We start from the raw sequence: 44688 nt of genomic DNA, 5'->3' as shown, positions 1-44688 counted from the left end.
TGGAATCCGAAGAAGTACGATCCGCAGGCATGGGCGCGGGTGGCGCGGGACGCTGGGATGAAGTACGCCGTGCTGACGACGCGGCATCACGACGGGTATTGCCTGTGGGACTCGAAGCTGACCGACTACACCAGCGCGGCGTTGGCGCCGAAGCGGGACATGGTGGGCGAGTACGTTCGGGCGTTTCGCGAGGCTGGGCTGCGGCTGGGATTGTACTATTCGCTGGCGGACTGGCGGGTTTCGGCGTACTGGGCGGGGGCGAGGCGCGATCCGGAGGGCTGGTCGGCGTTTCGCGAGTACGTCCACGGGCAGGTGCGGGAATTGCTGACCAACTACGGCAAGATCGACCTGGTGTGGTTTGACGGGGCGTGGCCGAATCCGGCGGCCGATTGGCAGAGCGCCAAGCTCGTGAAGATGATGCGGCGGCTTCAGCCGGACGTGCTCATCAACAACCGGCTGGGCGATGACGATCCGACCCAAGCCGGCAACGGGTTGTCGAAGAAGCTGGGCGATTACGGCACGCCGGAGCATCAGATCGTGGCGGAGAACCGGCTCTGGGAGTCGTGCCAGACGTCGACGTGGCGGCTCTGGGGTTATACCAACGGTGAGCGTTTCCGCCCGGCGGACCAGTTGCTCGACATGCTGGTCGAGTGCGCGGGACAGGGCGGGAATCTGCTGTTGAACGTCGGGCCCAAAGCGGACGGGACGCTGCCCCGGCCGTTCGTGTCGCGGATGGAGCAGATCGGCCGGTGGATGAAGCTTCACGGCGAGTGCATCTACGGCTCACAGGCGGGCGACGTGTCGGAGTTCATCACCTACGGCTGGCAGATCCGCAAGGGGAACAACCTGTACCTGGTGGTCCGGTTCTGGGACGGGCGCGAGACGCTGCACGTGGCGGGCCTGAAGACCAAGCCGACGTCGGCGACGCTGCTGACGACGGGCAAGAAGCTGACGATCCGTCAGGAAGGGGAGCACCTGTACTTATCCCCCCTGCCGAAACAAGCGCCCAGCGAGCTGTTTCCGGTGATCCGCCTGACGTTCAGCCGTCCGCCGGAGCCGACGCAGCGGGCCAAGGGCCGGCTGTGGGGTTGCGATCCAATGATCTACCATCCGTGGGCGAAGAAGGCGTGGAGCGGTTTCGGCAAGGGCGCAATTGAGAGTTGACTCGCGTCTCTGCATGGACTGATCGTGAAGTCAATCCGCATAACGGGCATCGTCAAAATGGCTGACCGGGTTCGCCGCGAACTGGGGCAACCCGTCGCGCCGGCGCGGCTGGCGAGCCTGAAAAAAGCGACGCGGTCGTTTCTGGCGCAGGTCAATCGCCTGCTGGCTGAGCATGGCGGGACGGCGGAGTCGCTGCCGCCGCCGTCGCGTCGGGCGTACCGGTTTCTGGCGGAGTTGGACTTCGATGTGATCGCGACGGACCAGACGGCTTCGCACCGGCCGCCCGGCTCCGTGTCGTTTCGCGGTCTACGAAGCTATGTTGAGCGGTTGCTCGATCTCTTGACTCAATCACCCGAGGGTGCCGCCCTGGTTTCAACAGGCAGTTCATTGCGGACAACCAGCGCGCGGATCGAGCAGCACATCGTCCGTGAGATGTTGGATCCGGAGCATCTGACGGCACAGACCCGTTCGCTGAGGGGATGGTTGGGGGTTTTCGCTCGACCTGAAGCACTGGAGCGGTACGTTCGGGCGGTGAGGACGGCGCAGCGGGTGTTCGATATTTCCGACAGGACTCGGTTCGTCCGGCCGATCCTCGTTCACTTTCGCCCGCTGGAGAACCTGTTCAAGGTTGAGCGGTTCGGAAACCGCACGCGGGTCTGGCTGCCCACGCCGATGATCGCATTCACCGAAGCCGAGTTTCGCGAACTGGCCGACCTGATGTTCCGGCAGGGCAAGACCAAACAGATGGTCATTGAGGCTTTCACCGGCGACGCCTGTCAGACCGTCCGCGAAGACCTCGATCTGCTTGGCGGGCTGGCCGAGCGCACAGCCGGCGTGTATCACGATCTGAAGGCGTCGTTCGAGCGGGTCAACGCGGAGTATTTCGGCGGGGCGATGGCGCGGCCGAAGCTGTTCTGGAGTCGCGGGTTCACCGGCCGGATCTTTGGCCACTACGATTTGGTGCGGGACGCGGTGATGGTCAGTTCGACGCTGGACCGCAAGGACGTGCCGGAGTTCGTGGTGGATTCGATCGTGTACCACGAATTGCTGCACAAGAAGCTGGGCATTGGCTGGTCCAACGGCCGCAAGGCCGCCCACACTCCGGACTTCCAGCAACAGATGCGGCGGTTCCATCGGCACGACGAGGCGGACGACCTGCTCAGGAAGATTGCATCGAGGAAGTAACCGTGATGCGGTCGTTTCACCGACTTGCATCCCGCGAGCAGAAGATGGCGGGCCAATTCGGCGGTCTACGGCAGAACGACCCGCCATACAAGCTACCTATTCAATCGGTGAAGTCGGAGGCTCCTGTTCCGGTTGTGGTTCGGGGGTTTCCTCGGTTGCGGGCGGCGGTTCGGTCGGCTCGGCGGCGGGCGCAGCGGCTTCGGGTTCAGCCGTGGCTTCTGTGGCCGTTTCGGCGGCGGGTTCGGTTGGCGAGGGCGGCGGGTCGGTTGGTTTTGGCTGGTCGCGGTGCGGCATGATGAGTTCGGGGACTTTGGGCAGGTCCTTGAGGTCGTGGAGGCCGAAAATCTCGAGGAATCTCTTGGTGCTGCCGTAGAGCATGGGCCGGCCGAGTTCCTCGGCCCGGCCGACGATCTTCACCAGTCCCTTTTCCATCAGCGAGCGAAGTACCTCGCCGCAGGCCACGCCGCGGATGGCCTCGATCTCAGCCCGCAGCACCGGCTGCTTGTAGGCGACCACGGCGAGGGTCTCCAGCGCGGCGGTCGAGAGGCGGCTCTCGCTACGGACCTTGTAGAACTCCTGGAGGTAGACGGCGTATTCGGGCCGGGTCATCATCTGGTAGCCGCCGGCGATCTGCTCGACGCGGAAGGACATGTTGGCGGCGGCGTAGTCGGCGTTGAGCTGGTCAATGATCTCGCGGACGTCGCGGCTGCCGATGGCGCCGACCGCGGAGGCGATCTTGGCCGGCGAGAGCGGCGCGTCAGAGGTGAAGAGGATGGCCTCGACGATCTGCCGCGGCGTGACCTCGGCGCCGTCCGGAGCGGCGATGTGCAGCGGAGGTGCGAGGGTGTCCTGGTCGTCCGACTCCTGGTCGGGATCCGACGTTTGGGCAGCCGTATCGTCTGCGGATTCGGTCTCCTCAGCCGGTTCTTCGCAAAGTGCAGGCTCGGCTTTTTCGTCGCCGGGTTCGGCCGTCTCGGCGTCGTCTGCATCCTGATCCGGATGATCGACGAAGGCGGCTACGTCCTCGACCAGTTGCCGGGCCTGGTCATCCTCGGCGGTCGGGTCGACCGGCCCGGATGCGGCGGCGTCGGTCTGAGGCTGATCCTGCGTTTGATCGATGCTTTTTTCTTCTTCCGTCATAAGTCCTCTGCCTTTGGCGGCAAACGGCCTGAATGCCAACAGGCGTCCACGAAACCCCGCTTCCTCGCGGTCGCGGCTCTCTATGAGGCGTCGAACGACTGCCGGAAATTCTGGGCCACCGGCATGCGACGTCCGGACCCGAAGGCCCGGCCGGTCACTTTCAGCCCCATCGCCGCCTGCTTGCGCTTGTATTCGTTGCGGTCGACGGTGACGATCACCTTCTCGACCAGTTCCGGCTCAAAGCCGTGCTCGATGATCTGCTCGGCAGACTGTTCCTCTTCGATGTACAGCCGCAGGATCTGGTCCAGCACCTCGTAAGGCGGCAGGCTGTCCTGGTCGGTCTGGTTCGGCCGCAGTTCGGCTGACGGCGGCTTGGTCAGCACATCGGCGGGGATCACCTCGCCGGCGCGGTTGACGTACCGGGCCAGGTTATAGACGAGGCCCTTGGGCACGTCGCTGATGACGGCCAGGCCGCCCGCCATGTCGCCGTAGAGCGTGCAGTAGCCCATGGCCAGCTCGCTCTTGTTGCCGGTGCTCAGGACAAGATAACCAAATTTGTTGGAAAAAGCCATCAGGATGATGCCGCGGATGCGGGCCTGGATGTTCTCCTCGGTCACGTCGCGCTGCGTGCCGGCGAAGGGCTCGGCCAGCTCACGTTCGAAGACCTGGCGCGTCGACTCGATCGGCACGACCTCGTGGCGGATGCCCAGGTTCGCGGCGAGCTTGCGGGCGTCGTCCATGCTGCTTTCCTTGTTAAACTTCGACGGCATGATGACGCCCAGGACCTTCTCGGGCCCCAGGGACTCGACCGCCACCGCCGCCACCACCGACGAGTCGATTCCGCCCGAGAGGCCGATGACCACGCCCTTTCTGAAGCCGCACTTGCGGACGTAGTCGCCCAACCCGAGGGTCAGGGCGGAGAAGACGGATTCGACGTCCTCCGGCAGCGGCTCGATCCGGCCTTCCGATCGGCCGTCCAGATCGACCACCAGCAGGTCTTCCTGGAAGCTGCGGGCGCGGGCCAGCAGTCGGCCGGACTGGTCGTAGACGCAGCTTGCCCCGTCAAAGATCAACTCGTCGTTCCCGCCGACCTGGTTGACGTAGATCAGCGGCAGGCCGAAACGCCGGGCATGCGCTGAGACCAGTTCGGAGCGCATCCGGGCCTTGCCGATGGCGAACGGGCTGGCGGCGGCGTTGATGAAGAGCTCCGCCCCTTCCTTGGCCAGTTCGGCGATGGGGTCGTAGTGGTAGAGGACGCGGCCGACCACGTCCTGGACCGTCCAGAGGTCTTCGCAGACGCTGATGCCGACGCGCCGGCCGTCGATCCGGGCCAGGGCCTTCATGGAGCCCGGCTCGAAGTAGCGGAGTTCGTCGAACACATCATAGGTCGGCAGCAGCGACTTGTGGTGAACGCTGGCGACCCGGCCTTCGGCGAGCACCGCGACCGAATTGTGCAGCGCCCGGCCGCGAGGCAGGAGGTTCCGCTGGACGCAGCCGACCAGCGAGACGATGCCCTGCGTCCGTGAGGCCAGTTCCTCCAGGACGCGCAGGTTGCGCTCGACGAAGCTGGGCTTGACGAGCAGGTCCTTGGGCGGATAGCCGACCAGGGCCAGTTCCGGGAAAATCACCAGTGCTGCGCCTTGCGAGCGGGCCTGCTGCGTGTAGTCGCATATCTTCTCGGCGTTCGCCTCGATATCACCCACGACGGGGTTGATCTGGGCCAGGGCAATTCTCATGTCTCGCCAGCTTCCTGCCGTGCCACGAGGGCGGCCGTGGTCATCGGCGCCACTCCTTGGCTGATGAACGTCTTGACCAAATCACCGGACGTCTGCTTGTCGATGCCTTCGATGGCGTCGACCACCAGTTCCACGCACCGGTCCATTTCGAGCAACTTCTCGACCATGGACCTAACACAATAATCGGTCGCGACGCCGCAGACAATGTAGCAGTCGACGTCGAGTTCGGAAATCACCTGTTGGAGCGCCGGGTTGTCGAAGAGGCCGATCGTCTGCTTCTGGAAGATCACCTGCCGGTAGCGCTCGAAAAGACTATCGACGTCCAGCGTCTCGCCCTCGCGCCGGACCACCTTTCGCGGCTCGATGAGGGTTTCGGGCAGCTTTTCATGGCCCCAGGTATCGAGCACGCAGTGCGGCGGCCAGTCGGCGAACTCGGGGTCGTCGGGGTCATGGGAATCCACGGTCGAGATGATCGGCACCCCCCTGTCGGCGGCCCAGGCAAACAGCTTTTCGAGATTCGGGATGGTCTTTTCCGCACCTTCGAAGAAGAGTGCCCCGTCGGGATCAATGAAATCCCGCTGGGTGTCGATGTCGATCAGTACGCGTTCAAATTTCTTCCTCATCATGATTGACTACCCATCTCCTTATATTCTATATGTCGTACTGTACCCCCTGCACTGGATTTTCCTGAACGCGGCGCAGCCCATCGGATAGTCCGACCGGGTAGTCGGCCAGACCACGGAACTCCCGCAGGTGTGGCGGCAGCGAGCCGATCTGCTGTTGGGCCCGCTGGCGGATGGCCGTCAGATCCGGCAGTTCGGCAACCAGCTTGCCCGAGTGGATCACCGGCACCATCAGGGCCTCGCCGCCTTCGAGCGTCTCGTCGGCCTTAGCCAATACGTCACGGCAGAACCGTCCACTTCCGTCGTGGAAGCGGAAGAGCTGCTTGGCGCCACCGAGCGTTGCCTTGCCCGCTGAGAGCTTGACCACCGGTCGCGGCGCGCCGTCCTTTTCGATCTCGACGAGTTTGTAGACCACCGACAGGGCCGGCTGATCCTTGCTGGTGACCATGTCCGTCCCCACACCGAAAAGGTCGATTCTGGCCCCCGCAGCGAGCATCTCGCGGATGGTGAATTCGTTCAGGTCGCTGGAACCCACGATTTTGACGTGGTTTAGGCCCGCCTCATCGAGCACACAGCGAACCTTGTGCGACAGTTGCACTAGATCGCCGCTGTCAAGCCGCACCCCCTTAAGCACGTGGCCGAGACGGGCAGCAGTTCTGGCCCCCTCCATCGTATCGTAGGTGTCGATCAGGCAGATGGTGTTCTGGGGGAAGACGTCGGCGTAGGCCTGGAAGGCCTGGAACTCATCGTCGTAGCTCATTATCCATGAATGGGCCTGCGTTCCCACCGGCTTGATGCCCAACGTCCTGGCTGCGTGAACGTTGCTGGTTCCCACACAGCCGCCGATGAAGCTGGCCCGGGCGGCGAGCAGTCCAGCCTGCGGACCGTGGGCGCGGCGGGCTCCAAAGTCGACTACCGGACGACCCTCGGCGGCGTCGCATATCCGGGCCGCCTTGGTGGCGATCAGAGTCTGGACGTTCAGCGTGGTCAGCAGGTAGGTTTCGACGAGTTGGGCAACGGGCAGGCTCGCGGCGATCCGGACCAGCGGTTCGCCGCCGAAGATCACCGTACCCTCCGGAACGGCCCAGACGTCGCCGTCGAAGCGGAACGCGCGTAAGTAGTTCCAGAAGCCGGGTTTAACGTGCCGGAATTCGTCGAGGCTTCGCAGCCAGTCGATGTCGCGGCCGGTGAACTGGAGGTTCAACAGGTAGTGAACGGCCTGTTCAAGGCCGGCGGTCAGGAGGTACTGGCGGTTCGGCGGCAGCGCGCGGACGAACGCTTCGAAGGTCGCGCGGGGCATGTGGCCGGTCGACCAGTACCCGGCGACCATTGTCAGTTCGTAAAAATCGGTCATCAGTCCCAGGACGTCGTCGCCCGGGAACAGCGAAAGCGGTTCACGCACCGGCTTGGCTCCTTCGGCCAGTTCACAAAACGTCAATTTTCTACATTCGGAGCCGAATAGCAACGCCCGGTCGCGATTTGCGCGGTTGGCAGGCTGGGCTGTTGCGGCTTGGGTGGCGGAAGGGGTGCGGCCGGCGCGGGACGTCTACGGGTTGTGACTGTCCTGTGGGAGGCCGGCGGTGCGAACGCGGTGGACGAACCGGGCAAGGCCGCGGCCGCCGAAGAGCAGCCACAGGCCCAGACCGACCTGGAGGAGGGCCGCCGCACCCTCCCGGACGGTGAAGTACCATGTATCCATCTGGGCGTAATCCCTGATCAGCACGGCATGAAGGATGGTCTGGCCGATCCGCGGCAGCCCGAGGATCAGGGCGTAGGCCCCAATCGCGCAGAAGGCGACCATCATCGCGGTTTCGGCGGTCAATGGCGTGCCGCGGGCCGGCTCGGGCTCGGCCAGTCCGACGCGATCAGCCAGGGCGGCCGCCTTGCTCCAGATCAGCCACGCGACGATCAGGCCGAGAACCAACGGGAGGAAGCTCAGGACAACAATCGGCATTCCCTCATCGACCAGCGACCGCCTGGTCACCTGCCACATTCCAATCACCATGTCCAATCTGAGCACGGCGTAGAAGGCGGACCAGACCGCCAGCAGTCGAAACGCCAGGATCGCCAGTTCACGTTTGGTCATTGTTTGTCCCTCGGTAGCTTGGAACTCTGTAGTCTATAGACGGACCGGAGACCGTTTTACTCTTCGTCATTTCTGAATGACTACCATGCAGACAAAACTACTATATTGGTCGCCGTTAGTCCGGGATGGCGAGACGGGTGAGCGCTTGGGCGAGTGCCGCGGGTCGGCTGAGGTCCGAGTCTGATCCAAAGTCCTGGTCGTCTGCTCCAGTCCCGCGTAGGGAGGGCAGCCATCCTCTCCGGTTCTCCGGCATCTCTCGGTTGGTCCTGCACAACGCCCGATAACCTGATGGCGGCAAGGCAACGCGACAGCGGCGGGTCGTCGAAGATGATTCCGGCTTTGGAGCTTTCATTTGAGGGTCGGCGGGGTAATAATTAGGTGGGCCTATCCGGATGCCCGTGCGGGCGGTTCGAGGGTCCGAGTTGAGCGAACGACGGGTGTGGCTGGTTTGTCTCCTGGCGTCCGAGCATGTGGCAGATCGTACAAGACTATCTGAAGAGAATTCCGGAATACGGCTGGGGTAAGGTCGGCTTTGAGCTGCTGCTGATCGGCCTGGTCCTGTACGTGGTGTGGCGTTTTTTGCGAGGCACCCGCGGCTTACGGTTGATGCGCGGGCTGATCGTCATTCTGGTCAGTCTGTTCCTGGTTCTCGACGTGCTGGCGGCCCACTTCCACCTCGACCGGATCAACGTGCTGTTCAGCCCGATGGTCTATCTGATTTTTTTCGGTTCGTTGGTGGTGTTCCAGCCGGAGTTGCGGCGGGCGCTGATGCGGTTGGGCGAGGCGACGTGGCTGCGACGTTTCATCAGCGACACGCAGCAGACGACCGCTCCGATCGTCAGCGCGGTCCGGTCGCTTTCGATGAACAAGATCGGGGCACTGATCGCGATCGAGCGGCAGGTGGAACTGGGGTCGATCGTCGAGAACGGGGTCCGGATGGACGCGGTGATCACGCCGGAACTGCTGCGGACGATTTTCTGGCCCGGCACGGCGCTGCACGATCTGGGCGTGGTGATCCAGGAGGGCCGGATCGCGGCGGCGGCGTGCCAGTTCCCGTTAACGGATTCGGACCAGGTCGATCCGACTCTCGGCTCGCGGCACCGGGCGGCGGTCGGTCTGAGCGAAGACTGCGACGCGGTGGTCATTGTGGTCAGCGAGGAGACGGGCAACATTTCGATGGCCGTCCAGGGCAAGCTGTATCGCGGACTGACCCCGGAGGCCCTGGACCGCGACCTGAAACGGCTTTTGGAGATCGGCGGCAAGCGTGAATGAGGCCACAGGTTCAATCCGGAGTTGGCAGCGGCTGGCGGGCAAGACGCGGAGCTTTCTGGCCACGTTCGTGCCGGTGGCCCTGCTGTCGGCCCTGATCTGGTTCTACGCGGACCGCATCAGCAGCAAGACGGGGGTGGAAAAACTCATGCTGCGGGTCACAGCGGCGAGGAATTCCGACCTGCTGGTCCAACTCGTGGAGCCCAATCCGGGCGAAAACCGGGTCGAGCTGGAGGTCACGTTTTCGGGCCCCAGCGGCGAGTTGGAGCTGCTGCGGCGCGAGATCGTGGGCGGGCGGTTCGCGCCGGAATACGTGGTCAAGAAGGATTCGCTGGCGCCGCTGGTGCTGGACACGCGCGAGGCGGTGACGTCGGCGATGCCGCGGCGTTTCGCAGCGATCGCGGTGGCCGAGGCGTCGCCGGCGGAGATCAAGGTCGCGGTGGATAAGATGATTACGGTGCCGCTGCCGGTGCGGGTGTTGCGCGGCAGCATCCAGACGACCGATCCGGCGGTGACTCCGGCGACGGTGAACGTCGAGTTGCCGCGGTCGGCGTTCGAGTCGGTCCGGGCCGATGAGCGGGTGGTGACCGTCGATATCGAAGAACGGCTGCGGAACCGTCCGGAAGACCAGGTGATCGACGAGAAGTTTCCCATTCCGCAGCAGACGCTGGGCGGGCATCCGATCGCGACCGAACCCGATCACGTCCGCGTCCAGCTCCAGATCCAGAAGCAGTACGTCACGAAGGAATTCAAGTTCGCCCGGGTGCAGGTTCGCGGACCGGTGGACCTGCTCAATGCGTATGACGTATCGATTACTCTTCCCAATCAGCAGATCGCCGTCGTTTTCCGCGGTCCTATCGACCAGATCGAGAGTCTGAAACCGGAGGACATCGTACCTTACATCATTCTGGACGAAGAGGATCGGACCCGGACCAGCACGCCGTTTCCCCGCGAGGTCCGCTTCTCTCTGCCCGAGCGGGCCCGGAACGTGATCGTCGAGGAACAGCCTCACGTGGATTTCCAACTCGTGGAGAAGGAGGCGGCCGAGGCGGCCATTCCCGTTCCCGCCCGGTAGGTTTCAGCAGGAGGCGCAACGATGACGGAGTCGAACATCACGGACCTGGCCGCCTACAGCCTGAAGGTTGCGGGCAACGCGCGAAAGGCGGCGTTGGCCCTGGCGCGGGCGTCGGTGGACCAGAAGAACCGCGCCCTGCGCGACATGGCGGATTTGGTCCGCCGGGGCGTCAAACAGCTTCAGGCCCAGAACGCCAAGGATCTGGATGGCGGGCGGAAAGCGGGGCTATCGGCGGCGATGCTGGACCGGCTTGAGCTGACGGACAAGCGGATCGAGGCGATGGCGGTTTCGCTGGAGCAGGTGGCGGAGCAGACCGATCCGGTCGGGCAGGTCATCGAGGGCTACGTTCGGCCCAACGGCTTGCGGATCGAGCGGGTGCGGACGCCGATCGGCGTGGTGTCGATCATCTTCGAGTCGCGGCCGAACGTCACCGCCGACGCCGCCGGGTTGTGCCTGCGGTCCAGCAACGCGTGCATCCTCCGCGGCGGCAAGGAGGCGATCCACTCGAACCTGGCCATCGCCGCCGTCCTGCGAGAGGCGCTCGCGAAGAACGGTTTGCCGCTGGACGCGGTGCAGGTCATCGCGACGACCGACCGCGGCCTGGTCGGCGAGCTGCTGAAGCTCGACCAGTACATCGACCTGGTGATCCCGCGCGGCGGCGAGAGCCTGATCCGCGCGGTGGTCGAGCTGTCGCGGATCCCGGTGATCAAGCACTACACGGGCAACTGTCACGTGTACGTCGATCGCGAGTGCGAGCTGGAGCTGGCGGACAAGGTGGTGATCAACGCCAAGTGCCAGCGGCCGGGCGTGTGCAACGCAGCCGAGACGATCCTGTTCCACCGCGCGATCGCTGAGCGGTTTGTCCCGGTGATCTGCGGCCATCTGGCCGACCACGGAGTCGAGATCCGGGGGTGCGCCGAAACCTGCCGGCTGTTCCCGCAGGCCAAGCCGGCTTCGGAACAGGACTGGGCCACGGAGTATCTCGATCTGATCGTGGCGGTCAAGGTGGTCGACGGCGTGGCGGAGGCAATCGACCACATCAACGCGTACGGGTCGCACCACACCGACGCGATCCTCTCCAACAGCGTCTGCGCGGTCGAGGAGTTCGTGCAGAACGTGGACACGGCCAGCGTGATGGTCAACACCTCGACCCGGTTCAGCGACGGGTACGAGTACGGCCTCGGGGCGGAGATCGGGATCAGCACCGACAAGCTGCACGCCCGCGGCCCGATGGGCGCCCGCGACCTGACGACGTACAAGTACGTGGTCCGCGGCCACGGACAGCTTCGCCAGTAGCGCAGGCCGCAAGCGTCAGCCTCGCGCGGCGGCGATCACCTCTTCGGGCGTTACGCGTTCGGTGAGTGGGCCCAGTCTCGCCTCGCACGACGGGCGGATCGTCCGGCCGATCAGGGCATAGAACTCGTTGCGGCGGTCCAGTGCCGCCAGGTGTTGCGTCGTCCAGTCGCTCAGGTAACCCAGGCCCGCTTGCCGCTGCAGGACCGTGTGGCCGTAAAAGACCTGTGCGCTGAAGATCAGGTAATCGCCGACCGGACGGAGGTCCGGGTCGCCGAAATCGTCGGCGAACTTCTGGCCGTGGATGTTCATCTCGGTGCCGGAGATGATCAGCAGTCCAAGCCGGCGGGCCAGGGCCACCAGGTCGTGCAGATTCCTGACCTTTTCCCGCTCGGCGCCTTTGTGAGGCGTGTAGCGCGGATCGGGAATCGCGTTGATCGCGGTCACGCCGCTTCGCATGGCCAGACGGCACAGTTCCTCCATCCGCTTTTCGCCTTCGGAGATGCCGTCGACCCAGGTGAGGGCGGGCATCGCTCCGGCGCCAGCGGCGAACCGGTTGAACTCCTCCATTTTCGGGAACGAACCGGTGTCGGGCTCGATGTAGCCGACGCCGCCCTTCTTCATCGTCCGCGACCGGACCAGCGAGCGGAGGGCGTTTTCCTGCCCCAGTTCCGGGGCCTCCGCGGGCACGCTCAGTTTGGCGGCCCAGAACTGCAGAACCTCCTCCTTGGCTTTGAAGGTCTCAGCGGCCTTCCGGACGTAGGCGTCGCAGATGTGGCGTTCGGTGACATTGCCCGAAGGCGTCTGGTCCGCGAGGTCACGCTGGTAGTCGAGCACGACCGGCTGAAGGTAGGCGTTGACGCGTTCGACGAGGCGGCGGTTGCGGTCCTGCGAGACCGTCTGGAGGTTTCGACGGTAGCGTTCCAGATCGTCAGGCAGTTCCGATGTCGCAAAGCCGATGCCCATGTGGTATGAGATGCCCGGCTCGCCCGGCGAGGTGATCACGCAGTCGGCGAATTCGGGAATGAAGACCCGCGTTTCCATGCCCACCGTCGCCCGCAGGTCCAACGCCCGGGCCGCCGCGAGGAACTCATCCATGCCGGCCAATACGTCGAAATCGACGATCCCCGCCACGGCCAAGCCGTGTTGCCGGGCCAGCCACGCGACCCTGGTCGGCGAATAGCCGTAGGCGTTGTAGGAGTGGAACGTGTGCAGGTGGACGTTGATCGCCTGTCGTTCGGGCGGCATCGCCACGCCGCCGCTGCGCCACAGCGTCAGCAGTCCGTCGAAGGCCGCCTGCCGCTCACCGCGTTCGAGGCCGTCCAGCCGATGCTCCAGTTCCACGATCCGATCGTCTTGAGGGTCACTCACCGCTGAACCGCCTCCATTGCACGGCCATTGCCATCGCGCGGATTCCGCACACAGGCAGATAGTCTACGGAATGCCTCTCGTGCGGTCAACCGGAGGGTTGGGAGCTAGGAGACCTTGGGTTCTCCCGCGGCTTCGCGGAGGACGTCCTTGACCAGGCCGAGGAAGTCGCTGACCTTGAAAGGCTTGTAAAGGACGCCGGAGAGGCCCTCCTGGCGGGCCCGGATGATGCTGTGGTTCGGATCGTACCCGAAACCGGTCATGAAGATCACCGGCAGGTCGGCGTCGACGTCCTTGGCCTTCGCGAAGATGTCGTAGCCGCTCTTGTGCGGCATCTTGATGTCGGTGAGCACCAGGTCGTACCGCCGCTCGCCGAGCATGGCGAGGGCCTCGTTGCCCTCGCGGGCCATATCCACCGCGGCCCCGGTCCCGCTGAGAACCTCGTTGATGGTCTCGCGGATGATCGGCTCGTCGTCCACCACGAGAATGGTCTTGCCCGAGAGCACGGTGTCTTTCATGGGTTTGGCCTTGTGATGGTCCAGAATTCCATTGGGTCCCTGCGCCGCCTGCTTGAGGACCTCGCGGACCTTGCCGACGTTCCGGCTGATCGCCTCGAGTTTGGCCCGCAGGTCGTCGCGGCCGATGTACTCCTCCGTCAGCGTCGAGACATCGGTCAGGATGTCGTTGAGCGGCCCGGAAACCCCGGAGCTGACGTTGTCGGCCAGTTGGCCGGTGGCGTCGTGGCGTTCGACCACGAGCAGATCGAGGATCCGCAGGGCCCGCGCGACATAGCGGCCGAAAATTTCGGCGAACTGGCGGTCCTCCTCGCCGAAAGCCCCCACCCGCTCGGATTCGATGTTGAACACGCCGACCACGTCGTCGTGGAAGAACAGCGGCACGGTCAGGCTCGATCCGGCCTGGTCGATGCCGGCCAGGTACCGCTCGTCGCGGGAGACGTCGGGGCAGATGTAGCTGCGCTTCGTGGCCACCACGTAGCCGCTGATGCCTTCGCCTTCGGCCGACGCGAAGATCTCGACTCCGCGCCCCTCCTCGGACAATCCCGACGAGAGCACCAGTTCCAGCCGGTTGGTGCGTTTGTCCAGCAGGCGGATGCAGAACTTGTCGAACCCGAGGATATCGCGGGTGCAGTTGGTGATCTTCTCCTCGAGCAGGGCCAGCCGGCCGGGAATGTCGAGCTTGCCCACGGCCTCGCTTTCGAGGGCGATGAACTCCTCGCCCGCCCGCTCGATGGCGTTCATCTTCTGCTGGAGCCGGCGGCTGGAGGTCGCGTCGAGAACAACGACCGCGATCTGAGCGAATTTCTCGTCGCTGTCAAGGACCGGCGAGGCGGTGACCTCATACTGGCGGCCGTCGTCGGTGGCGATGGAGAACCGCCGCGCCTGGCCGCGGCTTCGACCCGCGGCGATATCCGATGAAAAAAGCTCAAGGCATCGGGCCTTGAGCTTGTCTTTGACGTCATTGGCGATCTGATCGAATTTGCCGTTACACCACTGAAAGCGTCCCGTCAAGGCGAGGATTCCCAGGCCGTGTCCGATCGTCTCGAGCAGGACGGCGCTCTGGCTGGCCAGGGCCGACCGCTCGAAGGCCATGAATTCGGCGTCTTCGATCACCACCAGGTCATACGACGCGCTGCGCAGGTGTTCCAGCGCGGCATCGAAGGTGTCCACGTACTCGACGTTGTCCTGCGTCTCGAAGAGGTCCGACGCCGTTTGGCCGGCGTGGGTGCCCCGCAGAACCAGGATGTGTCGTACTCGTCCCGTCTCCCGGCATCCCTGAACGATGGTTCTCATAGACTTCCGTCACTCAAAATCACGTCGCTCGCCGATGCATTCCGGCGAGTTCGCACACGCTGGGAGAAAATGGAGGCGGGGGGATTCGAACCCCCGTCCCGTGACAGTTCCGGACAGGCTTCTACGTGCATAGTTGCCGTTTTAATCTCGATCGTCCGACTCCCGGCAACGGGATCCGTCCGACCCAGCCCCAGAGTGTCTCGCCCCGGCGCCCTGCGGCCCAACGCCGGAACCAGCCTGCTGAATTGGCGTCCTTCGGCTGACACAGGCGATCAGCCTCGGACGGGCAGCCTATCTCTAGGCAGCCATTCTGTAGCTATCGTTGACGCTTAATTAGCATCCCCGGGTGTTTTACCAGGCCTCCCGAGAACCTGGGCACGCCACCTGACCTTCTTCGTGTCCGGTCGATACCTGTCGCCCCCAATCACGTGTGCTTTTGACAAACAGCGCTCAGCAGGAATACTATCTGCTATTCTGCCTTTGTATTATACACATCCTATCGACGCTTTGCCAACCCTTGGTTTTGCCAAAACCAATATTTTCCAGGAAAGGCGGCATAATATAACCGTCACTAATCGACAACAATAATTACCAATCTACTGCCGCCACAGTCGGAACTCGCAAGTTGTGCTACGGCCGTTTCTTGACGCCGGCAAGTGTCCGTGAACATCGGCTTGTTGGCTCAGTGCGCCGGGATCTGCGGCTTTCGGATCGTTCGGTGATCCGGCGGTTTTTCTGTGGCGGTGCGCCTCGCCCCACTATACCTTGTGCCCTTTTGAGATGCGGACCCGCCGTTGCGGCATTCGGAGGACAGGATGGCCAAGACCCAATGCGTGAATATCGAGACCAACAAAGCGAACTGCACGTGCCCCGGCACCGACTGCGAAAACCACGGCATCTGCTGTCAGTGCATCGCCACCCACGCGGCGGGTAACTCGCTGCCCAACTGCCTCAAGATCAAGGCCAGGCAAAGCCAAGCGTTTCGCGATCATCTGGCCAAACTGATCGCCTGATTCGCGCCTTGTGCGCCGGCGGCTCCGCGCGGTCAGAAGTTCATCCTGACGCGGCGGTCGACCGGCTGGCCGGAGGTCCAGGTCTTCCCCTCGTCGATCGGCGGGTTGTACTTGGCCACGGCTGACGGGCAGACCGTCTCGACATCGATTCCATTCCGATCCACGGTCAGAATCCGTACTTGGAACGGCGGCTCAAAGAAGGCGCCCGTCGTCAGGTGGACGCAGCCATTATCGTACGTCCGGCAGGTCGCGTGGCAATGGCCGGAGAGGACGAGGCGAATCTGGTCGTGTTCCTCCACGAAGCCCCGGGTCCGCGCCACGTCGAAACCCGACGGCTCGTGCGTCGGCTGCTCCAGTCCGGTCAGCCTCGGCGGCAGCGGGTAGAGCGTTTCGTGCATCGCGAGGATGGCGGGCTTGTTCCGATGCGCGGCCAGTTGCTCCTTCAGCCACATGTATTGCCTGTCGGCAAGGACCGGTCCTGACAAGGCCTCCTCCAGCGACCAGAACCACGGCTGGTCAGAGTCCCGCCACGTATTGGTCGCGACCAGCAGAATCGCCGACCCCAGGTCGACCGCGAAGTCGCCGCTCGGCGTCGACCTTTCACCGAAGAGCTCGTGGCCGAGTGAGAGCCACGATTCCAGTGCCCCCTCCCGGGCCAGATCGTGGTTGCCCAGACAGAGACGAAACGGAACTCCCAGCCCAACGGCGATCCGGACCGCTTCCCGCTGCTCGTCGACCGTCCCGTGGTGCGTCAGATCGCCGCCGTGAAGGACCAGGTCCAACGGGTTCGCAGCCACGAACTCGCGCAGATCGTTCCACAGGTCCGGCAGCAGATGCGGACAGCACGGCTGCTGACACCACGCGGTTGTATCCGCACCGATGTGCGAATCCGTCAGGTAGAGTATTTTTCTCAAGGCATCCTCCTCGTCAGCGCCGCTTGAAGCTGCAGTATACTGTCACAATCGCTCAGGAGGAATGCTCCGTTTCTATCGGTTGAAAGCAGATTCGTATCTCCTCGCCGTCGCGAAACGGCTGAAAGGTGATCGGGAAGAGCTGTTCGGTCGAGTCAGCAGGGTCGAGGCGGAGGCGGAACATGCCGGTCAACTGATCGCCCTCTTGCTGGCGATCGAGGATGGTGTCCATCTTGATGCCGGCTGAGCACTTGTTGAAGTGGTCCGGCGGGCAGAGCGGCTCGACTCGTTCGCGCGAACCATCGGGCATCAGCAACTCGATCCATATCTTGTCGTATCGTTCCTTCAGGTCGGGCATCGGAGACACGCGTCGGCTGTCCATCACCACCGCCTGTGCTCCTTTGGCCAATCCCTGTTTGAGAACGCGCCGCAGGAGGTAGTCCTTCGCCCGCGTGAATGCGTCGGGGTCGGCTTCGTAGTGTCCTTCGCGCAGACAATGGCCCGCCATGCGCATCAGGACGTCCAACTCCCCCAGATACTCGCCGGCCTGGATCAGGAGCAAGACCATCGGCGGCAGAAGCCAGCGACGTTTGACCAGCGACTCGCGGATCGACCGGCCGGCCAGCACGTCGTCGATGACTTCCTGCGCGTGGTTGCGCATCTTCTGCGTTGTCATCTGGTCGCGGGCGGCTTCGAGTCCGGCAAGGATCGGAACTCCCTGGCCGATCCGCTCGGCATGACCAAGCATGAACCGGACCCTGTCGCTCGCCTCATCCCGCTGCGGTGAGTTCTCTTTGAGCGTGTCCTCGACCATTTTCAGCAACCTCCCTTTCAGATTTCTCCTCGCGTCGTGAATGCGTTTCTGCACGGTGGTCACCGGCACTTCAAGGAACTCAGCCAACTGCTTCTGTGAATAGCCGTTGATGTAGAACAGCGTGGCGGCGGTGCGTTGGATCTCCGGCAAGGAGCGGATCGCCTCCAGAACTGCCGCTTGCATCTCACGACGCTCGGCCGTCTCAGCCGGTCCGTCGGCGGCATCGCCAATGGCGTCTACCTCGTTGCCGTCGGCGGTCAATTCGCGTCTTCGCCGCAGTGTGGCGGCGCACCGGCTGAAGACAACCCGGCGAAACCACCCCGGAAACGCCTGCGGCACCGTGAGTTGCCCAAGCCGACGGTACGCCTCGACGAAGGCGTCCTGGGCGGCGTCCTCGGCCAGATGGAAGTCACCGAGTATCGAACAGGCGTAGCCAAAAGCCATGTCCTGGAACCTCCGGACAATCTCGCCGTAGGCGCCCAGTTCTCCCGCCTTCGCTCGCGCTACCTGTTCCTCCAGCTCGCTCATACCTTGCAGAACCACCTTTCATCCCAAAGAGACCTCAGTCTCCCACGAACATACTTTTTTCTGAGAAGATCCCTGGTAGCTCCTCCGTTGGCAGGCGGGGTCCGAGGACTTTAGTTTTTTTCGATTTTTCGCCTGATTTAATCGTTGACGGGTTCCCAAAAAGTGGTAGGATATCCCATGTCAACCCATGAGGGACCGCGAAAGTGGCACGAGACGGCAAGGATGCACCAGAATCTGCGGGTTGACCGTCATTTGCATTTTGGAAACCTGAATACCATCGTTCCCCGAGTCCAGAGCCATAGAGGGCCAGGCATTTGCTGTTTACCGGTGAGCATGAACACACGCTCGACCAGAAGAACCGGCTGTCGATCCCGGCCCGGTTCCGGCAGTTGCTGTGCCCGGAGACCGTCGGCAGCAAATTCTATCTGATTTTGGGCGCGAACAAGCGGCTTTGGCTCTATCCGGACCAGTACTACGAGCAGCTCGTCAACCGGATGCCGGCTGAGCTCATCCCGGACGAGAACGTGATGCAGTTCGAGCAGTTGACGTTCGGGCTGGCCACGCTGCTGGACATCGACAGCACCGGTCGGGTGCTGGTTCCCGATCGCATGATACGCAGGGCTCAGCTTGGCAAGGATGTGGTCATCATCGGCGTGAGGGATCACCTGGAGATATGGAACCGCGAAGATTGGGAGCAGTATGTTGAGAACGGACTCTCGGAGTACAGCCAGACGCTTACCCGGGCCAGGCTGGCAAGGATGACACCTGGCTCGGGCCCAATGTCGAGGCCCGAAACGTAAGCTCCCATCGGTAAACACCGCGGCGAAAGGAACTTGCCGCGGTTTTGGTCGGCAAGTCGCAAACGGAATTGCACAAGGAAACTCGCCATGACCCAGACCGCCACCGCCGTCACCCGTCAGGCACCCCCCTGCCCGCCGATTCTGGGCCCGGCCGCCGATCTACTTGCCATTCGCACCGCTCTTGACGGACAAGCTGTGGATCGCCAAACACTTACGACGGCGATGGAGCGGATCCAGGCGAAGGTCCGGCGTCTCCAGCGCTTGGGCGGGCGATTCGGTCAGGTTCGCCTTTCCTCTCAAGCCGCGCGTCTGGCCAGCCATGCTTGACGAATCGCAGTTTTTCTTGCCTTTGGGCCCAGAATCTTAGTAAAATACCATTGAAATTACTGCTGGTCTGACGTAGATTATCAGTACTTCTTTTGCAGTTGATGCAAGACGGCTTCTTCTGTACAATTGAACGTCCGATAATGTCAGTGGACGGAATGGAATTCTGACTGAGACTGATGGATCGACGTGACCGGCGGCCCCCTGCAGCACATCCCAGTCCTGACGAGCCAACTCATCGGCGTGCTTGATTCCAAGCCCGAGGAAATCGGGGTGGATTGCACCCTGGGCGGCGGCGGCCACGCATTGGCGATCTTGCAGGCCTGTCCCCTGCTCCAAAGGCTCATCGGCATCGACGCCGATCCAGCCGCGCTGGAGCGGGCAAGTGAGAAGCTCAAGGACCACGCGGCGAAGGTGACGCTGGTCCGCGGGCGGTTCGGCGAGCTGCCGGATATCCTGGATCGGAGCGGCGTCGGTCCCGTGTCGTTCATCTACGCGGACATCGGAACCAGCGCGTTCCAGCTCGACCGTCCTGAGCGAGGGTTTTCGTTCGCCCAGGACGGGCCGCTTGACATGCGGATGGATCCGGAGCAGCCAACCCGGGCGGCCGACCTGGTCAACGGCTTGAAGGAGCAGGAACTGGCCGACCTGATCTACCGGTACGGCGAGGAGGGTCGCAGCCGGAAGATCGCGGCGATGATCTGCCAGGCCCGGCGCAACCAGCGGCTCGACTCGACGGTGCAGTTGGCGGAGATTGTCTGCCGGGCATTGGGGCTGGACCCGAAAGGGATCAGCGCCGGCCGGATTCACCCGGCGACCAAGACGTTTCAGGCCCTGCGGATCGCGGTCAATGACGAGTTGGGGCAACTGGAGCAACTGTTGAGCAGTGCCCCGGACCGTTTGGCGGCGGGTGGGCGATTTGCGGTGATCAGCTTCCACAGCCTCGAAGATTCGCTGGTGAAGGAAGCCTTCCGCCAGCGCGAGCAGGACGGCCGATATCGCGTGCTGACGAAGAAGCCGTTGACGGCGGAACCGGGCGAAGTGCTGCGGAATCCGCGGTCGCGATCGGCGAAATTGCGGGCGATCGAAAAAGTTTCATCATCTGAAGTTCGCGGTTCGATATAAGGATAGTGTGCGGCTGAAGGGATTCGTGCCGGGAGCACGTCGAGGGATTGGGCCATAAGGAGATGGCGATGACGCGGGAAACCAAGATCGGATTGTTGGTCGGGCTGGCATTTATCATCCTGTTCGGAATCATCCTGTCGGAGAAGGGCACCGGCCGGAACCCGACGGGCACCACGCCGATGGCGGCGTTGGATCCGGTGGTCGAATTGGTGGCCCCGGTCGAGCCGCAGGCCCCCTTCCGCCTGGTCCGCAACGAGCCCGCCGTCGAGAACCGACCCGCGGCCCCGGCCGCTGCCGAGATAGGCGAGGCGGGCCAGCCGTCGGTCGAACCGACGGAGGTGACGGTGGAACGGACCGAGCCGGCGCGTCCGGCGTCCGCCGAGCCCGCCACGGAGACGGCGCAGGAACTCTCGCCGGCGCTCAAGAAGCTGCTGGACTCGAAGCCGACGCGGCCGATGGTCCAGATCCCCGCGTCCAATCCTCCGGCTGAACCGGCGACGGCCGAGCCGGTGACGGTCGAGGTCGCCCAGAACACCTCGGAAGTCGCGCCGGTGACGGTGGTCCAGACAATCGACCCGCCGGCTGAGACGGCCCAAGCGGCGACGATCGGCTCCCATACCGTCGAGTCCGGCGAGACGCTGGCGGCGATCTGCCGCAAGTACTATCCCGGCCGGGCGTACCGGATGCTGAAGGTGGTGATGGAAGTCAACGGGATCAGCAAACCCGAGAAGCTTCAGGTCGGCGAGACGGTCAAGCTGCCGGCGGCGCCGCCGAGCGCGGAGGCGCCGGTGGTGGTCGTCCGCAAGGAGCAGCCGGACCAGGGCGAAAGGCCGGTGCTGGTCGAGGTGTCTGGCAGCCCGATCGGGCGTGCCTCGCTCGACTCGGCTTCGCGAGCTCCGGCCAAGGCGGGTTCGGGGGGATGGTACACGGTGCAGTCCAACGATACGCTGGCCAAGATCGCCAGGAAGATCTACGGCAATGAAGGCGCGTGGCACGAGTTGTACAAGGCCAACCGCGACCTCATCGAGAATCCACACCTTTTGCAGAGCGGTCAGAAGATCCGGTTGTTGCCCACTGCGATAGATGGGTTAGCGGCGGGAGGGACTTCGGCCATTGAGTAGTACGACCCAAAGAGGACGGGGCGTCGGTCGGGCGCAGCCGTTCCTACCACGTGTCTTTCACGCCCGCTCTGGACGCCAGGGCGGGCGTGAGTTTATGATAAGGGCGGTCTGGGTCGGCGGCGACGAGGAGATCGGATGACTCTGTTTCGGGTCGTGGTGATGATCGTGGGTCTGGCGGCGATCGCGGCCGGCAGCGTTCACCTGCGCTGGTCGAACGCGAACTACGCGTACCGGATTCAGCAGGAGTACGACCGGTATCTGGAGCTCAAGAACGTCAAGTATCCGCAGAAGCGGCTTGAGCTCTGGCAGATGCAGAGCCCGCGATTCCTGATGGAACAGCTCGACCGGTGGGACTTCGGGCTGCAGGGCTGGACGCTTCCGGACCCCAACGCGCCGTCCTCCGGAACGACTCCCAAGCCTACCTCGCCGGCTGAGCACGATTGAAGCGGGCACCAAGGGGAAACGCATGCCACAGCGGTACATGGTTTACGGAGTGCTGCTGGCGGCGGCAGTAATCCAGACGTTGTGGTACTGGCCGCGGTTGCTCGACCGGGTGGTTTCGACCTACGACGCGGCGGGCGATCCGAGCGGTTCGATGGCCAAGCCGTTGTTCTTTGCCCTGCATCTGCTCATGGTCGCGGTCTGCGTGGTGGTTTTTGCCGGGCTTGAGGTTATCCTGCGCAAGGCGCCGCCTTCGCTGATCAACATCCCGAACCGGGAGTACTGGCTGGCTCCGGATCGCCGTGAGGCGACCTACGGGCGGCTCGGCGAGTCGATCCGCAGCTACGGGACGGCCACGCTCGTGTTTCTGATCGTGCTGGCCGAACTGGTGATCCGTCAGAACCTGTGGCCGGAGTCGAGCGTACCGACGATCGGCCTCTGGATCGCGGCGTCGGCGTTCGTCGTCTTCACCGTTGCGTGGGTCATCAGATTCCTGCTGATGTTCCGGGTCGAGCCGTAGCGGAAGCGTCAGCATGTCCGGCAGGTCAGGACTTCCTCCATGGCGGCCCCTTCAGGAAACCACCCTTCGAGAAATTCGTTCATCGATCGCGGATGCAGCGCCATGCGTACGGCTGACCAGCCGGCCGGCCCGTCCATCTGGTTGCTTGCGGCGTAGAAGAGGTACGTATTGCCCTCGAACTCCATCAGTTCCACGTCTGAGGTGCTGATCCCTTCTCCGGACTCGGGTTGGAGGACGGGGTTCAAGGGACTGAGCTGCCATCGCACCAGGTCCTTTGACCGGGCCATCATCGAGACGTAGCGCGACGAGGTGTCGGCCATGCGGCCGGTTTCGTCGACCGTCGTGTAGAAGATCACGTAGTACCAGGGGGCGACGTAGCGGATGGCGGGCGTGTTGCTGTACTGTCGGCCCGACGGCCCGGCGAAGGCGAGCTGCGGCACCTTCTCCCAGTGGACCAGGTCACTGGATCGGGCGAACCTGAAATAAGGGAAGGAGGCTGGATCCCGCGCCTTGGCGTAGGCCACGTAGGCCATCAGAAAACCCTGATCGTCGCGGCAGACCGAGGGGTTGAACATGTGCGGGCCGCCTTCTTCCTTCCGCAGGACCAGTTGGCGATGCCAGGTCTTGCGGTCCTCGGTCCAGAAGTCATAGATGCTTTGGAAGTAATCGTAGTTGGTCGCCTCACTGGCGTAGACGTGGAGGCGCTGGCCGTCGACGAAGGCTTTGACGCAGGAATGGCCCCGGCCGAATTCGACGACGCGTTGGCCGGTCCAGAGGTCCACAATGTACAGGTACATGTCTTGGGCGTAGTGGTCGTGCCAGCCCCGCGAGTCGTCGCGGTAGTTAAGCACCAGCAAGGGCCGCCCGTCGTGGACGACGGGGGCGTTTTCCATCGCATCCGGCCAGGCGAATGGAAGACGGGTAAGTTCCGGGCGTGCCGGCGTGTCGGCGACAGTCACAGAGTCCATGGCTCTTGGAACCTCCTAAGGGCAATGACAGGGGTTGGTCAGAACGACCTTTCCTATGTTCTCACGATTCCGGAGAATGGCGTGAGCCTCTTCGGCGCTGGTCATCGGCAGGGTCGCATGGATCACCGGTTTGATTTCCCCGGAAGAGAACTTGCTCCAGAGCAGGGCTTCCATGTCGGCCAGGAGCTTGGCCTTCACGGCGTGGGTGCGGCTGCGGAGCGTGCTGCCGATGAGCCGGATGCCCCGTTTGAAGAACGACGTGAGGTCGATTTCGGCGGTGTTTCCGCCCAGGGTAGCGATCAGGATCCATCGTCCGCCGACGGCCATCTTGTTGATCCAGCGGCTGAGCTCGGGTCCGCCGACGCAATCCAGGGCGATATCAACCGGGTGTTCATCCATGGCCGCCCCGAGGTCGTCGGTCTTGTGGTTGGTGACCACGTCCGCTCCGAGGCGGCGGACGAACTCGGCCTTTTCAGCCGATCCGACCGTGGTCAACACCTTGGCGCCCAGGAGTTTGGCCAACTGGATCGCCGCGATGCCCAGCCCGCTTGCTCCGGCCTGGATGAGCACGGTATCGCCCGCTTTCATTCCCGCTTCGAGGCGGAGGTTCAGGTAGGACGTGGCGAAGGTCTCCGGAATCGCGGCAGCCTCGACCATCGAGAGCCCCTCCGGCACGGGCAGGACCAGGTCGGCCGGGACGGCAACCCGTTCGGCGTATCCGCCGCCGCCGAGCAGGGCGCAGACCGCGTCGCCTTTCTTCCAGCGGGACCCGGCAGGCGCTTCGACGACGACGCCCGCGACCTCGAGGCCCATCCACTGCGGCCATCCGGGCGGCGGAGGATACTGGCCGGCCCGCTGCAGCAGATCAGCGCGGTTGAGGGCGGCGGCGTGCACGTCAATCAGAACTTCGCCATCTTTGACTACCGGTTCCGGTACGTCGCTCCAGACGAGCGATCTGTCTTCGGCGACAAGTATTGCGTGCATCATCTCATCAAATCTCATTGATATTCCAGTGCATGTTATCCAAAACGGCTTTCATCGCCGATATAGTCGGCTGCCCCATTCCGTAACGCGCCTCGTAGCTGTGAACCGCAAAGGCGATAGATACGCCAAGGGCGGGACCAAGAAAACGATGCGGGCGGCTGAATTTCCCATTACAGAGATGAATGAACGGCGTCTTGAGTTCGCGTCTGAGCACCATCGTCGTCCGGAAGGCTTCAGCCAGTTCATCATCCGTATTGACGGCGGTCACGATCTTGACAACGTCAGGTCCTCGCAATTCAAGCTCTCGCAGTTGTTCGACAACCTGCTCGGCTGTCCGCGGACAGGACATATGAGAAGATATTACCACGTGCGAGTGCTTGGCGTGAATCCTGTCGATCAGACGTTTCTGTCTGTCGATGGCGTTCTGATCGTGCGTTATTTCCATCGGGGACGGATCGTACAGATCCCCCATCACGTCGATCATTGCGGCTCCGGCATCGGCGGCGGCAATCAGCACCTCCTGCCGCTGATCGTCACTTGAGTCGCCCCACCTGTCATTACGGTAAAGGAAGAACATGAACGGCAGATGTGTCGAGTCGATGACGCTCTTGAGCGACTCGGAATTCCTGAACTCCGGCTTCAAATCCGACAGGTCGATCGCAATGCCCTGGGCGCCGGCGAATTCCGCGTTTCTTGATTGTGCGATCAATTCCTGCGGCGTCTGGCCGGCCATGATGCCGGTGATTACAGGATGCGGCCTGGCAAGAAAAGAACGTTTCATTGTGTTTTCCTCTCGATGAAAGGCCCTGCTTCATATGCCGCCACAGGTTCGGCCGCCGTCGATCATGTAATTGGACCCGGTGATAAACGCGGCCTTGTCGGAACAAAGATACAGAATCAGGTCGACGATTTCCTGCGGCTCGGCTGCACGTCCCAGACGCGTTTTCATGTTCGCCATCTCCGGTCTGGTCAAAACCGGGCCGGGCGAGACGCAGCACGCTCGAACTCCGTGAGGGGCTCCGCACAATGCCAGCGACTTTGTCAATCCGATGAGTCCGCTCTTGGCGGCACTGTAGTTGACCGCGTAGGCGGACCCTTCCACTCCAGTGACCGAACCGAGATTGATGATCACACCGCGTTTCTGCCGGATCATCGTCCCCAGTACGGCCCGGCAGAAATACACCGCCCCCTTGAGGTTGACGTCCAGGCCCCAGTCGATCACCTCGATGGGAAGCTCGTGGAACGGTTCATGGCGATGCCGCACCCGCGTTTCGGCTCCGCCGGCGAAGTTGAGCATCATGTCAACCCTTTGGTACTTCGCCAGGACCGCCGCCACCGCCTTCTCGACCTGGTCATAGCAGCGCACGTCGACCTGCAGTCCCATCGCCTGTCCGCCGGCGCGACGGATGTCTTCCGCTGAGGCTTCGACCGCGTCCCGGTTGGTGTCGGTAAGAACGGCTATCGCTCCTTCGTTGCAGAGATTCTGCGCCGTAAGCAGTCCCATGCCGGAGGCCGCCCCGGTAATGATGGCAACGTCGTTCTTGAATCTCATAGCGAGTCTCTCCTGCGATGCGAAACGGAGTGGCACTCATTCCACTCGACATATCCAGCCGCGGCAAGTGTGACTTCCTGTACGAGGCAGTCATGTTCGTACGTATAGGGATTCTGAATTTCGCCGTTGATGATTTTCGCCAGTTCCAGCAACTGCTCCTGGTAGCGGTCGCGCTGTATTCCGAAATCCACGATGTGCGTTCCGGCGGAGTACTCCGCATTGCCCTCCAGCAACGTTACATGCATCCGCAACGGCTGGCCGTCGAACCGCTCCAGAGGGCACAAATCGGTCGAACCTTTCGTCCCGCAGATCTTGAGGCGGCGGCGGTTCAATCCGTCGACCTCAAGGCTGCACGCGTGCAGAGCTGCGCTCGCGTAAGGATACTCCAGTATCGCCAGGCAGTTGTTCTTGACGTGGTCGGGAAGACCCGCGGTTGATTTCAGGAACGGGGTGATTCGCTCGGGCCGGCCCAGCAGCGAAACGACAAAGTCGATCAGGTGGCATCCCAGGTTGAACATGATGCCGCCCTTGAATTTGCCGAGGTAGTCCTGGTAGGCGTCACCGCCATAGTTGTGGCTCATGCCGGCTTGAACCTCGAATATCTCGCCCAGCCATCCTTCAAGAACGGCTTTGCGGCAGAACCGCATGACTGGGTTGTTGCGGAACATGTAGCCCATCTGGAGCGAAAGTTGTCGCTGCCGACAGCCTTCGAGCAGCCGGCGGAACAGTTCGAGATCCTCACCCGCCGGTTTATCCATGTGCATAGCCAGGTTGTGCTGCATGCATCGAATCGCAGTCGGCACCAGATCGGTATTCGCGGTCTCGACCATCACCGCCCGAAGCCCGGGAGCGTTGAGCAGTTCCTCCTCCGTCATCCACCTCAAGCCTTCGTAGGGTTTCAGGTCGCCGCCGACAAACCTGGCCGCCGTCGAAGTCCTGTCATCCACGATGCCGACGATTTCAAACACGTCGGACATCTTCCTCAACGTGTTGATTTTCGCCGCTGCGTGTTCGTGGCAAATACCGATCTGGCCGATTTTGATTCTGTTCATCGGATTTCCATTCCGGCGTTTGGTCAGAGCCAATGGAATTGGCGGTTCTCCTTCTTGACCGGGGCGTGGATCACAAACTCATCTCCCAGGTGTGGTTTCGCTCTCTATCTGGTTCCGGTCCAGTCGAAGACGATGCCGAGCGGCGGGTCCTTCTCGTCAGCCAGTCGCCGGTAGATTCCCGGGGCCTGCCGCGGCGAGACAACTTCCGAGACGATCGGCCGGACCTTGAGCCTGCCCGCGGCGATCAGGGCCAGCAACGTACGGAAATCGTCCTGGGCGGTCCAATAGCCCGGCGAGGACTCCACCTCCGGCCGCACGAAGGTGTGGGCTCCGATCAGGGAGACGCCTCGCTTGTGCACGTGCTGGTAGAAATCGATATTGGCATCGGAGACGCGGGTGCAGCCGAGGAGGCTGATCCGCCCTTTCCACGCCACGCAGGCCAGGGCCTGCTGGAGGGCCGCGGCGGCGCCGGTTACCTCAACGACGCCATCAGGCCCCTTGCCGTAGGTCAGCTCCCTGACTTTCTCGGGAAGGTCATCCTCATCCGGCGAAAAGGCATGGTCCGCCCCCAGCGTCAGGGTCAGTTCGCGCCGTTTGCGGTCGAAGTCCGAGACGATTACCGGGATCGCCCCGTCGAGGGCCGCCAGTTGGGCGGCGAAGACGCCGAGCAACCCCAGCCCGATCACCATCACGGATTCGCCCAACTCGAGCCGGAGCTTGCGGACGCCCTGCAACGCCATCGCGGCGATCACCACGAACGCCGCGTCCAGCAACTCGATACGGTCGTCATCGACCACGGTCAGGCCGGCTGCTTTCTGGATGGCGTGCGAACGGTGACCGGAGAAGTTCGCCAGGGCGCGGTCGCCGATCCGGGCGTTTTCGACCCCTTCGCCCACAGCGATCACCCGTCCGACGCCACAATATCCGGGATAGTAGGGAAACTGCATCGAGGTGTTCGGCAGGTTCAGCAGGTTGGCCCGTTCCGTGCCCGCGCTGACCACGGTGTAGTGGTTTTCCAGGAGAACTTCCCCCGCTTTGGGCTTCCGGACCTCGAATTCCTTGAGCACCGCCCTGCCGACCGATTCGAAGATGATGTAGTATCCGGTCATCGGTATCTCCTGCCTTGGGTGCTCCGTCCGTTCCGCGTCGGCCCGCGGTGGCGAGGCAAGTGAGAGATCACGCGTCAGGCAGGCCGCTTAGCAGGTCGTTGAGATAGAGGCTCAGTTGATCGACGACGTGTTCGGATGGGGCGCCGGCGGCAACGGCGTCGGTGATCCGCCGGACAAACGCGCTGCCGACGATGGCCCCGTCGGCGACGGAGCAGACCTGCCGCACCTGATCGGGATCCTTGATGCCGAAGCCGACCAGGACGGGCATGCCCGAGACGTCCTTGAGCCGCCGCACGTTGTCCGCCAGTTCCGGCGGGAGCTTGGTCCGCTCGCCGGTCACTCCAGCCACCGACATGTAGTAGATGAAACCCGAAGCGGTCTTGGCGATCCGGTCCTGGCGGCCCGTAGGGCTGGTCGGCGAAACGAGCATGGCCAGCCGCAGATCGCGGGCCTCTGCCTTTTCCTTGACCGTGGCGGCCTCTTCCAACGAGAGGTCAGGGATAATGAGGCCCGAGAAACCCGCCTCGCCGGCGCGGTCGAGGAACGCGTCGACGCCGATGCGAAAGACGATCGAGACCGAGACCATGGCCAGCAGCGGAATGCGGATCCGGTCGCGGGCCTTGCCAAAGGCGTCGAAGATCTTCTCGACGGTGACGCCGGCGTCGAGGGCGTGGTTGAAGGCGGTCTGGATGACCGGACCGTCGGCGACCGGGTCGGTGAAGGGAAAGCCCACCTCGATCCCCGATGCGCCCAGTTCCTGAAAGCGGGCAATCAGCCGGATCGTCGTCTCCAGGTCCGGATGACCGGCGACGATGAAGGGGAAAAGGCCCTTGCGACCGTTCTCGTTCAGCTCGTTGAAAGCAGCGTCAATGCGGTTCATCGCGTATTCCCGGCCTCAGCCCTGCAATTGTTTGCCCTTGAGTTCCTCGACCCGCAGCACTTCCATGCAGTCCTTGTCGCCCCGCCCCGAGACGTTGACCACCACCAGCGTGTCCTTCTTGAGCTTGGGGACCAGCTTGAGGGCGTAGGCCACGGCGTGGGCCGACTCGAGAGCGGGGATGATGCCCTCGGTCGAGGAGAGCAATCTGAAGGCTTCGATGGCTTCGTCATCGGTGGCGCTGACGTATTCGACGCGGCCGGTCTCGTTCCAATATGAGTGCTCCGGGCCGACACCGGGATAGTCGAGGCCGGCGGCCACCGAGTGGACCGGCAGCGTCTGGCCCTCGCCGTCCTGCAGGACGTAGCTGTAGGATCCGTGAAGCACACCAGGCGTGCCCGCGCTGATGCTGGCGGAGTGGAGCCGGCTTGCGATGCCGTGACCGGCGGCTTCGACGCCGATCAGTTGAACGGCTTTGTCCTCGATGAAGTCGTAGAACATGCCGGCGGCGTTGCTTCCGCCGCCCACGCAGGCGATGCAGACGTCGGGCAGCCGCCCCTCAGCGGCCTGCATCTGCTGGCGGATTTCGCGCCCGATGATCGACTGGAAGTCGCGGACGAGCATCGGGAACGGGTGCGGACCGGCGACCGAGCCGAACACGTAGTGCGTGGTCTCGACGGTGGCCAGCCAGTCCCGCATGGCCTCGTTGATCGCGTCCTTGAGGGTCCGCTGGCCGGACTCGACAGGCACCACCTTCGTGCCCATCAGTTTCATGCGGTAGACGTTGAGTTCCTGGCGGCGGATGTCCTCGCTGCCCATGTAGACCTCACAGGGCAGGCCGAAGACGGCGGCGGCGGTCGCGGTGGCGACCCCGTGCTGGCCGGCTCCGGTTTCGGCGATGATGCGCTTCTTGCCCATTCGCAGGGCCAGCAGGACCTGGCCGAGCGTGTTGTTGATCTTGTGGGCGCCGGTGTGGTTGAGGTCCTCGCGTTTGAGGTAGACCTTGGCCTGGCCCAGCCGACGGCTGAGGTTGCGGGCGTGATACAACCGGCTCGGACGGCCGACGAAGTGTTCGAGGTACCAATCGAGCTCACGGTGGAAGTCCGGGTCGTCCTTGGCCCGCCGGTATTCCCGGTCGAGCTGCTCGAGAGCGCCCATGAGCGTCTCGGGCACGAACTGCCCGCCGAAGGGTCCGAAGCGTCCCTTCTCGTCGGGCACGGTTTTGGCCGCCGCAGGCTGCATGATCGTTGGTCTCCGTCAGAAGAAGTGCTAATGGTAGGCCCCAGCCGGGCGGCCCGTCAAGGAAAAAGGACTGGCACGCAGAACGAGCGGGAAGGAGAACCGAGCGGTGTATGTCGGGCACACCCGGTGCACGGAGGCTCGGAGGAAGGGGATTGGTATTCTGGTGTACAGCGGGTATCATGTAATATGGCTTGCGTCGCAGGAGTGAGGGTGGGCGTCCCATGGAGACGAGCCGTATGCCGTTCTTGAGGCCTTTCGTCCGCGGCCGCAGGTCTCAGCGGCGGACGAAGGGGTTCACGCTGATCGAGCTTCTGGTCGTGGTGGCGATCATCGCGGTGCTGGTGGCGATACTGCTTCCCGCGTTGTCGCAGGCTCGCGAACAGGCCCGACGGACGATCTGCCTGAGCAATCAGCACCAGACGGCGGTGGCGCTGGTTGCGTACGCCGGCGAGTATGACGACCGCTTTCCTCCAGGCCACGAGGGACAGAACGCGTCATTGACCTTCGAGGTCTTTGCCTCGGGTCATTGGACAGGTCATGGGCTGCTGTTCGCCACGGGCTTTCTGGTCGAGCCGAAGGTTCTGTTCTGTCCGAGCCAACGGGAGCCGTATTTCACCTACCCCTACGGATGGGAGCAGACTCGTTATTACCCCAACTATCGCTTCACCAGCTATCTGTACCGGGTGTTCGGCCAGAAGACAGGAAACGGGTATGAGTATGAGTACATCACCGGCGCCGACGTCGACTGGCTCAGCAAGATCCAGTACGGCGCTCTGGAATACCCGCTGGCGATGACCGCGGACATTCTCATTCCTCGATATGGCGATTATGACCTGTGGGACTGGGGCACGGACTGCTGGCCCCATGTTCGACCGTACGTGGTCAACGTCGCCTACTCGGACGGCCATGCCGCGGCGGTGCCGGTGCGGGAGTCCGACTACTGGCGCGGGTACTACCGCAACACCATGCCGGAACGGGACGATTTCGCCTTTCTCTTCTTCAAAGCCCTCGACCAGGAGGATTTCATTCCGCTTCGCGAAGCCTTTCCGGACGATTAGCCGCGAGCCAGCCGTCCGCCGCTCCTGTCAGTTTACGCTGGACGGAAAAGGAGTTTGAGATATCATATACTCAACCGGTACGGGGCGTTCCGTCGCGGGCCGGGCGATTTGAACCAAGGCAGGAGAGGCATGATGATCAAGCTGGCGAGGATTCTTTATCCGACGGATTTTTCGGAACTGTCCCTGGCGGCGTTGAAGTATGCCCAGGAATTCGCCCGGCAGTTCGACGCCCAGCTCCACTGCCTGCATGTGGTGGATGAGGCGTATCACTACTGGCTGGCCCTGGGGCCGGACGGGGTGCCGGTGGGTCCGGACCCCAACGAGTTGCTCCGTTCGACCGAGGCGCAGATGCAGCAGTTCGTGGGCGAGCACCTGGCCGAAGCGCCCAAGCTGGTGGCCAAGGTGGTCACGGGCCGGCCGTTTATCGAGATCATCCACTACGCCCGCGAGCAGGCGATCGACCTGATCGTGATCGCGACGCACGGGCGGTCGGGGCTGCGCCACGTCCTGATGGGTTCGGTGGCGGAACGGGTGGTCCGCAAGGCCCCCTGCCCGGTCCTGACCTGCCGCGCCGCGGAGCACGAGTTCGTCATGCCGTAGCGGCCGGCGGTCATCGGCGCGGTTGCGGCCGCGTCAGTCGCCAAACAACTCGGCGGCGGAGCCGGCGGTTTCGTAGCCCTGGTCGGGCGGAAGATCCGGCTGGTCGGCGGCGCGGGTGGCGAGCTGGTCGCAGCGCTCGTTTTCCGGATGGCCGGCGTGGCCGCGAAGCCAGTGGAAGCGGACCTCGTGCTTTTCGAGCAGGTCGAGCAGTTCTCGCCAGAGATCGACGTTTTCCGGGCGTTTCTTGTCCGCCTTTCGCCAGCCGCGGCTTCGCCAGCTTTTGGCCCAGCCCTTTGTCACACCGTTGACCACGTACTGGGAGTCGCTGTGAATCTCGGCCTGGCAGGGCTCGCGGAGGGCCCGCAGGGCCACGATGCAGGCGAGCAGTTCCATGCGGTTGTTGGTGGTCCGGCGAAAGCCGCCGGCCAGTTCCTTGCGGGTCGCGCCGTGGCGCAGGACGACGCCATAGCCGCCGGGACCGGGATTGCCCCTGCTGCTGCCGTCGGTATGGATGGTCACTTCTTTCACCGGGTTCTCCTGATCGATCGCAACAAAAGTGCGACTATGATAGGAGGCCGGCCCGCTTGAGGCAAGTCCGCGGCGATGATCGGATCAATCGAAGTGGATGCGCAGCTCGGCGTAGACCATCCGCGGGACTTCGGCCTGAGCGTAGAACTTGCTGCGCCCCTCGTAGTGGCCGGGGTCCAGGAGGTTGCTGACGCCGACCGCGATGGAAGCCCGATCGTTCCAGAACTCGTGCTCGGCGCGGAGGTCGAGGCGGATGTACGGACTGGCCGAGAGGGTGCCGAAGGGATTGTCGGAATTGGGGGTCCGGACGGCATCGACGTAGTAGGCGTGAGAGGAGAGCGTCAAGTCCTCGGTGGCCTTGTAGTTCAGGCCGATCATGGCCTTATGCTTGGGCGGCGTGATCGACTCGACGGCCAGGGAAAAATCGGGTGCGTCATCGGCCCGCCAACTGAGCATCTGGAAGGTGTAGTTGGCCTGAGCGGTGAGTTTCTCGCTGAGCCTCCAGGTGGAGCCCAGTTCCACGCCGTAGGTGGAGGACGCGCCGGCCTCGCTGAAATTCGTCAGGATCAGCTCGGGCCAGCCGAGTTGAGTGGAAAACGCGCCCGTATGGTTGTACTCGTGCCAGTAGACGTTGGCGTTGAAATCGACGCAATCGGCGATATTCCGGCGGCGGTAGCCCAGTTCGTAGGCCAGCAGGTGGACGTTGGCTATGTCCTTGTCCGCCTGCATGTGCATCAGGCCGTTGAGCAGCTGCATGTTGATGTAGCGCAGGCCGGCTGCGGGCATCTTGTAGGCCCGCGAGACGGCTCCGTAGATCAGCGAGTCCTCGTCCGGCTCGTAGGAGAGAGCCGCCCTCGCGCTGGGCTCGAAACCGCCATAGCACTCATAGTCGACCCGCCCGCCCAGGCTCAACGTCCATTGCGGAGCGAGCCGCCAATCATCGGCAATGTAGATGCCGATGTTGCCGGTCCACAGGTGGTTCTGGACCAGGAAGTACGGATCGGCGTTCGATCCGTCGGCGTGGTCGAGCAGCGTGTCGACGCCCCACACCAGCGTGTGGTTTTCCGCGGGTTTGAAGGTGTGATTGAGCTGCAGGGCCGCCTGCTGGTACTGAACGTCGTAGGCGTTGCCGCCGAAGTTGTGGTGAAATTCGTTGATGTAGCCGGTCAGGCTCCAGGCGTTGTCGTGCTCGATGCGATGGTCCCACCGGGCCATGGCGTAGTTGGCCCGCGAGCCGGGGCTCTGGATGCCGAAGAACCCGTGCCCGAGGGACGTGGGATAGATCCCGTCGACCAGTGCGCTGCCGGCCGAGAAGGTGAGCGTGTCGTCGATGCCGAGGTCGGCGACCCCATAGAGGCTGAAGCGCCCCGCCTCGTAATAGTCGTTCAGGCCTCGCAGGAGCGATCCGCCCTCGCGGAACCCATCGCTGCCCTCGTGCTCGCCGGAGACCCGCATCCGCAGAGCCCCGTCCTGAAAACCGTAGCCGACGTATTCACGGTTGACGCCCCGTGAGCCGGCCCGCGAGTCGAAGGTCAACCCAAGCTGGTCGGCCGGATCCTTGGTCACGATGTTGATCAGGCCGTTGGTCGCATTGGCTCCCCACGTGACTCCGGCCGGCCCGCGGATGACCTCGATCCGCTCGATGTCCTCGAGCTTGAACGGCCAGCTTCCCCAGAAGGTGCCGCCGAGGAACGAGTCGAAGATCTCGCGGCCGTCCACGAGAATAAGGCTCTGGCTGCCCTGGTTGGCGTAGAAGCCGCGCGGCGAGACGGAGTAGAAGCCGTAGGCCAGTTCCGCCACGTCCACGCCGGGAACCAGACGCAGGGCGTCGGGCACCGACCGGGCTCCGGCCAGTTCAATCTCCCGGGCGGTGATGACGCTGACCGCGTACGGCAGATCTTCGATTTTCTGGGCCCGCCGGGTGGCGCCGGTGACGACGACCGGAACCTCCAGGGTCAACAGGTCGATGTCCTCCAGGACGGGCGACGAGGCCGGTGTCTCGGCCGCGCCCAACGGCGTCTGGAGCGGCCAAAGAACCGCCAGGATCATGCACACCATTCCGACTCTGGTCATAGTTTGATCGCTCACGTCAGTGTCACCTATTTATCGCCGAATACCAGGGTCTGATCCTTAAGGAAGCTGGCGTCGACCGACACGCCGATCATGTCGGCCGTGCGAAGGTTCAACGCCCGGGATATCCGCTGAGGATACTCCAGGCCGACCGATCGAGGGTCGGCCCCTTTAAGGATTCTGCGGACGACGTCGGCGGTCTGCCGACCCACCACGTCGATCTCGGAATACTGTCCGGCCAGGGCTCCCGCCTTGACCAGGTTGGGCGAGAAGGCATACACGGGGCGTTTCTGGCGCAGACCCCAGAGCAGAAGGCCCTGGACATTGGCGGCCGTGTAGACCTGTGCGTCCGGAAGCATGAGTACGGACTGGCAGTCCTTTTCACTCAGTTCGCGAAGGGCCTTGGCAAAATCCTGCTTGTCCGTTTTGACCGGAATCAGCTTGATGCCGCGCGTGGCGGCCGTGGCCACCAGGGCCTCGACGGTCTTGAGGGAAGATGGGCTGTGGAGCACGCCGACGGTCTTGACTCCCGGACAGGTGCCGGCGATCCAGGCGAGCTGGGCCGCCGGGGAAATGTCGGTGGTGACGCCGGAGACCCGGTTCTGGTCCGTCTTGACGTCCTCGGAGAGGCTGTCGAGGGCATTGGGGATCATGGTAAACACGACCGGCACATTCGGAAACTCGTCTAAAACCGGTCGGATGCAGGTCGAGCCCGCCACGACGATCAGGTCCGGCTTGAACGCCCGAGCCGCATCCACCCAGTCGCGTGCTGCGGCCACTTCGACCCGAAGCGTCTTGAAGTCCTTGTCGCCCAAGTCGGCCTCAACAGTATCCAGTGCGGACAGATACGTCGGGTGCTTTGGGGACACCAGGACCACGCGGTCCGGATCGCCGGTCTGGGTGGCCGGCGGCGTCGAGGCGCCCACCGAGACCACGGCGGCTATCAGGAACCAGCTCCATCGAAAACAAATCGGCCTCGCCATAGCTTGCCCTCTCTGGCGGAAAACCTTGAGCATTGCCTCAGGATCAAAGTATCGGCAATCGCCAGCCCCTCCTCCAGTTGATCTGTTGCAGCAATGAAACGTCGCCGCGGCCTGTCCCGACAGGGCCGTTTTCAGTGCTGGCAGCGGGACCGCCGGGTTCGGACTCGCCGGCTGCCTGGCTGGGGCATCCGGCCCAGCCCTTGCGATTTGTCGGCCAAAACCTGGTGATATGGCCGGCCTCAGCCGCTACAATATGGGTTTGGTTGCAGGAGGACCGAGTCCAATGCGAGTGCTATCGGGAATACAGCCGTCCGGGAAATTGCACCTGGGCAACTACTACGGCGCGATGCAGCAGCATCTGGAGCTTCAGCGGGAGCATGAGGGTCTCTACTTCATCGCCAACTACCACGCCCTGACCACCCTCAGGGACCCGGAATTGTTGGTCCGATATACGCAGGACGTGGCCCTGGACTACCTGGCGCTGGGCCTGGACCCGGCCAGGACGATCTTCTTCCGCCAGTCGGACGTGCCGCAGGTGACGGAACTGAGCTGGATCCTCTCGACGATCACCCCCATGGGCCTGCTCCAACGGTGCGTCTCGTACAAGGAGAAGCTGGAGCGCGGCATCCCCGCCGATCACGGCCTGTTCGCCTATCCGGTGCTCATGGCGGCGGACATCCTGATCTACAAGTCCGAGCTGGTCCCGGTGGGCAAGGACCAGAAGCAGCACATCGAGGTGACCCAGGACATCGCCCAGAAATTCAATCAGACCTACGGCGAAATCCTGGTGATCCCCAAAGAGCGGACACTCGAATCGACGGCGGTGGTGCCGGGGCTGGACGGGCAGAAGATGTCCAAGAGCTACGATAACACCATCGAGATTTTCGCCGACCCCAAGACGATCAAGAGGAAGGTCATGTCGATCGTCACCGACAGCACGCCGCTGGAGGAGCCGAAAGACCCGGACCGGTGCAACGTGATGGCCCTGCTGCGGCTGGTGGCCGACCCGAGTGAGCGGACGGAATGGGAACAGCGGTACCGCCAGGGCGGGACCGGCTACGGCCACGCCAAGAAACGGCTGATCGAGCTGTTGGTCGAATACTTCCAGCCGTACCGCGAAAAGCGGGCGGAACTGGAGAAGGACCCGGCCTACGTCGAGAGCGTCCTGCAGGACGGGGCGCGGCGGGCAAGGGCCCTGGCCGAGCCGACGTTGCGAGAGGTCCGCGAGGCGACGGGAATGCAATACACGTCATAGGCGACGGGCGAAGCGAGGCATGAGCGACGACTACAGGGTTGAGCTGGATATCTACAACGGTCCGCTGGACCTGCTGTTGTATCTGATCCGCAAAGAGGAAGTCGACATCTACGACATCCCGATTGCCCGGATCACGGACCAGTACCTGGCGTACGTCCGCTACCTCCAGGAGCTGGACCCGAACCTGGCCGGCGAGTTTCTGGTGCTGGCGGCCACGCTGATGGAGATCAAGAGCCGGACGCTGCTGCCGCGCGAGCCGGAAACCGAGGAAGAAAACGGCGACGACCTGGACCCGCGGACCGAACTGGTCCGGCAACTGCTGGAGTACAAACGGTTCAAGGACGCGGCGTCGTGGCTGGGCGAAGCGGCGGATGAGCAGTCGCAGAAATTCGCCCGCGTGCCGGTGCTGCCGCAGGTCGGAGCCGAGGAACTCGAACTCGAGGACGTGCAGATCTGGGACTTGGTGGAGGCGTTCGGGCGGCTCCTGCAGCAGACGCTCGCGGGTCCGCCGATCCACGACGCGGGCGAGGACGATACGCCGCTGGCGCTGTACCAGGCGGACATCGTGGACCGGCTGAAACGCGAAGGGCCGATGACGTTCTCGCGGGTCTTCGAGGGTCGCAAACGGCGGGTCGAAATGATCGGCCTGTTCATCGCCATGCTGGAGCTGATCCGCCAGGGAATGATCCAGATCGAGCAGGACGAGCCGCTTTCGGAGATCTACATCTATCTGAGGGTGGAGATCCCGGACGACGGGCAGGCGGCGGCGCCCACCGACCAGGAGCCGGCTGAGGCACCCGAGACGGCCGCGCACGAGGAATCGCAGGCTGAACCGCAAGCCATTGTGGAACCTCCCCTTTCGGATGAGACGGAAATGGAGGAACCCGGCCAGGACGAGGCTGAGACACCGGAAACGACCGACGACGATCCGCAGCCATGAACTGGGTGCAGCGACAGTTCTACGCACTCTACGAGCCGGACATGCCAAATTCGGTGACGCTGGACGCCGTCGCCTATCGGAAGGTTCAGACGTTTAAGTACGATTTCTTCGCAGCCACGGGTCTGTATGAGGGGCAGGGTCGGCAGGTGGTGGTCAAGATCTACCGCGTGCGCCGTTTCTTCGGGCTGCCGATGGGCTGGACCGGCCGGCTCCAGGTCGGCCACGAGACCCGGCTCTACCGGCTTCTGGCGGGAATCGAAGGCATACCCGAGTACCTCGGACGGGTGGGGAAGACCGGGTTTGTCCATGCATTCGTGCCGGGCGGACCGCTGAGGCGCAAGGCGACGGTCGCCGATGACTTCTTCGCGGGACTTGCCAATACGCTCCAGGCCGTCCACGAGCGAGGCGTGGCGTACGTCGACCTGAACAAACCCGAGAACATTCTGCTGGGTGAGGACGGCCGGGGGCATCTGATCGACTTTCAGATCAGCTACGCGCCGCGTCGGCGGTTCTTTCTAACGCGTTTCGTCCTGCGGCAGTTGCAGCGGGAGGATTGGTATCACCTGCTCAAACACAAGCGTCGCCTGCGGCCGGACCAACTGACGGATGAGGAACGACAACGAAGCGAGAGACGATCAACCGCAATCAACCTGCACCGCGTCCTGAGCCGGCCCTATTTCCTGATCCGCCGGCCGGTGATGCGTCTGCTGGGGCTCAAGCGTGCCGAGTAGGTCCCGCCCGCCTAGCCCTCTTCCGGACGGGTCTGTTTGAACCAGCGGCTCATGGCGTGGTACATCTCCTCGCCGCTGTCGCCGTTGGACCAGACCTCGACGAAATCAACGTCGGCGCTGGCCGGCGTGCGCTCCGGCAGCGTGACCAGCGTCCGCATGGGCAGCGGCACGCTGTCGCCGATCACGAAGCCCTCGCCCGGCCGCAGAACCGGCAGCATCTTGACCAGGTCGGCGAACTGGTCGGAGACGACCTTCGTCACGTACTGCTGGTCTTCGGGGTTGTTGAGGCGCATGACCACGAGGTTGTTGCACTGGCTCAGCACGGTGTGCGACAGTTCGCCCGGCCGCTGGGAGACGACCATGGCGCTGACGCCGTACTTCCGCCCTTCCTTGGCCACCCGCTCGACCGCCTTGCGGGCGAAACTGTCGCCCTTGTCCTCGCGAGGAATGTAGTTGTGGGACTCCTCGTAGACCATGACCACCGGCCGCCGTTCGGCGGGCACGCTGAAGAAGTTGTAGTCGAAGACCACCCGCGTGAGCAGTCCGACGGTCAGGTCCACGATGTCGAACGGGATGGAGCTGAGGTCCACGATCGTCAGGTTCTTGCGGACTGAGAGCTGTCCGAGCAGCAGGCGGATCAGCCAGTCGATTACCTCGGACCAGTCCTCGCGCTCCTCCTTGATCTGCGGGAAGTTGCTGACGAACAGCTTGGAGTCCCGGGCGTGTTTGACCGGCCGGAGCAGGAAGTCATAGCGGCAGTCGTTGAGCCGGTGCTCCATGCGGTCGATCATGCCGATCAGCTTCTGGTAGTAGAGAGCGTGAGGGATCTCGCCCTCCGCGTTGCCCTGGTTGAACTGGGCCTTCTGGGTCAGAAGGATCTCCTCCTGTTCGTTCGGAGGCAGGCTCCGCAGCGAACTGCGGGCGAAGGCGTAACGCTCGGTGTTGAGCACGAACCGGGCCTGGTTCATATTCTCCGCGTGCGTGTGCAGGTGCTCCATCGAGAAATGGATGGGCGTATCGACGGTGTAGCTCTCCAGCAGGTTCAGACGTTTGGCCGACCCTCTCTTGAGCTTCCGCAGGGCCTCCTTGAGGAACGAACTCTGGTTGGCGATCAGCCGCGGGTCCGACTTGTCCACGAACAGGGCCTCGAGCTCCGAGTAGCGCAGCAGCCAGTACGGAACGATCATGTCCTTGTCGCTCAGATACGTGACGTTGGGCAGCGGCTTGCCGTCGTCGTCGGAAAACGCCTGGCGGTACTCGCCGTGCAGGTCGAAGAGAATGACCTGCGAGTGGGGCGAACGGATCGCTTGGGAGATGATCCGGGCCACCGTGCAGCTCTTTCCGGCGCCGCTGTTGCCCAGTACGGCTACGTGTTTGCTGAAAAAGTGCTTGGTGTTCAGGTAGGTCAGATACTTGCTGTTGATCGCCGAACGGCCCAGCAGAAGGTGCCCGTTGACCTTGTCGGGGTCCTCCTGGGTGTCGCCGCCCAGAATCGCGGCCAGATCCTCCTCCTCGGGTAGCCGGGCCCGGTCGTGGATAACCGGGTACTGGTCCACGCCGCGGGAGAACCGGTCACCGCGGATTTGGCCGAACAATTGGACGGTCATGGCCCCTTCGCCGGCGGCTTCATCAAAGTGCAGGGAATTGATCAGCCCCACCACGTTGAGTTCGCCGACCGCAACCAGGATATAGGCCCCCGGCTGGCCGATGTGCTCGCTCCGGGCGGCTTCCAGGAATTCCGGGGTCAGCTTCAGCCGGATCTCGTTGCCGGATACTTCAACAACACTGCCCACTTCGACGGCGGTGGCGGTCAACAGGTCCATTCGCAGGTCCCCTCCAAAAGATGCCGGGATTGCAGAATATCTAATTATATAATGTATCGAACGATCCGGGGCGGCCGTTCACTTGGACGTCCGATAAGTTCGGCAACCGCTGGGACTTGGGGTAAGATGGCGAAAAGTAAAATTTTATTTCAATTCCCCAATTGACCTTGCGTGGCTGTACGTAAATAGTTATAGTTTCGAAGGCAAAGATGGAAACTTAGTGGACGAGAACCGGTCCCATACAAGAGGGTAGGTACGTGTCAAACCATTTTGCTGATCGTCTCGTTGAAGGAATCAAGGCGAAGGGCTCGCCGATCGCGGTGGGTCTGGACCCGGTCTATAATCGCCTGCCTCTGGCCATCCGCGAGAGTAAGGAACTCAACGACGAACTGGATACCGAATCGGCCATCGATGCCATTTTCGAGTTTTCGACTAAAGTCCTGCGGATCGTCGCCCCGCACGTCGCCGCGGTGAAGATCAATATCGCCTTTTTTGAGAAGTATTACTGGGAAGGCATCGAGGCCTACTACAGCCTCGTCGAAGAAGCCGACAGTCTCGGTTTGGAAATTATTGGCGATATTAAGCGATCCGACATCTCGTCAACCGTTGAGGCCTACGCCGAGGGGCACCTATCGAACCCCGAGTTCACCAACATGGAGAACCTCGTGGCTCCCGACGCCGTGACGGTCACCCCCTACTTTGGGATCGGTGCCCTTCAGCCGTTCATCGACGTCGCCTCCGAACAAGGCAAGGGCCTCTTCGTGGTCGTCCGGTCCAGCAATCCCGAGGCCCGCGAGCTTCAGGATTTCACAAGTGCCGATGGCAAAAAGCTTTATACCCATGTGGCGGAAATGCTGGCCCGGGTGGCGGGTCAGGACAAGTACAAGGGCCAAAGCGGCTACAGTTGCATCGGGGCGGTGGTCGGGGCGACCGACGTCGAAGCCGCTTCGCAGTTGCGCTCGGTGATGCCCAATTCGATCTTCCTGGTGCCCGGCTACGGCGTCCAGGGCGGAACCGCCGAGGCCGCCAAGGCGTGCTTCAAGCCCGATGGCACGGGGGCCATCGTCACCGCGACCCGCAGCATCATCTACGCCTACGAGACCGAGAAGTACAAAGACCTGTCCTCCTGGGAGAAGTCGGTGGAGCAGGCCATCATCGACATGAAGCAGGAAATCAACTCGGCTCTGGCTTGAGCGGCGGAAAAGTTCTGGTAGACTATATCCGTCGTCGGTCCGGAAATCGAGCGGCAAGACGCATCACGATCGCACAACGGATTCCCCATCGGCAGTCTTTCGCGACGCTGCACCACGGACGGTAGGTGGATCCGCCTTCATGATTCCGCCTCGCCGCGACGATAAGAACATCAGAACGCCGTGTTGAGCGGCGATCCGTGGACACAGCGGAGGCGGTCGGATGATGTCGTTTCCACCCGAACATTTCGTCGGTACGCGGGTGACGGTTATGGGACTGGGCCACTTCGGAGGCCAGATCTCAGCGGTGCGGTTCCTCGTCGCGCAGGGTGCCGAGGTCACGGTGACGGACCTTGCCCCTGAGGCCAAGCTCAAGGACGCGATCGCCCGCATCGCCGACCTTCCCGTCCAGATGCATCTTGGCGGCCACATCGAGGCCGATTTCACCGATACGGACCTGGTGGTGGTCAGCCCAGCGGTGCCCAAGAACTCGCGATACCTCAAGCTCGCCATCCAGAAGAATATCCCAATCACCTCCGAAATGAACCTGTTCCTGGACCGCTGCCGGGCCAGGGTGCTCGGGGTGACCGGGACGGTGGGCAAGAGCACGACGGTGGCCATGATCGAAACTATCCTTCGCGAGGCGCTGGCCTCGCGGGACAAGGGGCTTGGCTTCACCAACGTGTGGCTGGGCGGGAACATCGGCAAGTCCCTCCTGGAGGACGTCGCCCATATCCAGGAAACCGATCTGGTCATCCTGGAGCTTTCGAGTTTCCAGCTCGAAGACATCGCCGGGATTGAGTACAGCCCGGAGATCGCCCTGGTCACCAACATCTTCCCGAACCATCTGGATCGGCACGACAGCCTCGAAAGCTACATCGAGGCCAAATCGAATATCACCCGCTTCCAGAGGTCCGGCGACGTGCTGATCACCAACGCCAACGACGCGAATTGCCGGACCATCGAGCAGTTGATGCCCGGCGAGGTCAAGCTCTGGCATTTCGCCCGCGCTGAAGCCGGAATGGCGGTCAATTCCCACCAGGTGACGCTGACCCAGAACGTCGACGGCTGGATACTCAGTTCGAGCCTCAACGGGCAGCCCGAGCGGATCATCGCCGCCAGCGAAATGGCGATCCCCGGCGAGCATAACCTGCAGAACGCCGCAGCCGCCAGCGCCGCCGCCCTCGCGGCCGGAGTCAGCCCGGCGAGGATCGGCGCAGCCCTTCGCCGCTTCAAGGGGCTGGCGGACCGCTTGGAACTCGTGGCGGAAATTGAAGGAACCCGCTGGTATAACGATTCGAAATCCACCACGCCACAGTCGGGGATTGTCGCCCTGCGGGCGTTTCCCAGCGGTACGGCGATCGCGATCGTCGGCGGCTACGACAAGCAGCTCGACCTGTCCGATTTCGCCCGCGACCTGGCCCGGCGGGCCAAGTTGACGGTGGCCCTCGGCCAGACCGGTCCGCGGATCGCGGCCATGGTCCGCCAGTTCGGCGGTGATGCCGCCGAGGCGGCCTCGCTCGAGGAAGCGGTCAGCCACTCGGCCAGAGTAGCCGGCCCCGGTGACTGTGTCCTGCTTTCCCCCGGCTGTGCCAGCTGGGACATGTTCGAGAACTACCAGGCCCGCGGGCAGCGCTTTCGGGAGCTGGTTTCGGAACTCAACGGCTCAATGGCGGCCAGTTGATCCCCCCTGCCGATAAGAAAACGGCCGATGCAGACTTCAAACCTGCATCGGCCGCTGCTTTTTCGAGGGCGTCTGGTCTACTCGCCGTAGGTGCTGATGGGCTCTCCGGCGTCCGGAGCGCTGCTGCTCGGGTAGAAGATGTTCGGCCCGCAGAAGCCCGGGATCTGGCAGAACGGATCCTTGTCGTAGTCGGGCCACTCGGGGATAAACAGGTTGCGCGAACCCGCCAGATCGACCTGTCCAAGTTGACCGAGGTTCAGTATGTCGCCCGGGCTGACGTTATTCAGCAAGACACCGAACAGGTTGCAGCCGGGCGCAGCGGTGAGCATGACGGCCGCAAGGATCAAAAGGGCCAGAACACCGGTTCGCTTTCTCATATCCATTCCTTTCGTAACTGAACGGGCCTCAAGCGTTTAGGGTGGTTTCGAGCGTCGCCCGTTCGGCTTATTCGCCGGTCAGCGTGATCGGCCTGCCGGTGCGGTTGCACTGGAGGAACCGGCACGGATCGAAAAACCGCGGATCCTGGCAGTTCAGGAAGTCACAGGGCTCGACGCTTTGGACGACCCCATCCAACGACGCCTGGACACAGGAACCGAAGGGAAGGACGAACATGCTGGCCGAGAGGGTCAGCAACCACGTGATCAGTCTGCGCTTCATCGTAGCTCTCCGCCACTTAGCCTGGGCTTGATGTCGCCCCCAAGTATACAGGGCCACTGCGGGCCGTCAAGCGAAAAATGGGGCAAGGTTTTTTCAGAAGTACAGATATTAACTTCACCTATAGACAACTCCGGCACGACTGCGAGGCCCCGTCATCACAAACATTACCAATGGTGCCCAATCATTACTTATAACCAAGCCCTGCACTCGGTCAGTCACCGAAAAACTCCCTCACGAACGGCCAGACGTCCTTCTTGTAGTACCGGTGGCCGCCCTCGCCAACCGAGAGGCGGCAGCGTTCCGGCACGCCGGCGGCCTGATAGACCTTGCGGACCTGTTCGTGGGCAAAGCGGACGGCATCGATGGGGAAGATCGCATCTTCCTTGCCCGCGACGATCAGCAGCGGGCGGGGGCAGATCAGGCCCGCCACGTCGTACATCTCGCCGAGCGTCATGATACCGGGCACATAGTTGCACTCGCAGTGGCGAATGCTGCCGATGGAGTGCTCAAAGGTGCAGAAGTAGCAGGAGGGCATACCCAGGGCGATCCGCTCGTCGCAGGCTGAGGCGAAGAGGCTGACCGTACCACCGCCGGAGTTGCCGGTGACCGCCACGCGGGTCAGGTCCGCCTCGGGCCGGGTGGCAGCGTAGTCGATGAGGCGTCCGATATCCCAGACCCGCTCGCCGATCAGCGTCCGCCCAAAGAGCAGGGCGTGCATCTGGAGCGTGCGGCAGGAGTTGCAGGCGTCCTCGTCCCGCTGTTGCTTCATCCGCATCGACGCGAAGGCCCGCATGTCCGGGGCGATGGCTACGCACCCGGCCCGAACGGCTTGCAGGGCGATGTCGCGCTCGCCTTCGGCGATACTCGTCCGTTCCTCCTCGGTGTGCCAGATACCGACATAGGTGGATTTGCCCAGCTTGCCGTGTCCGTGTGGCGTAATCACCAGCGGGAGCGGACCGTCCTGGCGCAGCGGTCGAAGAAAATAGAACGGGATCCGGTATCCCGGTTCGGTCTCGATCGTCCACTCCTCTCGGATGT

General features: G+C 63.1%; 42 protein-coding genes, 1 other RNA gene and 1 pseudogene. 19 read left to right on the top strand and 25 right to left on the bottom strand.

The window, feature by feature from the left end:
- Together GXY33_10910 and GXY33_10905 are read left to right on the top strand one after the other, a co-directional pair.
- The coding region (locus tag GXY33_10910) for an alpha-L-fucosidase (GenBank protein NLX05641.1) at window positions 1-1164 on the top strand (1164 nt) is incomplete at its 5' end.
- Between the two features lie 24 nt (window positions 1165-1188).
- Window positions 1189-2349, top strand: coding sequence for a hypothetical protein (locus tag GXY33_10905; protein ID NLX05640.1), 1161 nt, complete (start codon window positions 1189-1191; stop codon window positions 2347-2349).
- A 288-nt stretch (window positions 2350-2637) separates the two neighbouring features.
- Here the strand turns inward: GXY33_10905 and scpB are convergent.
- The 5 genes and pseudogenes from scpB to GXY33_10880 form a co-directional block, all read right to left on the bottom strand.
- A pseudogene (gene scpB, locus GXY33_10900) lies at window positions 2638-3489 on the bottom strand (SMC-Scp complex subunit ScpB).
- An 80-nt stretch (window positions 3490-3569) separates the two neighbouring features.
- Window positions 3570-5225, bottom strand: a complete 1656-nt coding sequence (locus GXY33_10895; protein NLX05639.1) for an NAD+ synthase — start codon at window positions 5223-5225, stop codon at window positions 3570-3572.
- Window positions 5222-5851, bottom strand: a complete 630-nt coding sequence (locus GXY33_10890) for a cysteine hydrolase (GenBank protein ID NLX05638.1) — start codon at window positions 5849-5851, stop codon at window positions 5222-5224. Before GXY33_10890 ends, GXY33_10895 begins: the two co-directional genes overlap by 4 nt.
- A gap of 25 nt (window positions 5852-5876) precedes the next feature.
- On the bottom strand, window positions 5877-7250 hold the full coding sequence (locus GXY33_10885) for a nicotinate phosphoribosyltransferase (protein ID NLX05637.1): 1374 nt from the start codon (window positions 7248-7250) through the stop codon (window positions 5877-5879).
- A 144-nt stretch (window positions 7251-7394) separates the two neighbouring features.
- Window positions 7395-7934, bottom strand: a complete 540-nt coding sequence (locus tag GXY33_10880; protein NLX05636.1) for a hypothetical protein — start codon at window positions 7932-7934, stop codon at window positions 7395-7397.
- A gap of 468 nt (window positions 7935-8402) precedes the next feature.
- Between GXY33_10880 and GXY33_10875 the strand changes: the two genes are divergently transcribed.
- From GXY33_10875 to GXY33_10865, 3 genes are read left to right on the top strand one after another with little or no spacing between them, the layout of a single operon-like run.
- Entirely contained in the window at window positions 8403-9206 is an 804-nt protein-coding gene (locus GXY33_10875) for a TIGR00159 family protein (protein ID NLX05635.1), read from the top strand.
- The gene (locus GXY33_10870; protein NLX05634.1) at window positions 9199-10278 is read left to right on the top strand and encodes a hypothetical protein; all 1080 of its coding nucleotides are present in this window, start codon (window positions 9199-9201) and stop codon (window positions 10276-10278) included. Before GXY33_10875 ends, GXY33_10870 begins: the two co-directional genes overlap by 8 nt.
- Before the next feature lie 21 nt (window positions 10279-10299).
- The gene (locus tag GXY33_10865; protein NLX05633.1) at window positions 10300-11574 is read left to right on the top strand and encodes a glutamate-5-semialdehyde dehydrogenase; all 1275 of its coding nucleotides are present in this window, start codon (window positions 10300-10302) and stop codon (window positions 11572-11574) included.
- Window positions 11575-11589: 15 nt separating this feature from the next.
- Here GXY33_10865 and GXY33_10860 read toward each other — a convergent pair whose 3' ends face one another.
- The 3 genes from GXY33_10860 to ssrA all read right to left on the bottom strand — a co-directional run bounded on the left by GXY33_10860 (window position 11590) and on the right by ssrA (window position 15172).
- Window positions 11590-12942, bottom strand: a complete 1353-nt coding sequence (locus tag GXY33_10860; protein NLX05632.1) for a hypothetical protein — start codon at window positions 12940-12942, stop codon at window positions 11590-11592.
- A 104-nt stretch (window positions 12943-13046) separates the two neighbouring features.
- A complete protein-coding gene (locus GXY33_10855) occupies window positions 13047-14750 on the bottom strand; it encodes a response regulator (protein NLX05631.1) in 1704 nt (567 codons plus the stop codon).
- A gap of 67 nt (window positions 14751-14817) precedes the next feature.
- Window positions 14818-15172, bottom strand: a transfer-messenger RNA (tmRNA) gene (gene ssrA, locus GXY33_10850).
- 393 nt (window positions 15173-15565) lie between these two features.
- Between ssrA and GXY33_10845 the strand changes: the two genes are divergently transcribed.
- A complete protein-coding gene (locus GXY33_10845) occupies window positions 15566-15763 on the top strand; it encodes a cytosolic protein (protein ID NLX05630.1) in 198 nt (65 codons plus the stop codon).
- A 32-nt stretch (window positions 15764-15795) separates the two neighbouring features.
- On the opposite strand, the gene GXY33_10840 is transcribed toward GXY33_10845, so the two are convergent.
- Both GXY33_10840 and GXY33_10835 read right to left on the bottom strand, forming a co-directional pair.
- The gene (locus GXY33_10840) at window positions 15796-16677 is read right to left on the bottom strand and encodes a hypothetical protein (GenBank protein NLX05629.1); all 882 of its coding nucleotides are present in this window, start codon (window positions 16675-16677) and stop codon (window positions 15796-15798) included.
- Between the two features lie 52 nt (window positions 16678-16729).
- Window positions 16730-18016: a sigma-70 family RNA polymerase sigma factor gene (locus GXY33_10835; GenBank protein NLX05628.1), complete on the bottom strand. Its 1287-nt coding sequence runs from the start codon at window positions 18014-18016 to the stop codon at window positions 16730-16732.
- 314 nt (window positions 18017-18330) lie between these two features.
- Between GXY33_10835 and mraZ the strand changes: the two genes are divergently transcribed.
- The 6 genes from mraZ (at window position 18331) to GXY33_10805 (ending at window position 22347) form a co-directional block, all read left to right on the top strand.
- Complete coding sequence (mraZ, locus tag GXY33_10830) at window positions 18331-18816, top strand: division/cell wall cluster transcriptional repressor MraZ (GenBank protein NLX05627.1); 486 nt, start codon at window positions 18331-18333, stop codon at window positions 18814-18816.
- A gap of 87 nt (window positions 18817-18903) precedes the next feature.
- The gene (locus GXY33_10825) at window positions 18904-19143 is read left to right on the top strand and encodes a hypothetical protein (protein NLX05626.1); all 240 of its coding nucleotides are present in this window, start codon (window positions 18904-18906) and stop codon (window positions 19141-19143) included.
- Window positions 19144-19344: 201 nt separating this feature from the next.
- A complete protein-coding gene (gene rsmH, locus GXY33_10820; protein NLX05625.1) occupies window positions 19345-20265 on the top strand; it encodes a 16S rRNA (cytosine(1402)-N(4))-methyltransferase RsmH in 921 nt (306 codons plus the stop codon).
- Window positions 20266-20333: 68 nt separating this feature from the next.
- Window positions 20334-21386, top strand: a complete 1053-nt coding sequence (locus GXY33_10815) for a LysM peptidoglycan-binding domain-containing protein (protein ID NLX05624.1) — start codon at window positions 20334-20336, stop codon at window positions 21384-21386.
- A 135-nt stretch (window positions 21387-21521) separates the two neighbouring features.
- Window positions 21522-21830 carry a hypothetical protein gene (locus GXY33_10810; GenBank protein ID NLX05623.1) on the top strand — a complete coding sequence of 103 codons (309 nt, stop codon included), beginning with the start codon at window positions 21522-21524 and terminating at the stop codon, window positions 21828-21830.
- Between the two features lie 22 nt (window positions 21831-21852).
- Window positions 21853-22347, top strand: coding sequence for a hypothetical protein (locus GXY33_10805; GenBank protein ID NLX05622.1), 495 nt, complete (start codon window positions 21853-21855; stop codon window positions 22345-22347).
- A gap of 8 nt (window positions 22348-22355) precedes the next feature.
- Here GXY33_10805 and GXY33_10800 read toward each other — a convergent pair whose 3' ends face one another.
- From GXY33_10800 to trpB, 8 genes are all read right to left on the bottom strand, one after another.
- Entirely contained in the window at window positions 22356-23315 is a 960-nt protein-coding gene (locus tag GXY33_10800; protein NLX05621.1) for a hypothetical protein, read from the bottom strand.
- Between the two features lie 15 nt (window positions 23316-23330).
- Window positions 23331-24299 (bottom strand): NAD(P)H-quinone oxidoreductase, encoded by a 969-nt coding sequence (locus GXY33_10795; GenBank protein NLX05620.1) that lies wholly within the window; start codon window positions 24297-24299, stop codon window positions 23331-23333.
- 7 nt (window positions 24300-24306) lie between these two features.
- Window positions 24307-25080 carry a type I 3-dehydroquinate dehydratase gene (locus tag GXY33_10790; protein NLX05619.1) on the bottom strand — a complete coding sequence of 258 codons (774 nt, stop codon included), beginning with the start codon at window positions 25078-25080 and terminating at the stop codon, window positions 24307-24309.
- 30 nt (window positions 25081-25110) lie between these two features.
- Window positions 25111-25851, bottom strand: a complete 741-nt coding sequence (locus GXY33_10785) for an SDR family oxidoreductase (protein ID NLX05618.1) — start codon at window positions 25849-25851, stop codon at window positions 25111-25113.
- On the bottom strand, window positions 25848-26903 hold the full coding sequence (locus GXY33_10780) for a Gfo/Idh/MocA family oxidoreductase (protein NLX05617.1): 1056 nt from the start codon (window positions 26901-26903) through the stop codon (window positions 25848-25850). Before GXY33_10780 ends, GXY33_10785 begins: the two co-directional genes overlap by 4 nt.
- A 104-nt stretch (window positions 26904-27007) precedes the next feature.
- Complete coding sequence (locus GXY33_10775; protein ID NLX05616.1) at window positions 27008-28012, bottom strand: zinc-binding alcohol dehydrogenase; 1005 nt, start codon at window positions 28010-28012, stop codon at window positions 27008-27010.
- A 67-nt stretch (window positions 28013-28079) separates the two neighbouring features.
- Window positions 28080-28892 (bottom strand): tryptophan synthase subunit alpha, encoded by an 813-nt coding sequence (locus GXY33_10770; protein NLX05615.1) that lies wholly within the window; start codon window positions 28890-28892, stop codon window positions 28080-28082.
- A 15-nt stretch (window positions 28893-28907) separates the two neighbouring features.
- Window positions 28908-30131: a tryptophan synthase subunit beta gene (gene trpB / locus GXY33_10765; GenBank protein NLX05614.1), complete on the bottom strand. Its 1224-nt coding sequence runs from the start codon at window positions 30129-30131 to the stop codon at window positions 28908-28910.
- Window positions 30132-30367: 236 nt separating this feature from the next.
- Here trpB and GXY33_10760 point away from each other — a divergent pair, with 236 nt between their 5' ends.
- Entirely contained in the window at window positions 30368-31189 is an 822-nt protein-coding gene (locus GXY33_10760) for a prepilin-type N-terminal cleavage/methylation domain-containing protein (GenBank protein ID NLX05613.1), read from the top strand.
- A gap of 132 nt (window positions 31190-31321) precedes the next feature.
- The gene (locus tag GXY33_10755; GenBank protein NLX05612.1) at window positions 31322-31789 is read left to right on the top strand and encodes a universal stress protein; all 468 of its coding nucleotides are present in this window, start codon (window positions 31322-31324) and stop codon (window positions 31787-31789) included.
- Window positions 31790-31822: 33 nt separating this feature from the next.
- Here the strand turns inward: GXY33_10755 and rnhA are convergent, their stop codons facing one another.
- The 3 genes from rnhA to GXY33_10740 all read right to left on the bottom strand — a co-directional run bounded on the left by rnhA (window position 31823) and on the right by GXY33_10740 (window position 35370).
- Complete coding sequence (gene rnhA, locus GXY33_10750; GenBank protein ID NLX05611.1) at window positions 31823-32317, bottom strand: ribonuclease HI; 495 nt, start codon at window positions 32315-32317, stop codon at window positions 31823-31825.
- An 84-nt stretch (window positions 32318-32401) separates the two neighbouring features.
- On the bottom strand, window positions 32402-34405 hold the full coding sequence (locus GXY33_10745) for a TonB-dependent receptor (GenBank protein NLX05610.1): 2004 nt from the start codon (window positions 34403-34405) through the stop codon (window positions 32402-32404).
- Window positions 34406-34416: 11 nt separating this feature from the next.
- The gene (locus GXY33_10740) at window positions 34417-35370 is read right to left on the bottom strand and encodes a hypothetical protein (GenBank protein NLX05609.1); all 954 of its coding nucleotides are present in this window, start codon (window positions 35368-35370) and stop codon (window positions 34417-34419) included.
- A gap of 283 nt (window positions 35371-35653) precedes the next feature.
- Here GXY33_10740 and trpS point away from each other — a divergent pair, with 283 nt between their 5' ends.
- The 3 genes from trpS to GXY33_10725 are packed head-to-tail and all read left to right on the top strand — an operon-like array spanning window position 35654 to window position 38296.
- Window positions 35654-36625, top strand: coding sequence for a tryptophan--tRNA ligase (gene trpS, locus GXY33_10735; GenBank protein ID NLX05608.1), 972 nt, complete (start codon window positions 35654-35656; stop codon window positions 36623-36625).
- A 19-nt stretch (window positions 36626-36644) separates the two neighbouring features.
- Window positions 36645-37565, top strand: a complete 921-nt coding sequence (locus tag GXY33_10730) for a segregation/condensation protein A (protein ID NLX05607.1) — start codon at window positions 36645-36647, stop codon at window positions 37563-37565.
- Window positions 37562-38296 (top strand): hypothetical protein, encoded by a 735-nt coding sequence (locus tag GXY33_10725; GenBank protein ID NLX05606.1) that lies wholly within the window; start codon window positions 37562-37564, stop codon window positions 38294-38296. Before GXY33_10730 ends, GXY33_10725 begins: the two co-directional genes overlap by 4 nt.
- A gap of 11 nt (window positions 38297-38307) precedes the next feature.
- Here GXY33_10725 and GXY33_10720 read toward each other — a convergent pair whose 3' ends face one another.
- A complete protein-coding gene (locus GXY33_10720; protein ID NLX05605.1) occupies window positions 38308-40119 on the bottom strand; it encodes an ATP-binding protein in 1812 nt (603 codons plus the stop codon).
- A gap of 257 nt (window positions 40120-40376) precedes the next feature.
- Here GXY33_10720 and pyrF point away from each other — a divergent pair, with 257 nt between their 5' ends.
- Together pyrF and murD are read left to right on the top strand one after the other, a co-directional pair.
- Complete coding sequence (pyrF, locus tag GXY33_10715) at window positions 40377-41312, top strand: orotidine-5'-phosphate decarboxylase (GenBank protein NLX05604.1); 936 nt, start codon at window positions 40377-40379, stop codon at window positions 41310-41312.
- Between the two features lie 220 nt (window positions 41313-41532).
- Complete coding sequence (gene murD, locus GXY33_10710) at window positions 41533-42993, top strand: UDP-N-acetylmuramoyl-L-alanine--D-glutamate ligase (protein ID NLX05603.1); 1461 nt, start codon at window positions 41533-41535, stop codon at window positions 42991-42993.
- Between the two features lie 77 nt (window positions 42994-43070).
- Here murD and GXY33_10705 read toward each other — a convergent pair whose 3' ends face one another.
- From GXY33_10705 to GXY33_10695, 3 genes are all read right to left on the bottom strand, one after another.
- The gene (locus tag GXY33_10705) at window positions 43071-43370 is read right to left on the bottom strand and encodes a hypothetical protein (GenBank protein NLX05602.1); all 300 of its coding nucleotides are present in this window, start codon (window positions 43368-43370) and stop codon (window positions 43071-43073) included.
- A gap of 67 nt (window positions 43371-43437) precedes the next feature.
- A complete protein-coding gene (locus tag GXY33_10700) occupies window positions 43438-43650 on the bottom strand; it encodes a hypothetical protein (GenBank protein ID NLX05601.1) in 213 nt (70 codons plus the stop codon).
- Window positions 43651-43861: 211 nt separating this feature from the next.
- Window positions 43862-44425: an alpha/beta hydrolase gene (locus GXY33_10695; GenBank protein ID NLX05600.1), complete on the bottom strand. Its 564-nt coding sequence runs from the start codon at window positions 44423-44425 to the stop codon at window positions 43862-43864.
- Between the last annotated feature and the right edge of the window lie 263 nt (window positions 44426-44688).

It is taken from the genome of Phycisphaerae bacterium, assembly GCA_012729815.1.
Lineage (GTDB): Bacteria > Planctomycetota > Phycisphaerae > JAAYCJ01 > JAAYCJ01 > JAAYCJ01.
This window is presented reverse-complemented; position numbering and strand designations above follow the sequence as displayed.

Excerpts from the sequence above, each read along its gene's own strand:
- GXY33_10895 (NLX05639.1), bottom strand. The coding sequence starts at position 5,225 with ATGAGAATTGCCCTGGCCCAGATCAACCCCGTCGTGGGTGATATCGAG.
- GXY33_10890 (NLX05638.1), bottom strand. The coding sequence starts at position 5,851 with ATGATGAGGAAGAAATTTGAACGCGTACTGATCGACATCGACACCCAG.
- GXY33_10880 (NLX05636.1), bottom strand. The coding sequence starts at position 7,934 with ATGACCAAACGTGAACTGGCGATCCTGGCGTTTCGACTGCTGGCGGTC.
- GXY33_10875 (NLX05635.1), top strand. The coding sequence starts at position 8,403 with ATGTGGCAGATCGTACAAGACTATCTGAAGAGAATTCCGGAATACGGC.
- GXY33_10865 (NLX05633.1), top strand. The coding sequence starts at position 10,300 with ATGACGGAGTCGAACATCACGGACCTGGCCGCCTACAGCCTGAAGGTT.
- GXY33_10855 (NLX05631.1), bottom strand. The coding sequence starts at position 14,750 with ATGAGAACCATCGTTCAGGGATGCCGGGAGACGGGACGAGTACGACAC.
- GXY33_10845 (NLX05630.1), top strand. The coding sequence starts at position 15,566 with ATGGCCAAGACCCAATGCGTGAATATCGAGACCAACAAAGCGAACTGC.
- GXY33_10835 (NLX05628.1), bottom strand. The coding sequence starts at position 18,016 with ATGAGCGAGCTGGAGGAACAGGTAGCGCGAGCGAAGGCGGGAGAACTG.
- GXY33_10825 (NLX05626.1), top strand. The coding sequence starts at position 18,904 with ATGACCCAGACCGCCACCGCCGTCACCCGTCAGGCACCCCCCTGCCCG.
- GXY33_10815 (NLX05624.1), top strand. The coding sequence starts at position 20,334 with ATGACGCGGGAAACCAAGATCGGATTGTTGGTCGGGCTGGCATTTATC.
- GXY33_10810 (NLX05623.1), top strand. The coding sequence starts at position 21,522 with ATGACTCTGTTTCGGGTCGTGGTGATGATCGTGGGTCTGGCGGCGATC.
- GXY33_10805 (NLX05622.1), top strand. The coding sequence starts at position 21,853 with ATGCCACAGCGGTACATGGTTTACGGAGTGCTGCTGGCGGCGGCAGTA.
- GXY33_10800 (NLX05621.1), bottom strand. The coding sequence starts at position 23,315 with ATGGACTCTGTGACTGTCGCCGACACGCCGGCACGCCCGGAACTTACC.
- GXY33_10795 (NLX05620.1), bottom strand. The coding sequence starts at position 24,299 with ATGCACGCAATACTTGTCGCCGAAGACAGATCGCTCGTCTGGAGCGAC.
- GXY33_10790 (NLX05619.1), bottom strand. The coding sequence starts at position 25,080 with ATGAAACGTTCTTTTCTTGCCAGGCCGCATCCTGTAATCACCGGCATC.
- GXY33_10785 (NLX05618.1), bottom strand. The coding sequence starts at position 25,851 with ATGAGATTCAAGAACGACGTTGCCATCATTACCGGGGCGGCCTCCGGC.
- GXY33_10780 (NLX05617.1), bottom strand. The coding sequence starts at position 26,903 with ATGAACAGAATCAAAATCGGCCAGATCGGTATTTGCCACGAACACGCA.
- GXY33_10775 (NLX05616.1), bottom strand. The coding sequence starts at position 28,012 with ATGACCGGATACTACATCATCTTCGAATCGGTCGGCAGGGCGGTGCTC.
- GXY33_10770 (NLX05615.1), bottom strand. The coding sequence starts at position 28,892 with ATGAACCGCATTGACGCTGCTTTCAACGAGCTGAACGAGAACGGTCGC.
- trpB (NLX05614.1), bottom strand. The coding sequence starts at position 30,131 with ATGCAGCCTGCGGCGGCCAAAACCGTGCCCGACGAGAAGGGACGCTTC.
- GXY33_10760 (NLX05613.1), top strand. The coding sequence starts at position 30,368 with ATGCCGTTCTTGAGGCCTTTCGTCCGCGGCCGCAGGTCTCAGCGGCGG.
- GXY33_10755 (NLX05612.1), top strand. The coding sequence starts at position 31,322 with ATGATCAAGCTGGCGAGGATTCTTTATCCGACGGATTTTTCGGAACTG.
- GXY33_10740 (NLX05609.1), bottom strand. The coding sequence starts at position 35,370 with ATGGCGAGGCCGATTTGTTTTCGATGGAGCTGGTTCCTGATAGCCGCC.
- trpS (NLX05608.1), top strand. The coding sequence starts at position 35,654 with ATGCGAGTGCTATCGGGAATACAGCCGTCCGGGAAATTGCACCTGGGC.
- GXY33_10730 (NLX05607.1), top strand. The coding sequence starts at position 36,645 with ATGAGCGACGACTACAGGGTTGAGCTGGATATCTACAACGGTCCGCTG.
- GXY33_10725 (NLX05606.1), top strand. The coding sequence starts at position 37,562 with ATGAACTGGGTGCAGCGACAGTTCTACGCACTCTACGAGCCGGACATG.
- GXY33_10720 (NLX05605.1), bottom strand. The coding sequence starts at position 40,119 with ATGGACCTGTTGACCGCCACCGCCGTCGAAGTGGGCAGTGTTGTTGAA.
- murD (NLX05603.1), top strand. The coding sequence starts at position 41,533 with ATGATGTCGTTTCCACCCGAACATTTCGTCGGTACGCGGGTGACGGTT.
- GXY33_10705 (NLX05602.1), bottom strand. The coding sequence starts at position 43,370 with ATGAGAAAGCGAACCGGTGTTCTGGCCCTTTTGATCCTTGCGGCCGTC.
- GXY33_10700 (NLX05601.1), bottom strand. The coding sequence starts at position 43,650 with ATGAAGCGCAGACTGATCACGTGGTTGCTGACCCTCTCGGCCAGCATG.
- GXY33_10695 (NLX05600.1), bottom strand. The coding sequence starts at position 44,425 with ATGCGGATGAAGCAACAGCGGGACGAGGACGCCTGCAACTCCTGCCGC.